Source organism: Pseudomonas sp. DWP2-2 (assembly GCF_049897065.1).
In the GTDB taxonomy this organism is placed as follows: Bacteria; Pseudomonadota; Gammaproteobacteria; order Pseudomonadales; family Pseudomonadaceae; genus Aquipseudomonas; species Aquipseudomonas paracarnis.
The window spans coordinates 876041-919193 of the sequence record NZ_JAFCVN010000001.1 but is presented as its reverse complement, the minus strand read 5'-3'; the positions used below and the strand labels follow the sequence as shown (position 1 = coordinate 919193).

Below are 43153 nucleotides of genomic sequence, written 5' to 3'. Positions count from 1 at the left end.
GGCATTCCCACGCTCCCGCGTGGGGAGCGCATCGCGTGACGCTCTGCGTCACCCTTGCAGAGTGCTCAAGTCGTGCGCCTGGCTCGGGACGCGGAGCGTCCCAGGCGGCATTCCCACGCTCCCGCGTGGGGAGCGCATCGCGTGACGCTCTGCGTCACCCTTGCAGAGTGCTCAAGTCGTGCGCCTGGCTCGGGACGCGGAGCGTCCCAGGCGGCATTCCCACGCAGAGCGTGGGAATGATCGAGGGAACCGCGTTATTGTTCTAGCCTCAGGTATCAAGCCTCTTGATCGTTCCCACGATCCCGCGTGAGGAACGCATCGCGTGACGCTCTGCGTCACCCTTGCAGAGTGCTCAAGTCGTGCGCCTGACACACCGCATCGCAGGCAAGCCAGCTCCCACACTTGAATCGGTTACCACTCGAAAATCGGCCCCGAAAGCAAAGTTGGAAGGCTTCTTGCAACCCCGCCTCCAAGTCGCCCTCCAGCGTCAAAACTTTGCTTCAAGGACCCGAGGAATACCGGTGGTAGATCGCTCTCAAATGCTCAACACGGCCCGTGGCACCCTGACTGACCTGTCGCGGGGCAATCTGGGTGTGCCGTTGTTGTTGCTGGTGATGCTGGCAATGATGATGTTGCCGATGCCGCCGTTCCTGCTCGACGTGTTCTTTACCTTCAACATTGCCCTGTCCGTCGTTGTGTTGCTGGTGTGCGTGTACGCTTTGCGACCACTGGATTTCGCGGTGTTCCCGACGATTCTGCTGGTGGCGACCCTGCTGCGTCTGGCATTGAACGTCGCTTCCACGCGGGTGGTGATGCTCCACGGCCAGGACGGCCACGCCGCCGCCGGCAAGGTAATCCAGGCCTTCGGTGAGGTGGTCATCGGCGGTAACTACGTGGTCGGTATCGTGGTGTTCGCGATCCTGATGATCATCAACTTCGTCGTGGTGACCAAGGGCGCCGGGCGGATTTCCGAGGTGAGCGCGCGGTTTACCCTCGACGCCATGCCCGGCAAGCAGATGGCCATCGACGCCGACCTCAACGCCGGCCTGATCGACCAGGGCCAAGCCAAGGCCCGTCGGGCGGAAGTCGCCCAGGAAGCCGAGTTCTACGGCTCCATGGACGGTGCCAGCAAGTTTGTGCGCGGCGACGCCATCGCCGGCCTGTTGATTCTGTTCATCAACCTGATCGGCGGTGTGGCCGTCGGTATGTTTCAGCACGGCATGACATTCGGCGATGCCGGCAAGGTGTATGCCTTGCTGACCATCGGTGACGGTTTAGTGGCGCAATTGCCATCACTGTTGTTATCCACAGCGGCGGCCATCATGGTTACCCGTGCTTCGGGCTCCGAAGATATGGGCAAGCAGATCAGTCGGCAGATGTTCGCTTCGCCCAAGGCCCTGGCCGTGGCGGCGGGCATCATGGCGATCATGGGCATTGTGCCGGGCATGCCGCACTTCTCGTTCCTGAGCATGGCGGCCTTGGCGGGTGGTGCGGCGTACCTGTTCTGGAAAAAGCAGAACCAGGTCAAGGTCCAGGCCCAACAGGAAATCGCCCGTCAGCAGGAGCTGCTGCCATCCCCGGCCCGCGCCCAGGAAACCAAGGAATTGGGCTGGGACGACGTCACGCCCATCGACATGATCGGCCTGGAAGTCGGTTACCGCCTGATCCCGCTGGTCGACCGCAACCAGGGTGGGCAACTGCTGGCGCGGATCAAGGGTGTGCGCAAGAAGCTGTCCCAGGACCTGGGTTTCTTGATGCCCACGGTGCATATCCGTGACAACCTCGACCTGGCCCCCAGCGCTTATCGCCTGACCCTGATGGGGGTAATCCTGGCCGAAGCCGAGATCTACCCGGACCGCGAACTGGCGATCAACCCCGGCCAAGTGTTCGGTACCCTCAACGGCATTACCGCCAAAGATCCGGCTTTCGGCCTGGAAGCGGTGTGGATCGAAGTCAGCCAGCGCAGCCAGGCGCAGTCCCTCGGTTACACCGTGGTGGATGCCAGCACCGTGGTCGCCACGCACCTCAACCAGATTCTCTACAAGCACTCCCACGAGTTGATCGGCCACGAGGAAGTCCAGCAATTGATGGGCTTGCTGGCCAAATCGTCGCCAAAACTGGCCGAAGAGCTGGTGCCTGGCGTGCTGTCACTGTCGCAGTTGCTCAAGGTGTTGCAAGCGCTGTTGGCCGAACAGGTGCCCGTGCGCGACATTCGCAGCATTGCCGAGGCCATCGCCAACAATGCCGCCAAGAGTCAAGATACTGCCGCTCTGGTGGCGGCGGTGCGTGTCGGCGTGTCCCGCGCAATCGTGCAAAGCATTGTAGGGACTGAGTCGGAGCTGCCTGTGATCACCCTGGAGCCCAGGTTGGAACAAATATTGCTCAATAGTATTCAGAAGGCAGGGCAAGGCCAGGAAGAGGGCGTTTTACTGGAGCCAAGCATGGCTGAAAAGCTGCAGCGTTCGTTGATCGACGCCGCACAGCGCCAGGAAATGCAGGGCAACCCGGTGATCCTGCTGGTGGCCGGCCCGGTTCGCGCGATGTTGTCGCGGTTCGGACGCCTGGCCGTACCGAATTTGCACGTGTTGGCTTACCAGGAAATTCCTGACAATAAGCAAGTGACTATTGTCGCGACAGTTGGGCCCAATGGCTGAGGTAGTGGGTTATGCAAGTTAAGCGTTTTTTCGCCGCCGATATGCGTCAGGCCATGAAACTGGTCCGTGATGAGCTGGGCGCCGATGCCGCGATTATCGGTAACCGTCGGATTGCCGGCGGTGTCGAGCTGACGGCTGCCCTGGATTACACGCCCCAGGCGCTGGCCCCGCGCGTGCCAAACATGGAGCTCGAAGACGAGCTGCGCAAGACCGCCTCGCGCATTGTGTCGGCCCAGGCTGAACTGAGCATGCGTGGCGACAGCGATGCCAGCACCAATCGCCAGCTGTTTGCCGGCCTGCCGCTGACCGCCGCCGAGCCGCTGGTTGAACCCACCTTTGTCGAACCGCCGCGTCCTGCAGCGCCTGCCCCGGCTGCCGCAGTTGACCAGCGCGTGATTGACTCGATGCGTTTTGAACTCAACGGCCTGCGTGAATTGCTCGAAGTGCAGCTCGGCTCGCTGGCCTGGACCCAACTGCAAGGCAGCAAGCCGCAGCAAGCCAACCTCTGGCGTCGCCTGCAACGCATCGGCCTGTCCGGCCCGTTGTCCCGCGACCTGCTGGCCTTGACCGCTGAAGTCGAGGAGCCGCGCCAGGCCTGGCGCATGCTGCTGGCGCACTTGGCGCGCATGATTGCCACGCCGGAAATCGAACCCCTGGAAGAGGGCGGTGTAATCGCCATGGTCGGCCCCGCCGGCATGGGCAAGACCACCACCCTGGCAAAGCTTGCGGCCCGTTACGTGCTTAAATATGGCGCGCAGAATATCGCCCTGGTGAGCATGGACAGTTACCGTATCGGCGCTCAGGAGCAGCTCAAGACCCTGGGCCGCATCCTCAACGTGCCGGTAACCCATGTCGACCCGGGCCAGTCCCTGGCCAATGCCCTCGACCCGTTGCTGCGCAAGCGCGTGGTGCTGATCGATACCGCCGGCCTGCAAGCCAGTGATCCGGCGCTGCGCATGCAGCTCGAAAGCCTGGCCGGGCGAGGCATCAAGTCAAAAAATTACCTGGTGCTTGCAACCACCAGCCAGAAACAGGTTCTTACCGCTGCTTATCACAGTTACAAGCGTTGCGGCCTGGCCGGTTGCATCCTCACCAAGCTCGATGAAACCGCGAGCCTGGGCGAGGTGTTGAGCCTGGCCATCAGCCATGAATTACCGGTTGCCTACCTCACCGACGGGCCGCGGATCCCGGATGATCTGCATCTGCCGCGCCGTCATCAGTTGGTCAGCCGTGCCGTGAGTGTGCAAATGCAAGACGAGCCTAGCGAGGAAGCGATGGCCGATATGTTCGCCGACCTTTACCACCACCCGGCTAAACGGGTGGGTTGAGGCAGGATGAACACCGTGAAATGTACCTACATCGATGGTCTGCAAGCGATTCACGCGGCCAAGCCATGTAGCCTGCGTCTAAGCAAGACAAGGTAAAGAAATAAAATGGGCAGCATGCATCCCGTACAGGTGATCGCGGTGACCGGCGGCAAAGGTGGCGTCGGGAAAACTAACGTGTCAGTGAATTTGTCCCTGGCCCTGGCAGAGCTTGGCCGTCGCGTCATGCTGCTGGATGCTGACCTGGGCTTGGCGAACGTGGACGTTCTGCTGGGGCTGACACCCAAACATACCCTGGCCGATGTGATCGAAGGCCGTTGTGAGCTGCGCGACGTGCTGCTCCAGGGCCCCGGAGGCATTCGCATCGTGCCGGCGGCCTCGGGCACCCAGAGCATGGTGCACCTGAGCCCCGCGCAGCATGCCGGGCTGATCCAGGCGTTCAGCGACATCGGCGACAACCTCGACGTGCTGGTGATCGACACCGCCGCCGGGATCGGCGAGTCGGTGGTCAGCTTTGTACGCGCAGCGCAGGAAGTGCTGTTGGTGGTGTGCGACGAGCCCACCTCGATCACCGATGCCTACGCGCTGATCAAACTGCTTAACCGTGACTACGGCATGAACCGCTTTCGCGTGTTGGCCAACATGGCCCAGAGCCCGCAGGAAGGGCGCAACCTGTTCGCCAAGTTGACCAAGGTCACGGATCGCTTCCTCGATGTGGCCTTACAATACGTCGGCGCAGTTCCCTATGACGAGTGTGTGCGCAAGGCCGTGCAAAAGCAGCGTGCGGTCTACGAAGCGTTCCCTCGTTCGAAATGCGCACTGGCGTTCAAGGCCATTGCCCAGAAGGTCGATACCTGGCCGTTGCCCGCCAACCCGCGGGGGCATCTGGAGTTTTTCGTCGAGCGTTTGGTGCATCAGACGAGCGCAGGACCGGTGCTATGACATCCAGCGGCTACAACCTTTACAAAAAGTCGGCACGTGACAGCCAGGGCGAATTGATCGAGCGCTATGCGCCGTTGGTCAAGCGCATTGCCTATCACCTGTTGGCGCGCCTGCCTGCGAGTGTGCAGGTCGAAGACTTGATCCAGGCCGGCATGATCGGCCTGCTTGAAGTCTCGACCAAATACGACGCCAGCAAGGGTGCCAGTTTCGAAACGTATGCGGGTATCCGTATCCGTGGCGCGATGCTCGATGAAGTGCGTAAAGGCGATTGGGCGCCGCGTTCGGTACACCGCAATACGCGCATGGTCAGCGATGCAATTCGTGCAATTGAAGCAAAAACCGGTCGTGACGCTAAAGATCATGAAGTTGCGGCCGAACTCCAATTGAGTCTCGACGATTACTACGGGATTTTGAACGATACCTTGGGCAGCCGCCTGTTCAGTTTCGACGACCTTTTACAGGACGGCGAACACGAAGGGCTGCACGAGGACGGCGCGAGCGCGCATACGGAGCCGTCGCGCGACCTGGAAGATGAACGCTTCCAGGGCGCGTTGGCCGATGCAATCGCCAATTTGCCAGAGCGTGAGCGGCTGGTGCTGGCGCTGTACTACGACGAAGAGCTTAACCTCAAGGAAATCGGTGAGGTCCTGGGGGTCAGCGAATCGCGTGTCAGCCAGTTGCATAGCCAGTGCGCAGCCCGCTTGCGGGGCCGATTGGCCGAGTGGCGCGCGCGCTGACAGGCAGTGTGGGGGCACTGCAGACGCTGCCGTGAGATCGCAAGGTTTCGCGGCTATGTGCCGTGGTGCCCTGGGCAGTCCTTTTTGTGTAACGCCTGTTGATTGAAATGGCGCGTCCAGGTGCTGGGCGCGTTTAAGACTGCTTGGAGGTCGAATTGGACAAGAACATGAAAATCCTCATCGTTGATGACTTCTCAACGATGCGGCGGATCATAAAAAACCTGTTGCGTGACCTTGGGTTCACCAACACGGTCGAGGCGGATGACGGCCTGACGGCCATTCCGATCCTCAACAGCGGGAGCATCGACTTTCTGGTGACCGACTGGAACATGCCGGGCATGACCGGTATCGACCTGCTGCGCCATGTGCGCGCCGATGAAAAACTGCGCAGCCTGCCTGTGCTGATGGTGACCGCCGAAGCCAAGCGCGAACAGATCATCGAAGCCGCCCAAGCCGGGGTCAACGGTTACGTGGTCAAGCCATTCACGGCACTGGCCTTGAAAGAGAAGATCGAGAAAATCTTCGAACGCATCCACGGCTAATGCCATCGCGGGGGAGCTATGGAGCATAACGAAACGTCACAGGGCGACTTTGAGTCGACCCTGAAAAAACATGCTCACCAGTTGGTCGACAGCCTGGAAAAAGGCCAGTTCGCCGATGCGGTGCAGTTGATCCATGAGCTTAACCAGACCCGTGACCGCGGCCTGTACCAGGAAGTGGGCAAGCTCACACGCGAGCTGCACAGCGCAATCGTCAATTTCCAGATTGACCCGCGCATGCCCCAGGCCGAAGAAATTTCCCAGATCACTGATGCCACTGAACGTCTGTCCTATGTGGTCAGGCTGACTGAGGCAGCGGCCAACCGCACCATGGACCTGGTGGAAAACGCCACGCCCCTGGTCAACGGCATGGCCACCGAAGCCCAGGCCTTGAGCCAGGACTGGGGCCGCTTCATGCGCCGCGAAGTGGGCGCTGAAGAGTTTCGTGAATTGGCGCGTCGCGTCGACGGGTTCCTGTCGCGCAGCGAACAGGAAAACCGCACGGTGGCCAGCAACCTCAACGACATCCTGCTGGCCCAGGATTACCAGGACCTCACCGGTCAGGTGATCAAGCGCGTGACCCAGTTGGTCACCGAAGTGGAAAGCAACTTGCTCAAATTGGTGCTGATGGCCGGCCAGGTCGATCGTTTTGCCGGCATCGAACATGACCGCGAAGCGATCCTCTCGGAAAAAGATCCACAAAAACATCTCGCCAAGGGTGAAGGTCCGCAGATTCATGCCGATAAACGTGAAGACGTTGTGTCAGGTCAGGATGACGTAGATGACCTGTTATCCAGTTTAGGCTTCTAAGGAGCACCCACATGAGCTTCGGCGCCGATGAAGAAATCCTTCAGGATTTCCTTGTAGAGGCCGGCGAAATTCTAGAGCAACTGTCCGAACAACTGGTCGAGCTGGAAAGCCGACCGGATGATGCGAACCTGCTCAATGCAATTTTTCGCGGTTTTCACACTGTAAAAGGGGGCGCCGGCTTCCTCCAGCTCCATGAGCTGGTGGAGTGCTGCCACATCGCCGAGAACGTCTTCGACATCCTGCGCAAGGGTGAGCGTCACGTCGACTCGGAATTGATGGACGTGATTCTCGAAGCACTGGATGCGGTCAACGGCATGTTCAGCCAGGTGCGTGAACGTGCGCCGATCACTGCCGCCACGCCGGAACTGCTGGCCGCCCTGGCGCGCCTGGCCGAACCTGCCGACACCGCGGCTGCGCCGGTGGTCGAGGCCGCACCGGAGCCGGTGGCGCAAGCCGAGCCGGACGTGACCGACAGCGAGTTCGAACAACTGCTCAACTCCCTCAGCGCGGTCAAGGCCGAGGCTGAAGCGCCGGTGCAGCCTGCCGCGACGCCGAGCAGTGAAGACATTACCGACGCCGAATTCGAGTCGTTGCTCGACCAGTTGCACGGCAAAGGCCAGTTCGCAGCAGATGCCGTGGCCCCGCCTGCCGCTGCGCCAGAAGCACCCGCTGCCAACGCCAGCACCGACATCACCGACGACGAGTTCGAGGCACTTCTCGACCAACTGCATGGCAAAGGCACCTTTGTGGCTGAAGCCCTGCCTGAGGTGGCGGCCACTGCCGCCGCTGCGCCAGCGGCCAGCGCAGCACCTGCCGATGATGGGCTGATCTCCGATCACGAATTCGAAGCCCTGCTCGACGAGTTGCACGGCAAAGGCAAGTTCAGCGAAGTGGCCCCGGCCGCGGCCGCGCAGGTTGCAGCACCAGCCACTGCGGCACCGGTTGCTGCCAAACCTGCGCCGGCTGCCAAGCCAGCACCTGCCGCCGCCCCGGCCCCTGCGCGTGCAGCGGCCCCAGCGGCAGCGGAAAAACCTGCCAGCGAAGCCGAAACCACCGTGCGCGTGGATACCGCGCGCCTGGACGACATCATGAACATGGTGGGCGAACTGGTGCTGGTGCGTAACCGCCTGGTGCGCCTGGGCCTGAACAGTGGCGACGAAGCCATGCAGAAGGCCGTGTCGAACCTCGACGTGGTCACCGCCGACCTGCAAACCGCGGTGATGAAAACGCGGATGCAGCCGATCAAGAAAGTCTTCGGCCGTTTCCCGCGCCTGGTTCGCGACCTGGCGCGCCAGCTCAAGAAAGAAATCAACCTGGAGCTGGTGGGCGAAGAAACCGACCTCGACAAAAACCTCGTCGAGGCCCTGGCCGACCCGCTGGTCCACTTGGTGCGCAACGCGGTCGACCACGGCGTAGAAACTCCGGAAGAACGCGAAGCTGCGGGCAAGTCCCGCAACGGCAAAGTGATTTTGGCGGCGGAGCAAGAGGGCGACCACATCCTGCTGTCGATCACCGATGACGGCAAAGGCATGGACCCGACCATCTTGCGCAATATCGCGGTCAAGCGCGGCGTGATGGACAAGGACGCCGCCGACCGCCTCACCGATACCGAGTGCTACAACCTGATCTTTGCCCCGGGGTTTTCGACCAAGACCGAGATCTCCGACGTGTCCGGGCGTGGCGTGGGCATGGACGTGGTGAAGACCAAGATCAGCCAGCTCAACGGCTCGATCAATATCTACTCGACCAAGGGCCAGGGCTCCAAGATCGTCATCAAGGTGCCGTTGACCCTGGCGATCATGCCGACCCTGATGGTGATGCTGGGCAACCAGGCGTTCGCCTTCCCGCTGGTCAACGTCAACGAGATCTTCCACCTCGACCTGTCGCGCACCAACGTGGTGGACGGCCAGGAAGTGGTGATCGTGCGCGACAAAGCGTTGCCGCTGTTCTACCTCAAGCGCTGGCTGGTGGCCTCGGCCGCCCATGAAGAACAGCGCGAAGGCCATGTGGTGATTCTGTCCGTGGGCACCCAGCGCATCGGCTTTGTGGTCGACCAACTGGTGGGCCAGGAAGAAGTGGTGATCAAGCCTTTGGGCAAGATGCTGCAGGGAACCCCAGGCATGTCGGGCGCAACCATTACCGGTGACGGTCGCATCGCACTGATTCTCGATGTTCCGAGCATGCTCAAGCGTTACGCCGCACGGCGTATTTGATTTTGGTGGGGCAGGGCGGTCATGCCCGCCCCGCCTAACGGAGTGTTTATGGCAGTCAAGGTCCTGGTGGTGGACGATTCGGGTTTCTTCCGCCGCCGCGTCTCGGAAATTCTTTCCGCTGATCCAACGATCCAGGTGGTCGGCACGGCCACCAACGGCAAAGAGGCGATCGATCAAGCCATTGCCTTGAAGCCGGACGTGATCACCATGGACTACGAGATGCCGATGATGGATGGCATCACGGCCGTGCGCCACATCATGCAACGCTGCCCTACACCGGTATTGATGTTTTCCTCGCTGACTCACGAAGGCGCGCGGGTGACCCTCGACGCTTTGGATGCCGGCGCGGTGGACTTTTTGCCGAAGAATTTCGAAGACATCTCGCGCAACCCTGACAAGGTCAAGCAGATGCTGTGCGAGAAGGTGCACAGCATTTCCCGCAGTAACCGTCGCAGCTTGTTCAGCACGCCCGCGCCAGCTGCCACGCCTGCGCCCGCAGCAGCGGCGCCGACCTCGTCGTTTGCGCGCCCGGCGCCTGCGCCCGTGGCCCGGCCTGCGGTAGCGCCGGTACGTGCCGCCGCAGCGCCGAGTGCGCATTCGCCCGCGCCCAAGCGCAAGGCTTACAAACTGGTCGCCATCGGCACCTCCACTGGCGGCCCGGTGGCCTTGCAGCGGGTATTGACTCAACTGCCGGCCAACTTCCCGGCGCCGATTGTGCTGGTGCAACACATGCCGGCGGCGTTCACCAAAGCCTTCGCCGAGCGCCTGGACAAGCTGTGCCGTATCACCGTCAAGGAAGCCGAGGATGGCGACGTTCTGCGTCCTGGCCTGGCACTGCTGGCGCCGGGCGGCAAGCAGATGATGGTGGACGGGCGTGGCGCGATCAAAATCCTGCCGGGCGATGAGCGCCTGAACTACAAGCCGTGTGTGGACATCACCTTCGGTTCGGCGGCCAAGTCCTATGGCGACAAAGTTCTGGCGGTGGTGCTCACCGGTATGGGCGCCGATGGCCGTGAAGGTGCGCGCCTGCTCAAACAGGGCGGTAGCGCCATCTGGGCCCAGGATGAAGCCAGTTGCGTGATCTATGGCATGCCCATGGCCATCGTCAAGGCTGACCTGGCCGATGCGGTCTACAGCCTGGACGACATCGGCAAGCACCTGGTGGAGGCCTGCCTCTGATGGATGTGTTGAGCCTGATCGGCATCACCATGGCGTTTGTCGCCATCATTGGTGGCAACTACCTGGAAGGCGGCCACCTCGGCGCCTTGGCCAACGGCCCGGCAGCGCTGATCGTGATCGGTGGCACCGTGGGCGCGGCGTTGTTGCAGTCGCCCCTGAGCTCATTCAAGCGTGCCATGCAGATTCTGGTGTGGATCATTTTTCCGCCACGGGTCGACCTGGCAGGCGGTATCGACCGTGTGGTCAATTGGAGCCTCACCGCCCGCAAGGAAGGCCTGCTGGGCCTGGAAGGCGTGGCCGATGCCGAGCCTGACAGCTACGCGCGCAAAGGCCTGCAACTGTTGGTCGATGGCGCCGAACCGGAAGCGATCCGCAGCATCCTCGAAGTGGATTTCTACACCCAGGAAAGCCGTGACATCAATGCGGCCAAAGTCTTTGAAAGCATGGGCGGCTATGCGCCGACCATTGGCATCATCGGCGCGGTGATGGGCCTGATCCACGTGATGGGCAACCTGGCTGACCCTTCGCAACTGGGCAGCGGCATTGCCGTGGCATTTGTCGCGACCATCTACGGCGTGGCCAGTGCCAACCTGGTGTTGCTGCCGGTGGCCAGCAAGCTCAAGTCGATTGCCATGCGCCAGTCGCGTTATCGCGAAATGTTGCTCGAAGGCATCCTGTCGATTGCCGAGGGCGAAAACCCGCGCTCCATCGAATTGAAGCTTCAGGGCTTCATGGATTGATGGGTATGCACATTGACCTGTGGCCAGTGAGCTTTATGTGGCGAGCGAGCTTGCTCGCGCTGGGCTGCGAAGCAGCCCCAAAACCAGGTACCGCAATCTGTCTGAACAAACGCGTTGCCTGGATGGGGGCCGCTTCGCGCCCCAGCGCGAGCAAGCTCGCTCGCCACAGTAAAGCGGCCAATAGCGGTCAGGGAGGTATTTGCCTGTGAGCCGTCGCCGTCGCGAGCCTGAAGAGCACGTCAACCACGAACGCTGGCTGGTGTCCTACGCGGACTTCATCACCTTGCTGTTCGCGTTTTTCGTGGTGATGTACTCGATCTCGTCGATCAACGAAGGCAAGTACAAGATCATTTCCCAGGCGCTGGTCGGCGTGTTCAACGATGCCGAGCGGGCGCTCAAGCCGATCCCCATCGGCGAAGAGCGGCCCAAGACGGTGACCCCGGCCAAGCCCCTGGTCAATGACAGTGATGAAACCGCCGCCGGCATCCAAGGCACCAGCGACCCGCTCAAAAGTATCGCCGACGATATCAGTGCCGCCTTTGGCGACCTGATCAGCTCCAACCAGATGACCGTGCGCGGCAATGAGTTGTGGGTGGAGATCGAGCTGAACTCCAGTCTGTTGTTCGCCAGTGCCGATGCGTTGCCCAGTGACCAGGCGTTCACGATCATCGACAAGGTGGCGGCGATCCTCAAACCGTTTGAAAACCCGATCCACGTGGAAGGCTTCACCGACAATTTCCCCATCAGCACTGCGCAGTACCCGACCAACTGGGAACTGTCCTCGGCCCGCGCATCGAGCATCGTGCGCATGTTGGCCATGCAGGGCGTGAACCCCCAGCGCCTGGCGTCGGTGGGCTATGGTGAATTCCAGCCGGTGGCCAATAACGCCACGGTGGAAGGCCGTGCCCGTAACCGCCGGGTGGTGCTGGTGGTCTCGCGCAACCTGGATGTGCGTCGCAGCCTGACCGGTACCGGTACCGCCAATGCCACCCCGGATGCGGCGTTGAAGCGTGCTGGCACACAAACTGCACCGCCCGTTGTCAAACCGCCGGTCCGACCGAGTAACGTCAATTCTCCGTCGCTGGCTCAATAACCGTATGCAATGTCTCGGTCGCGCCTGTGCCCGCCGGGAGGAACCAACCGAATGAGAGTCTGGGCAGTTGCCAATCAAAAGGGTGGAGTCGGCAAGACCACCACTTCCATCGCCTTGGCCGGTTTGCTGGCCGAAGCGGGCAAGCGTGTGGTCGTGGTCGACCTGGACCCCCACGGTTCCATGACCAGCTATTTCGGCTACGACCCGGATGCGCTGGAACATAGCTGCTATGACCTGTTTTTGCACAAGGGCAGCGTGCCGGCGGATCTGCCTGGGCAACTGCTGTTGCCCACCAGCAACGAAAGTATTTCCCTGCTGCCGTCGAGCACCGCCCTGGCCACGCTGGAGCGCCAGTCGCCAGGCCAGAGCGGCCTGGGTCTGGTGATCGCCAAGACCCTGGCGCAGCTGTGGCAGGACTTCGATTACGCGATCATTGACAGCCCGCCGTTGCTCGGCGTGCTGATGGTCAACGCGTTGGCGGCCAGCCAGCAATTGGTGATCCCGGTGCAGACCGAGCACCTGGCGGTCAAGGGCCTGGAGCGTATGGTCAGCACCCTGGCGATGATCAACCGTTCGCGCAAGCAGGCGCTGCCGTTCAGCATCGTGCCGACCTTGTTCGACCGTCGCACCCAGGCGTCCCTCGGCACCTTGCGCGTATTGCGCGATGCCTACCCGGACACTATCTGGAACGGTTACATCCCGGTGGACACGCGCCTGCGTGACGCCAGCCGTGCCGGGCTCACACCGTCGCAGTTCGACGGCAAGAGCCGTGGCGTGCTGGCCTACCGTGCGTTGCTCAAGCACCTGCTGTCGCAACAACTTGTGGCGCAGGTGGCGTGATGAACCGTCCTGTCGAATTCAAGACCCGCCCGCAACTGGCACTGGAATCCTACCTGGATGCCTTGCTGCAGGATGCGACGGCCGAGGAACTGCCAGAACCGATTCTGGTACTTGAGCCTGCTGTCGAACCCGAAAGCCCGCTGGATGAATTCCAGCAGGCGGTGATGGAAGAGCAGGCACGGGATGCGCAGGGGGTGGAGGCGCCCGTGGTGGTGCCGAGCGCCCCGGCAGTGGTGGCGCCCCCGGTGGTTGAACCGCTGGTGGACGTGCACTTGCCGCCCAGCATCACGCCGCCACCGGTGACGGGCGACGGTCGCCCCTCGTGGGCTGCCGAGCCGTTCGAGTGCCTGCTGTTCGACGTCGCCGGGTTGACCCTGGCGGTGCCGCTGGTGTGCCTGGGCTCGATCTATTCCCTGGAAGGCCAGGAGCTGACGCCGCTGTTCGGGCAGCCGGAGTGGTTCCTCGGCATCCTGCCCAGCCAGGCCGGCAACCTCAAGGTGCTGGATACGGCGCGTTGGGTGATGCCCGACCGCTACCGCGATGATTTTCGCCAGGGCCTGCAATACGTGATCTCGGTGCAGGGCTACGAGTGGGGGCTGGCGGTGCATCAAGTCAGCCGCTCGTTGCGCCTGGACCCCAATGAAATCAAATGGCGCAGCCACCGCGGCCAGCGGCCGTGGCTGGCGGGCACGGTGATTGAACACATGTGCGCGTTGCTGGATGTCGCCGAACTGGCCGAGTTGATCGCCAGCGGTGCGGTGAAGGCAATGCCACAGAACAAACGCAGTTGATTGAACAATAAGGGCCGTGCGGTTGCGCGGCCTACGTGCACACACGCCGTCGATAGCGGCATTTGAAGGGGTCAGATGAATGAACAAGTCAGCGTCCGCACAAGGTTTGGATGATCCGATCCTGCAATGGGTGACCTTCAAGCTGGACAACGAAACCTACGGCATCAACGTGATGCGCGTGCAGGAAGTGTTGCGCTACACCGAGATCGCCCCGGTTCCAGGCGCGCCAAGCTACGTGCTGGGCATCATCAACCTGCGCGGCAACGTGGTGACGGTGATCGACACCCGTCAGCGGTTCGGCCTGGACACGGTTGAAGTCAGCGACAACACCCGTATCGTGATCATCGAAGCCGACAAGCAAGTGGTTGGCATCCTGGTCGACAGCGTGGCCGAGGTGGTTTACCTGCGCCAATCGGAAGTGGAAACCGCACCGAACGTGGGTAACGAAGAGTCGGCCAAGTTCATCCAGGGCGTGTGCAACAAGAACGGCGAGCTGCTGATTCTGGTTGAGCTGGACAAGATGATGAGCGAAGAAGAATGGTCGGAACTGGAGAGCATCTGATTGTTCCTTGAGGCAGCGGTGATTGTCCTGGCCCTGTTGTGGGCCGGGACCTTGGCGTTTGTGCTGCGCTATATGCGCCAGCAGCGGGAGTCGGCCTTGCAACAGGCCGAGCGCGATGCGGTGCGCGACCGGCGCATTCTGGAACTGGTCAAGCGTGTTGATCACTTCCAGCAAAGTGCGGTGCGGGTGGGGGATGAAGTGCATGAACTGCGCGCGATTCTCGCGCCGTTGCCCGACAGGTTGGTGCAGTTGGAGCAGCGTGATCCGTCGAACCTGTCGTTTGCCCAGGCGGCCAAGCTGGTCGGCATGGGGGCGACGGTGGATGAGCTGACGCAGTCGTGTGGGCTGACCCAGGCTGAGGCGCAGTTGATGAGTAAGTTGCACAAGGGCTGATTCTCGATAGCGGCCTGGCAGCCGACGCTTCTCTACCTTGCGCCCAACGATCCAACTGTGGGAGCTGGCTTGCCTGCGATGACGGCCTGCCAGCCGACATCTATCTGCCTGACAGCCCACATTTTGATCTGCATACCTCAATCAATTTTCTCCAGCCACAGACTTTTCCTGTTCCCCAAAGGTCAACATCCTTCAAGCACCTTGACCCAGGAGATTCTCCCAAATGACCGCCCCCAAAGCCCTGTTGATCCTCCACGGCAAACAAGCCCTCAACGAGGATGTGCGCGCTGCTGTGCTGTCGCGGCGTGAGCAGGGTGGGGAGTTGGCGGTGCGGGTGACCTGGGAGGGCGGCGATGCCCGGCGACTGGTCAATGAAGCCCTGGCCGAGGGGTACACCCATATCATTGCCGGCGGTGGCGACGGCACCTTGCGCGATGTGGCCGAAGCCATGGCCCATGCCAACACCGACGCCAGCCTGGTGCTGATGCCCCTGGGCACCGCCAATGATTTCGCCAAGGCCGCCGGCGTGCCGTTGGAGCCGGCAGGCGCCCTGGCCTTGCTGGACGTACAGCCCAAGGCGATTGACCTGGGCCAGGTCGGTGGGCAAATCTTCCTGAACATGGCCACCGGTGGTTTTGGCAGCCAGGTCACGGCCAACACGTCCGAAGACCTGAAGAAGGTCCTGGGCGGTGCCGCGTACCTGTTTACCGGTTTAACCCGCTTCAGTGAATTGAAAGCCGCCTACGGTGAATTGGAAGGCCCGGATTTCCATTGGAAAGGCGAGTTGCTCGCGCTGGGCATCGGTAACGGTCGCCAGGCCGGTGGCGGGCATGTGCTGTGCCCCGGTGCATTGGCTGATGACGGGCTGTTGGATGTCAGCATCCTGCCGGCGCCCCAGGAAGTGGTGGGCACGTTGCGTGAGTTGATGAACAACGGCTGGGGCCTGGACACCATGTTCGTGCGCGCACGCTTGCCGTGGGTGAAGATCAAGGTCGCACAAGGCTTGTACATCAACCTCGACGGCGAGCCGCTGGAAGGCGACGACCTGCACTTCGAGGCGCTGCCCAAGGCCCTGCGCGTGCACTTGCCGCTGGGTTCGCCGTTAGTCGTCCAGGCTGATGATCTGCTCACGCACGGCAAATAACACCAGGCCCGCCACGTCAAAAATCTGCAAGCGCTTCATGATCTGCGAGCGGTGGGCTTCGACAGTCTTGATGCTCAGGCCCAGGCCGTGGGCAATTTCCCGGGTGGATTTGCCGCGCACGATCAAGCGCAGGATTTCCAGTTGCCGCGCCGTCAGGCTGTGGCTGTGGGCGACAGGCGCACTGGGGGCCTGGCTACGGATCAGCGCCTGGTTGATCACTGTGTGGGCGATGGCGGGGCTCAGGTAGCGTTCGTTGTTACGCAGGGCCAGCAGGGCATGTTCCAGCTCGTTGGCGGTGGTGTCCTTGAGCAGGTAGCCGTGGGCACCAGACTCCAGGGCGCGCATGATCATCTCGGGATCGGTGTGCATCGACAGGATCAGCACTTTGCACTTGGGGTAGGCGCGCTTGAGTTGCTGCAAGGCATCCAGGCCCCCGGTGTGTTTCATCGACAGGTCCAGCAGCACAATGTCGGGCTGCAGGGCGCAGAATTTCTCAAGCAGTTGCGCGCCGTCACTGGCCTCGCCAACGACGGCGTAGCCGGGGATATCCAGGATCAGCGCGCGCACGCCGGCGCGGATCAAGGCATGGTCATCGACCAGGAGCAGGTTGCAGGTCACCGGAGAACCTTATGGGCACTGGCCCGTTCGAGGGCGCGGGGGGCCCAGGGGAAAAGTGCGTGGATGCGTGTGCCGTTGCCCGGCTGGCTGCTGACGGACACGGTGCCGCCCAACTGGTGGGCCCGTTCGCACATGCCGGCCATGCCCCGTTGGCCTTCCTTGCCGGGGTCGGCGGCAGGTGCGAAGCCCTGACCGTCATCGCATATCGTCAGGGACAGCCCTTCCGGCAAGCGTTGCAGGCGCACCAGCAGGTTGTGTGCCTTCGCATGGCGCAGCATGTTGGTGACCGCTTCCTGGGTGATGCGAAAGGCCGCCACGGCCATTTCTTCGGGAATGCCGGTGAGGCGTTGCTGGCACTCCAGACTCCAGCACACCTGGGTATTTTCCAGGGCCTTGAGCAGGTGCGCGCGCAGGCTGGCTTCCAGCCCCAGGCTTGCCAGTTGGCGAGGGTTGAGAATGGCGGACACGTCGCGCACCTTGGCCAGGGTTTCATTGAGCGTATTGCACAGCACCGAGCAATGAATTTGCAGGTCTTGGGGCAGTCGACGCTGCAACCATTCGCTCTGCAACTTGGCGGCGGTCAGCAGTTGGCCGATGTCATCGTGCAGCTCGCGGCTGAGGCGGTGGCGTTCGTTTTCCTGGACTTGCAGCAGGCGGTCGGCCAGCTCCTGGGGCTGGAACTTGATGGCTTTGCGCGAGCGCCACTGGTGCAGGGCGACCACTGCCAACGTGACCAGGTTGAGCAACACAATCACTAGTGGCAGCGGCGCGCCTTGCAGGTAAACCCACAGGCTGACCAGCAGTGAGCACAGGCACAGGGCAAGGATGAGGGGGCGCGCATGGCGGCGGGACACGAACCTTGCGATGAGTGACTTGAGGCTGGCGTACATAGCGGATGGAGCCAATGAGGGTTCACTGCGCGAAGACCGGTCACGGCGGTTGACTGGGCTCTGTCGAGAGTGCGGTGCCGGATCGTGGTTATCCATAATGAAGTTGCTTCATTTCGAGCGGGGCATGGTACCACCACTATTACCGTTGGTCGCCTGGCATATTCCTCCCTCGATATATTAACCACGTCAATGCCCTGACGGTCAGGCCAGCGCTCTTGAGTTGTATTAGTTAGACTGATTTGTACAATTTTAAGGTGCTGGCTAATTGATATTTCTTCAGTCTCTAGAAGTGTTTCATCTTTGGCTTAAACGGTCGCTTTTAGATAACACGGGTATTAAATACGACCTCTCCTTGGTTTAAGACCTCTGCTGTAGACGCTGCTGATGGCCGTAGTCTTTTTGCGGAATCTGCGAGGTCACCGTGGCAATCAGCGAAGTTTGCTCACTGTCATCCAGGCCCAGTTCCCCGGTACGGATGTCAATCAGCTCCAGTTGCCAAGCCAGTAACCTCAGGCAGTCGTGCAACGCCTCCAGGGCCTGGTCATGCAGTTGCACCGGGCTCACGGCATTGGCGATCAGGTATTGAATATGCCGGGAGAACTCGCTGATCGCCTGCAAGGCCAGGCCATCGGCTTTTTCTGCCAGTTTGGCCAAGCTGGTTTTCATGCAGTCGATGGCGTCGCTGTCATTGCGGATCAAATGCAGGTGGTTCAGGCATTCCTCGGACTTGGCCAGCAGCATTTCGGCTTCCAGCAAAAACTCGGGAAGCGCGGTTTGCCATTCGTTCGCGCTATTCATCATGCAAGTCTCCACAACTTAAGGTCGGGTGATGAGATGTCGCACCGGGTGAATGGCTTAAAACTAGCGCTGAAATACGACTGGGGCGTGTAGGTTGCTTCCGATAATCCAGTAGGACGTTTATTGAAAAACTCACGAATGCCGCCTTTAACCGCTGTTAGGCGGGATGACGCAACTTCAGTTGCCGATACGTGAGTGCCTGAAAGGCCCGTAGACCAAGGGCTTGGGTGGGCAAACAAAAGCCTGACTCCATTCATGCAATGAGAATGGCGTCACATTAATGGCTATTAGATATCGCGAATATCAGGTTGGGCCTGATTGCGTATAGGGGAATCCCCTATGTGGTGGAACTGCACGTCAATTCGACTGTCGCGCAAGGCGGCTTGATAGAGCATCAAGGGCCCAAGCAGTAAAGCATGATGTCAGTGTGACATCAATGGATTTACATGGCATTTTATTGGGGTCAAGGTCCGGCGCTTGCCGCCGATAACGTGCTTATACAGCTGCATACCCTTTCACGCGCCTGCGGCGTGTACACCAGGAGCTTTTAATGGCCGGCATTCTCGACACGGTAGATCAACGCACGCAATTGGTGGGTGAGAATCGCCTGGAAATTCTCATGTTCCGCCTCTTCGGACGGCAGTTGTTCGCGATCAACGTGTTCAAAGTGCAGGAAGTGCTGCAGTTGCCCAAGCTGACCCTGATGCCCCAGCGCCACCCGTTCGTGTGTGGGGTGGTCAACCTGCGTGGCCAGACCCTGCCGGTGATCGATCTGTCCCAGGCCATCGGCATGCGTCCTTTGGTGCCGGGCCCCAACAGCACCATTATCGTCACCGAATATAATCGCTCGGTGCAGGCGTTCCTGGTGGGCGGTGTCGACCGCATCGTCAACATGAACTGGGAAGCCATCCTGCCGCCGCCGACCAGCGCCGGTCGCCAGCACTACCTCACCGCCATCAGCAAGGTCGATGAGCAACTGGTGGAAATCATCGACGTGGAAAAAGTCCTCGCCGAGATCGTGCCCTACAACGCCAAGGTCTCCCGGGACAAACTTGAAGACCCGGTGCTGGAGCGTGCCCGTGGCCGCGAAGTGCTTCTGGTGGATGATTCCAACGTGGCGTTGTCGCAGTTGCGTGACACCCTGGGCCAGTTGGGCGTGAAGATGCACGTCGCCAGCGACGGTCTCAAGGCACTGAACATGCTCAAGGCTTGGGCCGACAGCGGCCAGGTGATGACCGACAAACTGCTGATGATCTTCACCGACGCCGAAATGCCCGAGATGGATGGCTACCGTCTCACTACCGAAATCCGCAACGACCCGCGCCTGCGTGGTCTGTACGTGGTGATGCACACCTCGCTGTCGGGCAGCTTCAATGACTCGATGGTCAAAAAGGTCGGCTGCGACAATTTCCTCTCCAAATTCCAGCCGGACAAGCTGGTGGACGTGGTACGCCAGCGACTGATGTTGGACGAAATGCCCGCCTGACTTTAGGATGACACTTTGTTTCCTAGGAAGGCAGGCCCATGCTGCGTCTCAGCGCGTTGTACCGTTACCCCTTGAAGTCCGGCAAGGCCGAAGCCTTGCAGCAGATTGGCCTGGATAAACTCGGGTTGGACGGGGATCGACGCTGGATGCTGGTGGATGAAGCCAGCGGGCGGTTCCTGACGCAACGGGCCGTGGCGAAGATGAGCCAGCTCTCGGCGTTGTGGAACAGCAGCGGGGGCCTGACCCTGAGTTCGCCGGGCTACGCGCCATTGGATGTGGCATTGCCGGGCAGCGCCAGCGAACTGCGTGGTGTGACCATCTGGCGCGACACCCTGCGTGTGCCGGATGCTGGCGATGAGGCCGCGGCCTGGGTCAGTGCATTCATTGGCAAGCCGACGCGCTTGGTGCAACTGCCCCTGGAACGTGCGCGCACCACCGAAGCCGGGTATGGCAAGGATGACGACAAGGTCGGCTTCGCTGACGGCTACCCGTTGCTGTTGATCGGCCAGGGCTCCCTCGACGACTTGTGTGAAAAGATCGGCCGCCCGATGCAGATGCTGCGTTTTCGTCCCAACCTGGTCATCGAGGGCGCCGAGGCTTTCGCCGAAGACGGCTGGAAGCGCTTGCGCATCGGCGACGTGGAGTTTCGGGTGGTCAAGCCGTGCTCGCGGTGCATCCTCACCACAGTCGACCCCCAGACCGGTGAGCGCAGCCCCGACCGCGAGCCTTTCGCGACGCTGCAAACCTACCGCCAGACCGAAAAGGGCGCGATGTTCGGCCAGAACCTGGTCAACGATGGCATCGGGCGCCTGGAAGTCGGCATGCCGGTAACGGTGCTGGAATAAAAAAGCCCGTCTCGTGGGAGACGGGCTTTTTGTGTGCCGGGTACCGCTTAGCCGCGGTATTCACACAGGTAGGCGGTGTCCACCGCAACCTTCAACTGGAACTTGCTGTTGGCCGGTACGTTGAACTGGCTGCCGGCAGCGAAGGTTTCCCAGTCGCTGCTGTCGGGCAGCTTCACGGTCAGGGCGCCGGAGACCACGTGCATGATTTCACGTTGGGCGGTGCCGAATTCGTATTCACCCGGAGCCATCACGCCGATGGTCGCCGGCCCTTCTGCGGTGCCGAAAGCGATCGACTTGACGGTGCCGTCGAAGTACTCGTTGACTTTGAACATGGGTGAATCCTCGGAAAAGATGGATGCTTACGCTCATCACTGCAGGCGCGGGCTTCTGTGGCGAGGGAGCTTGCTCCCGTTGACTGCGTAGCAGTCCCCGTTTTTTGGGGGAGCTTCGCACCCCAGCGCAAGCAAGCTTGCTCGCCACAGGATTTCGTTGGTGCAGGTGGGCAGCATCAAAGGAAAATGGCTGGCCAGTATGCCCAAGGCTGTGGACGCTGCCTAGACCGGCAATATCAGCGGCAGCAGGCGTGCGGTGTTGCGTGCATCCTCCAGGGCGCGATGCTGCTGGCCATTGAACTGCATTCCGGCCAATTGCAGCGCACCATTGAGCCCCAGCGGCTTGTCCAGGCGCCGGGCCTTGGCAAAGCGTTGCTTGAGGTTCACATGCGGGGTGTCGCCCAAGGCGCTAGCGAGGCCATGGCGCTGCCACTCCAGCTCAAGCTGCACGCGATCATAGTCACCCCAACTGGCCCAGCCTTCCAGGCGTGGCTGATGTTGGCCCAGCCAGCGCTCGAACAGCGGCCACACCTCGGTGATCGGCGCGGCCATGTCGATATTGGCCTGGGTGATATGGGTGAGTTTGCGGCAAAAGGGTGTCAGCAATGGCCGGCGCAAGGGCCGCACAAAGCGCTGGAAGTGGTCCAGTTCGCGGCCCTGGCGGTTGACCAGGCTGGCGCCGATCTCGATGACTTCCATCTCTGTCACGGGCCAGCCGCCGTCATCCGTTGTGGCTTCAAGGTCAATAATCAGCCAATGAGGCATGTGCAGGTTCCCGTACTCGTCCCTTCCTGATGGGGATAGAGCGTAGCCCGGCCCTGTAGTTCCGCCTAGGGGCGTTATTCGATCTCCAGCAAAACCTGACGGTTGCGCACCTGGTCGCCCGTCATGACGCGCATCTCCTTGACGGTGCCATCGATGCCGGCCTTCAACGGGTGCTCCATTTTCATCGCTTCGAGCACCAGCAACAGTTGGCCTTTGCTGACGGTCTCACCGACGCACACCCGTATATCGACGATGGCGCCGTCCATGGGCGCCTGGACCGTGCCGCTGCTGGCGTCGGCCTGGCGGCTGGCGACTTGCTGGGTGCGGTCTGTGACGGTCAGCCCTGGTAGCCATAGCCGGTTGCCGTCCAGGTGATAAGCGATGCGGCGGCGGCCCCCCTTGATGACGAGGCTGGCGTGACGGCCGTCGGTGGTGAGTTGCAGGTCGTCAACGCTGACGCTGTGGAGTTGGCCGTTGGCCTCCAGACGGTACGTTACGGGGACACTCGCCGTATTGCGCCAGCGCGCAAGTGTTTGGGTGTGCTGGTTGGCGCTGTGTTGATAAAACAGCGCGGCGGCCAGCTTGAGCTGTTCAGCGGTCGCCGTCTGCTGTGGGATGACGCTGAAGTGTTCGGCGATCAACCCCGTGCTGAAGTCGCCATTGATAAAGTCCGGGTGCTTGAGCAGGTCGATGAGCAAACGCTGGTTGGTCGCCACGCCCAGCAATACGCTGTCTTCCACGGCCCGCAGCAGTTTTCGCCGGGCTTCTTCGCGGCTGGCGCCGTGGGCGATGATCTTGCCCAGCATCGGGTCGTAGAACGGGCTGACGGTTTGGCCTTCAAGCAATCCATGGTCGATGCGTACGCCGGGGGCTGGTTCCCAACGCAACACGTCACCGGTTTGCGGCAGGAAGCCCTGGGCCGGGTCTTCGGCGTACAGGCGTACTTCCATGGCGTGGCCGGTCAGGGTCACCTGTGATTGGGTGAGTGGCAGCGGTTGGCCGGCGGCGATCTGCAACTGCCAGTCCACCAGGTCGAGGCCGGTAATCATCTCGGTGACGGGGTGTTCGACTTGCAGGCGCGTGTTCATTTCCAGGAAATAAAACTGGCCGTTGCGGTCGAGCAGAAACTCCACGGTGCCGGCACCTACATAGCTCACCGCCCGCCCGGCCTTGAGCGCGGCTTCGCCCATGGCCTGGCGCAGATCGGGCGTCATCACGGGGCAGGGCGCTTCTTCAATGACTTTCTGATGGCGGCGCTGTATCGAACAGTCGCGTTCGCCGAGGTAAATGAGGTTGCCATGGCTGTCGCCGAACAGCTGCACTTCCACGTGGCGCGGGTCGATCAGCGCCTGTTCGAGGATCAACTCGTCGCTGCCGAACGCATTCATGGCTTCCGAGCGTGCGGTGCGCAGTTGCTCCAGCAGCTGTTCGCGCTGGTGCACCAGGCGCATGCCACGCCCACCGCCACCGGCGCTGGCCTTGATCATCAGTGGGAAGCCGATGCGTTCGGCTTCCCGTTGCAGGGTGGCATCGTCCTGGGCACTGCCTTGATAACCGGCGATGCAAGGTACGCCGGCGTCGAGCATGGCGAGTTTGGACAGGCGTTTGCTGCCCATCAGTTCGATCGCCTCGGCGCTGGGGCCGATGAAGGTGAGCGTGGCCTGCTGGCAGGCGCGGGCAAAGTCGGGGTTTTCCGAGAGGAAGCCGTAGCCGGGGTGAATGGCGTCGGCGCCGGTCAGTTGGGCGGCGGCGAGGATGGCCTCTGTGTTCAGGTAGGACTGTTGTACGGGCGCCGGGCCGATGTGTACGGCTTCGTCGGCCATCTGCACGTGCAGGGCATCGGTATCCGCGTCGCTGTACACGGCCACGGTGCGGTAGCCGAGGGCCTGGGCAGTGCGCTGGATGCGGCAGGCGATTTCACCGCGGTTGGCGATCAGGATCTTGGTGAATGCGGGCATTGGGTTATCCCTTGGTGGATGTGGCGTGTGTTGGGGCTTCTTCGCAGGCAAGCCAGCTCCCACATTTGAAATGTCTCCCCCTGTGGGAGCTGGCTTGCCTGCGATGGCGTCATCGAGACCAACTCGGCTTTCGCTTCTGCACAAACGCCTGCGTCCCCTCGACCCCTTCTTCGCTCCTCACCGCCTCGGCAAACCACTGCGCCCCGCGATCCAGCACGGCCTCAAGGGGCTCATCCACACTGGCCAGCAACAGCGCTTTAGTCCGTGCGTTCGCCCCCGGCGCACACTGCAACACCTGCCCCAATACCTCATCCACCCGCTGCGCCAATGCCTGGGCGTCGTGCTCGACAAAATGCACCACTCCCAGCCGCCCAGCCTCCACCCCATCAAACCGCGCCGCCGTCAGCGCCAGGCGCCGCGTGTGAGTAAGGCCAATACGCTTGACCACAAACGGCGCAATCTGCGCCGGCAACAAGCCCAGGCGGGTCTCGGGCAAGCCAAACTGCGCCTGGCCCTCTGCAATCGCAATATCACTCACGCACGCCAGCCCGAACCCACCGCCCAGCACCGCGCCTTGCAGCACCGCGATCACCACGGGTGTCAGTGCCTGCACCTCTTGCAGCAAGGTGCCAAATGCGCGGTTCAACGCTTGCAGTTGATCCCCCGCGCTGACCAGGTCCTTCACATCGGCCCCCGCGCAAAAATGCCCGCCCGCGCCGCTGATCACCACGGCGCGCACCTGGCTGTCCAACTGCGCCAGTACCGCGCGCAGCTCATTGACCATTTCAAGGCTCATTGCATTGCGGCATTCGGGCCGGTTGAGGGTGATATGCAGCACGCCGTTGTGGGCTTCTAGCAGCAAGGTGCTCATGGCTTTTTACCGGGCAGGGTGCCCATCAGTTTGCAGATGATGCCCAGCATGATTTCGTCGGCACCGCCGCCAATCGACACCAGGCGCACGTCGCGATAGGCGCGGGCCACCGGGTTGTCCCACATGAAGCCCATGCCGCCCCAATATTGCAGGCAGCTGTCGCTGACCTCACGGCCCAGGCGCCCGGCCTTGAGTTTGGCCATGGAGGCCAGCCGCGTGACGTCCTGGCCCTTGATGTACTGCTCGGTGGCCTGGTAGACCAAGGCGCGCAGGCATTCGATTTCGGTGGCCAGTTCCGCCAGGCGGAAGTGGATCACCTGGTTGTCGATCAACGCCTTGCCGAAGGTTTGGCGCTCCTTGCAGTATTCGATGGTGCTGTCGATGCAGTACTCCAGGCCCTTGATCATATTGGCCGCGCCAAACAGGCGTTCCTCCTGGAACTGCAACATCTGCATCATGAAGCCCGCGCCTTCGTGGCCGATGCGGTTGCGTTGCGGTACGCGCACGCCGTCGAAAAACACCTGGGCGGTCTCGGAGCTGTGCATGCCGAGTTTTTCCAACGGCGGGCTGACGCTGATGCCGGGGCTGTTCATCGGCACCATGATCAGGGATTTGTTGATGTGCGGCTTGTCGTCCGAGGTGTTGGCCAGCAGGCAGATGAAGTCAGCGCTGGGCGAATTGGTGATCCACATCTTGCTGCCATTGATCACGTAGTCGTCGCCGTCCTTGCGCGCATGGGTCTTGAGCCCGGCCACGTCGGAGCCGGCGCCGGTTTCCGAGACGCCGATGCAGCCCACTTGTTCGCCGCTGATGGCCGGGCGCAGGAACTCTTCGCGCAGTTCATCGGAGCCGAAGCGCGCCAGGGCCGGAGTGCACATATCGGTCTGCACACCAATGGACATGGGGATGCCGCCGCAGCGGATGGTGCCGAACTCTTCGGCGGCGACAATGGAGTAGCTGTAGTCCAGGCCCATGCCGCCGAATTTTTCCGGTTTGGAGATGCCCAGCAGGCCGAGGTCGCCGGCCTTGCGGAAGATTTCGTGAATGGGGAAGCGCCCGGCTTTTTCCCATTCATCCACGTACGGGTTGATCTCGCGGTCGACGAAGGCGCGCACGGTGCGGCGCAGTTCCTGGTGTTCCTGGGTGAAGATCATTTTTATTGTTCGCCCTGTTGGGACGCGGAGCGTCCTGGTTTGCATTCCCACGCGGAGCGTGGGAACGATCAGCGCGCCACGCCAAAGCTGTTCGGTTGCAGTTGCCGCAGTTCGGCTTCGTGACAGATATCCAGCACAAACCCGAGCAAGGTGCGGGTATCCCGTGGATCAATCAGCCCGTCGTCCCACAGGTTGGCGCTGCCGTAGAGGGCGGTGGACTGGCTGTCGAGCTTCTGCGCGGTGACCTGTTCGAGCATGTCGAGCACTTTGGGGTCGGGCACCAGGCCGTCCTTGAGTTGCTTGGCCTCGGTGACAATGCGCAGCACCTTGCCCGCTTGTGCGCCGCCCATCACCGCGGTGCGGCTGTTGGGCCAGGCGAAGATAAAGCGCGGGTCCAGGCCGCGGCCGCACATGGCGTAGTTGCCGGCACCGTAGGAACCCCCGACCACGATGGTGAGTTTAGGCACGCGGGCATTGGCCACCGCCTGGATCATCTTCGCGCCGTGCTTGATCACCCCTTGCTGTTCCGACTCGGTGCCCACCATGAAGCCGGTGGTGTTATGCAAGAACAGCAGCGGCGTACGGCTCTGGTCGCACAGCTGGATAAACTGCGCGGCCTTGCTCGCGCCCTTTGGGGTGATGGGACCGTTATTGCCGATCACTCCCACGGCGCGCCCCTGGATATGCAGATGGGCGCAGACGGTGTGGGGGTCGAACTCGCCCTTGAATTCCAGCAGGTTGGAACCGTCGGCCAGGCGCGCCAGGATTTCGCGCACGTCATAGGGCTTTTTCGGGTCATCGGGGATCAGCCCCAACAGCTCTTCAATCGGGTACAGCGGTTCGCGATAGGCGCGGGGTGGCGCGTGCGGCAAGCGGTCATTCCAGGGCAGCAGGCCCACAATTTCACGCACGATGCGCACGCCGTCGGCATCGTCTTGGGCCAGGTACTCAGCGGTGCCTGCGGTTTGCGCGTGCATCTGCGCACCCCCCAGTTCTTCATCGGTGGCGACTTCGCCGGTGGCGGCCTTGAGCAACGGTGGCCCGGCGAGGAACAGCTTGGCCTTGCCGCGCACCACCACCACGTAATCCGAGAGGCCCGGCTGATACGCACCGCCGGCCGTGGCCGAGCCGTGCACCACGGTGATCTGCGGCAAGCCCATGGCGGACATGCGTGCCTGGTTGGCAAAGCTGCGCGCGCCTTCGACGAAAATCTCGGCTGCGTAGTTGAGGTTGGCGCCGCCGCTTTCGGCGAGGGTCACCACTGGCAGTTTGTTCTCCATGGCGATCTGTTGCAGGCGCAGGGATTTTTTCAGCCCGGAGGGGGAAATGGTGCCGCCTTTGATCGCGCTGTTGTTGGCCACCACCAGCATGCGCACGCCGCTGACATAGCCGATACCAGCGATCAGCCCGCCACCGGCGGCGCTACCGTCCTTGTCGTCGTGGAGTTTGTAGCCGGCCAGACTGGCCAGCTCCAGGAAAGGCGCGCCGGGGTCCAGCAGCAGGTTGAGGCGCTCACGGGGCAGCAATTGGCCGCGCTTGTCGAACTTGGGCTTGGCTTCCTGGGCCTTGGCCAGCAGGGTGTGTTCCAGTTGGCGTAGCTGGGCAATGGACGCCAGCATGGCTTCGCGGTTTTGCGCGAACGCTGGGCTGTTAGGGTCGATCGTGGTTTCAATGACTGGCATGGCGTTATTGCTCCGCCTTGAGCACATCCGGCAGGTAGGCGCGGTGGAACCCGTTGAATGGCTCGCTCTGCGCCTGCGCCTTGTGCAGCGGCCATGCGCGGCTGCCCAGGCTGGCGGCGCCGTCGATGCGCAGGGTGCTACCGCTGATAAAGGCCGCAGCCGGGCTGAGCAGGAAGACGATGGCCGCGCTGACTTCCGACTCGGTGCCGATGCGCTTGAGCGGTACATGCTCACGCAGGGTGGGAATCACCGCCTTGAACGCGCCTTCGTAGGTGTCCATGCCGCTGGAGGCAATCCAGCCAGGCGCCACGGCGTTGACGCGCACCCCGGCATAGCCCCACTCAAACGCGGCGGTCTTGGTGAAGTTGTCCATCCCGGAGCGCGCCGCGCCGGAGTGGCCCATGCCGGGCATGCCGCCCCACATGTCGGCGAGCATGTTGACGATCGCGCCACCGTGCTTGCTCATCGACTGGTTGAACACTTCCCGCGCCATCAGGAAACCGCCCACCAGATTGGTGCGCAGTACGGTTTCAAAGCCCTTCTGATTGATCGCCGCCAGTGGCGACGGGTATTGGCCGCCCGCGTTATTCACCAGGCCATGGATGGGGCCGTGGTCGTGCAGGATCTGCGTGACCAGCGCTTTCACCGCCTCTTCCTCACGAATGTCACAGGCATGCCAATGGGCGACGCCGCCATCTTCAGCAATTTCCGCCGCGACCTTCTGCAGTTTTTCTGGCTTGCGCCCCACCAGGATCACGCAGGCACCAAGGGCCGCCAGCTCATGGGCGGTGCAGCGGCCAATGCCACTGCCGCCTCCGGTGACAATCACGGTTTGCCCCTTGAACAGGTCGGCTTTGAAGATCGAGTCGAAGGCCACGGCAACGGTCCTTTAGGTGAGTTGATCGGCAATGTGTTGCGGTACGGCGATGGGGATTTCCAGCAGTTGCTGGGCGAAGGCCTTGCCCTGGGGATCGATGCGCAGGCTGGCGATACCGCCGCCGCCCAGGGCGTTTTCCAGCAGGAAGTTGAGGCTGTGGCTGCCGGGCAAGTACCAGCGTTCGACGCGGCCATGGATCGGGTCGAGCACGTGGTCCATCCAGTCGACGATCACCTCCGGGGTCAGGGCTTCGGCGATCCACGGCAGGTAGTCGGGGTGGCGGGCGATCACGCCAATATTGCTGTGGTTGCCCTTGTCACCAGAGCGCGCCACGGCGAGTTTCACCAGCGGCACACTGGCATCGGCACGGCCCTCCGGCTTGGCCGGCTCGATGGGCACAGCCGGCGTGAGCAGAGGCGCGGAGGCGGGCAGCTCGACGGCATGACGTTGGCCTTGGTACTCGATGGCGACGCTACACCGTGATTTGTCGACCAGGAACGAAAACAGCCGAATCAGCGGATACACCGTCGGCCGCCCGCCAACAATGCCGGTCAGCCCCGGTGCCATGCCGGTGGCCGCCTGGGCGATCTCGCGAGCGAACAGCACCAGCGCCTGCTTGTTCGGATGCCGCACCGCCAGCTTCATCACCACTTCACGGCAATCCGCACGCCGGGCGTGGGCGCCGTAGGTGGCTTCGCTGCCAAGCAGTTCGATGTTGACGTCGGTGTAGGGCGCCCAGCCGCGCTGGCTGAACAGCTCCGAAGTCTTGTTGATGAGCGCCTGGCTGACCCGCTCGGCCTTGGCCACCGCGTCGATGCCGGCGAGCAGGCAACTGGCGGTGCAGCGAAAGCCATCGGGGTAAGTGGCGCTGACCTTGTACTGGTCGGTGGGTGGCAGGCCCTTGGCGCCGTGCAGGCGCACCGCGTGTTTGCCTTGTTGCTGCAGTTTGACCTGGCTGAAATCGCAGATCACGTCCGGCAGCACATAGGCGCGCGGGTCACCGATTTCATACAGCAGTTGTTCGGCCACGCTGAGTTCGCTGATCAGCCCGCCGCTGCCTTCGACCTTGTTGACGGTGAACTGGCCGTCGGCGCTGACTTCGACGATAGGGAAGCCGATGTGTTCGTAGTCGGGCACGTCACGCCAGTCGGTGAAGTTACCGCCGGTGCATTGGGCGCCGCATTCGATGATATGCCCGGCCAGGGCGGCCTGGGCCAGGTGATCGTAGTCCTGCCATGACCAATTGAATTCATGCACCAGTGCCGCGCTGACCACTGCGCTGTCGACCACCCGGCCGGTGATGACAATATCGGCGCCGAGCCCCAATGCCTGGGCAATGCCCGGTGCGCCGAGGTAGGCGTTGGCGGACACGCACAGGGGCGGCAGCGGGGCGCCGTTGTACAGGTCGGTGACAGGCGGCAGCTGTTTGAGTTGAGGATGCAGGTCATCGCCGAGCAACACGGCGATTTTCAGGGGGATGTGGGCGTTATCGCAGGCTGCTTGCAGGGCGGCGGCGCAGGCCTGGGGGTTGATACCGCCGGCATTGCTGATCACCCGGATGCCCTGGCGCTGGATATCCGCCAGCAGGGGCGTAAGCACCTCGACAAAATCCGTGGCGTAACCGGCCTTGGGGTCTTTCAGGCGGGCACCGGCGAGGATCGACATGGTGACTTCCGCCAGGTAATCGAACACCAGGTAATCCAAGGCACCGCCCTGCACCAATTGGGCGGCGGCGGTGCAGGTGTCGCCCCAGAAGGCGCTGGCGCAGCCGATACGTACCGTCTTGCTCATGAGAAATCCTTCCTCCAAGGGCTGGTGACGAGACTACCAAGCAAGCGCTTGGTTTGTAAACTCCAGTCACAAGTTTTACCCAAGCGCTTGCTTGGGTGGCAGTCACGGCCTAAATTGCCGGCCAAGACGACAGTAGACGTGAAGGAGAGCAGCATGGATGAGCACAAAGCCCTGGGGGTGATGCGCACCATGGTCGATGGTGGCCAATTGACCGACCCCGAGAGCGCCCGCGGCAAGTTGCTGCAAACCGCAGCTCATCTGTTTCGCAACAAGGGGTTCGAGCGCACCACTGTGCGAGATCTGGCCAGCGCCGTGGGCATCCAGTCCGGCAGCATCTTTCATCACTTCAAGAGCAAGGATGAGATATTGCGTGCGGTGATGGAGGAAACCATCCATTACAACACCGCGATGATGCGCGCTTCACTGGAGGAGGCGAGCACGGTGCGCGAACGCGTGCTGGCGCTGATCCGCTGCGAGTTGCAGTCGATCATGGGTGGCAGTGGCGAGGCCATGGCGGTGCTGGTCTACGAATGGCGCTCGCTGTCGGCCGAAGGCCAGGCGCACGTGCTGGCCCTGCGTGACGTGTATGAGCAGATCTGGTTGCAGGTACTGGGCGAGGCCAAGGCCGCTGGCTACATCCGGGGCGATGTGTTTATTACCCGGCGCTTCCTCACCGGGGCCTTATCCTGGACCACCACCTGGTTTCGTGCCCAAGGCAGCCTGACCCTTGAGGAGTTGGCCGAAGAGGCCTTGTTGATGGTGCTGAAGTCGGACTGAGGCGCAAGTTATTAATTTGCTGGCGAAAGTTGTCTCCCCCAGTAAAAACGCCTAGCTTATCGGCATTGAACTCTTCAACGGTGTGTGCCTCGATGTTTTCGCCATGGCGGCTGGCTGCAGGACTTACTTTATGGGCACTGGGCACCGCCGCGTGGACGCAGGCCGGTGCCGCGCAGTTGGTGAGAATCGGCGCGGCGCATTTTCCGCCCTACACCGTACGCCCTGAACAAGGCGCCGACACCGGGTTGCTGCCGCAATTGGTCGAGGCGTTGAACGCTGCGCAAACCGATTACCAGTTCGTGGTGGTGCCTACCTCGATCCCCCGGCGTTTTCGTGACTTCGAGCAAGGCCGGGTCGACATGGCCATCTTCGAAAACCCGTCCTGGGGTTGGCAGAATATTGCCCATACCAGTGTTGATATGGGGCTGGAAGATGCGGAAATATTCGTTGCCCAGCGTCAACCCGGGCGCGACCAGAGCTACTTCGCCGACCTCACCGGTAAGCGCCTGGCGGTATTCAGCGGGTATCACTATGCCTTTGCCGACTTCAATCCCGATCCCAAGAACATGGCCGAGCGTTTCAACGCGACGTTGACCTATTCCCATGACAGTAATTTGCTGATGGTTGCTCGTGGGCGTGCGGATATTGCACTGGTTACCCGTTCGTACCTGAGTGATTTCATGGTGCGCAACGCAGACATGGCGGGGCAGTTTTTGGTGTCGGAGCGTATTGACCAGGTGTATCACCACTATGCGTTGTTGCGGCCCAAGGCACCGATCACTGGTCCGGCGTTTGCCGAACTGCTCAAGCGTCTGCGCGACAGTGGCCAGATGCTGAAGATTTTTGAGCCGTATCGTATTGATGTGACGCCGGTGCCCTGAGGTCTTAGTAAGTAAAATCCTTCGGGCTCGGGGGGGCAACTGTGGGAGCTGGCTTGACTGCGATGACGGCCTGAAAGCCGACACCTATCTACCTGACACCCCACAGTCAAAATGTGGAACCAGGCTTGCCTGCGGTGGCGGCCTGACAGTCAACACAGTTGGACCGTGTACATATCCATTCCTGCGGTAACGGCTACTTAGGGTTCCGCTTTTACAGCGGCTCACTTTTGAAAAGCGCAAAAGTAAGCAAAACGCTCTTGCCCCACCACTCGGCACCTCGCCTAGGCTCGGTGTGCCCGTAATCCGCCAGTGATTTGGGGGGCCGCCGCCACGCGCCATCCATGGCGCGGGGCGGCTAAACCGGCATCCCTGCCGGTTTACCCCCCAAATCCCTGTCGAATTCCGGCCAGCGTGGTTTAACGGGGCGCCTAAGATCAAAAGCCAGATCAAGATCACAAGCAGATCAAGATCACAAGCAGATCAAGATCAAGAGCGGCTCGCTTCGCATCGTAGTTTCCGTGGAGCCCTTACCCACATATGTCGGCGCTGCATTAAACCCGCCGCGCAAACGTATCGCTATGACTGCCCGACACCTTGCGGCAATGCACCAGCGCGTCGCGAATCATGAAGTTCACCAGCGTCGGCGACACCCCAAGCTCCTTGGCGATGTCTTTTTGCGGCACGCCATGCAAGCGGTACATCTCGAACGCGTAGCGGGTGCGCTGGGGCAGTTGCGTCAGGGCGTCGGCGATGTTTTCCAGGGTGTTGAAATTGATGTGCGAGGTTTCCGGTGAAGCGCCGTGAATAACCACATTCAAGCCTTCCTCTTCGGTCCCGGAGTATTTGAGCTCCAGGGCCTGCTTGCGGTAATGATCGATCGCCAGGTTGCGCACGATCTGAAACAGATAACTCAGTTGGGCCTTGAACGATGAGGTGATGGTCGGCGCCGACTGCAGCCGGAAGTAGGCGTCCTGCACCACGTCTTCGGCGCGGGAGCGGCACCCGGTGATACGGGCCGCGATCTTCACCAAAATCAGTCGATTGTCGACGAACGCCTGGAGAAGGGGTGAATCGCACCTGCCTGTGGATACTTGTTCCGTCATGGAAATCACCTTGCTGCGAATAGGTTAGGGGAGGGCATCCCTGCTGAGGCCTCCTACATATCGGGCAACAAATTATGCTTAATGATAATGATTGTCAAATGAGAAGACGAACTAATCTTATGCCTTGGGCAAAGGTGTGAACCACGTCTCGCTCGCCCCCGGCGACTAATTATTTGAAGGCTCCGTCCGTTCTCATGGGTGACAGGTTCGTTAGTACAACGGCCAAGGATCAGCACCCGCAGGAGGACCAGATGGGTTTTTATCGTGCATTCAGCGTGTTTCAGTTCGGAGTCCTCGCGGGATGAGTACGTCCCTGCGGCTGCGCCTGTTTTGCCTGCCCCACTCAGGCGCCAGCGCCTCGGTCTACGCTCGCTGGCGCCGGGTCCTGCCGGACTGGCTGCAAGTGTGCCCGCTGGAATTGCCGGGACGCGGCATGCGCATGGACGAGCCATTGCAGCGCGATATCAAGGCCTTGGCCGCGCAGCTTGCTGAAGAAATCAGCCGTGATCTGGATGGCCCCTATGCCTTGTTCGGCCACAGCCTTGGCGGGTTGTTGGCGTTTGAATTGGCTCACGCTCTGAACGCGCGCAATCTGCCCGCGCCCCTGGCGTTGTTCGCGTCCGGCACGGCGGGCCCGGCGCGTCGTGATGTGAGCGAGTACGCCGTCGAAAAGACCGATGCCCAACTGATTGCCCGACTGCGCGAATTGCAGGGCACCGCCGAAGAAGCCCTGGCCAACCCCGAGCTGATGCAACTGATGTTGCCGATCCTGCGCGCCGATTTTCTGCTGTGCGGCAGTTTCACCTATGGCGAGCGCCAGCCCCTGGCGCTGCCGATCCATGTGTTCGGTGGCAAGCAAGACAGCGTGCGTGCCGACCAGTTGCTCGACTGGCAACTCGACGCCGCCAGTGGGTTTTCCCTGGACATGTTTGACGGCCATCACTTCTTCCTCGTGCAGCACGAAAGCGCCGTGCTGCGCTGCGTGCGTCGCTATGCCGACGAGCACCTGGGGCGCTGGCGCATTGGCGCGGCGCGCCAGCTCGTCGCCGGCTGAACCCCACCGACTTCCCGAATTTCCCGTAAGCCGATTTCAGGCAGGAACCCCATGATGGACGCCTTCGAACTCCCCCGCACCCTGGTCCAGTCCCTTCAACAGCGTGCTGCGCAGACGCCGGACCAGGTGGCGTTGCGCTTCCTCGCCGAGAGCGCCGAGCACAGTGTGGTGCTCAGTTATCGCGACCTCGACCAACGCGCCCGCACCATCGCCGCTGCCTTGCAAGCCAACGCTGGCCTGGGCGAGCGTGCGGTGTTGCTGTTCCCGAGTGGCCCGGACTATGTGGCGGCGTTCTTTGGTTGCCTGTACGCCGGGGTGATCGCGGTGCCGGCGTATCCACCGGAATCCACGCGCCGTCATCACCAGGAGCGCCTGCTGTCGATCATCAGCGATGCCGAGCCGCGGCTGCTGTTGACCATTGCCAGCCTCAGCGAGGGCCTGGCGCAGATTGAAAACGCGCCCAAGGTGTTGAGCGTCGACACCCTGGAGGCGCAGCAGGCCGACCAGTGGGTCGAGCCCGACCTCAAGGCGGACGACATCGCGTTCCTGCAATACACCTCCGGCTCCACCGCATTGCCCAAGGGCGTGCAAGTCAGCCACGGCAACCTGGTGGCCAACGAAGTGCTGATCCGCCGTGGTTTTGGCATCGACCTCAACCCCGATGACGTGATCGTCAGCTGGTTGCCGCTGTACCACGACATGGGCCTGATCGGCGGCCTGCTGCAACCGATCTTCAGCGGCGTGCCCTGCGTGTTGATGTCGCCGGCCTACTTCCTTGGCCGACCTTTGCGCTGGCTGGAGGCGATCAGCGAATACGGCGGTACCATCAGCGGTGGCCCGGACTTCGCCTACCGCCTGTGCAGCGAACGGGTCAGTGAGTCGGCCCTGGAGCGCCTGGATTTGAGCCGCTGGCGCGTGGCCTATTCGGGTTCCGAACCGATCCGCCTCGACACCTTGGAACGCTTTGCGGAAAAATTCGCGGCCTGTGGTTTCACCCCGAATAATTTCTTCGCCTCCTACGGCCTGGCTGAAGCCACCCTGTTTGTCGCCGGCGGTACCCGTGGCCGTGGCATTCCCGCCCTGCGCCTGGACGAACAGGCGCTGGCCGCCAACCGTGCCGAACCGGGGCAGGGCCCTGCGATCATGAGTTGCGGCACCAGCCAGCCGGACCACGCCGTGCTGATCGCCGACCCGCACACCCTCACCGAGCTGCCCGACCAGTGCGTCGGCGAACTCTGGGCCACGGGCCCGAGCATCGCCCACGGCTACTGGCGCAACCCGCAAGCCAGCGCCAAGACCTTCGTCCAGCATGCTGGCCGCACCTGGTTGCGCACCGGTGACCTGGGTTTTATCCGCGACGGTGAGGTGTACATCACCGGGCGCCTGAAAGACCTGCTGATCGTGCGCGGCCATAACCTCTACCCCCAAGACATCGAACAGACCATCGAGCGCGAAGTGGAAGTGGTGCGCAAGGGCCGGGTCGCCGCGTTTGCGGTCAATGACCAGGGCCTGGAAGGCATCGGCATCGCCGCGGAAATCAGCCGCAGCGTGCAGAAAATCCTGCCGCCCGAAGCGCTGATCAAGGCGATCCGCCAAGCCGTGGCCGAGGCCTGCCAGCAAGCCCCGAGCGTGGTGGTGCTGCTCAACCCAGGCGCTTTGCCGAAGACCTCCAGCGGCAAAGTGCAGCGTGCCGCCTGTGCGATTCGGCATGCCGATGGCAGCCTCGACAGCTACGCGCAGTTCCCCGGGCAGCCGGGGCAGGCGAGCGAAGTGGCGCTGGAATCGGACCTGCAACAGCAGATCGCGGCGATCTGGTGCGAACAACTGCAACTGGCTCATGTGGCGGGCGACGATCACTTTTTCCTGCTGGGGGGCAACTCCATCACCGCGACCCAAGTGGTCGCCCGCCTGCGCGAAAGCCTGGGGCTGGAGCTGAACCTGCGCCTGTTGTTCGAAGCGCCGACCCTCGCCGCCTTCGCCACGGCCGTCGCGCAGCTGCAACAGGATGGCGGTGTTGCCCAAGGCGCAATCCACGTGCTGTCACGTCAAGAAGACTTGCCCCAATCCCTGGCACAGAACCGCCTGTGGATCACCTGGCAATTGGACCCTCACAGCAGCGCCTACACCATTCCAGGCGCCTTGCACCTGCGCGGCGAGCTGGATGAAGACGCACTGCGCCAGAGCTTCCAGCAACTGATCCAGCGTCACGAAGCCCTGCGCACGCGCTTCTACGAGCGCGACGGCCAGGCGTTTCAGCGTGTCGAGGCTACGGCGGATTTCGAACTGTCGATCATCGACCTCAGCGACCTGCCCAACACCGAGCGCGAAGCCCGTGCGCAAGAGGTTCGCGAAGACCAGGCGCGCAGCCCGTTCGACCTGGAAACAGGCCCGTTGCTGCGGGTCACCCTGGTGCGCCTGGACGACGAAGAGCACCAATTGCTGGTGACCTTGCACCACATCATTGCCGACGGTTGGTCGCTGAATATCCTGATCGACGAGTTCTCGCGCCTGTACGCCGCTGCCGCCCAAGGCCAGTCCCTGGAGTTGCCGCCGCTGGCCTTGCAATACGCCGACTACGGCAGCTGGCAGCGCCAATGGCTGGCCGAAGGCGAGGGCCAGCGACAGCTGACGTACTGGAAAGCGCAGTTGGGTGACGAGCATCCGGCCCTGAACCTGGCCACCGATCACCCGCGTGCCGCCCAGCATCGGCACAGCGCCTCGCGCCATAGCCAGCGCCTGGATGCGCGCCTCAGTGCGGCGATCCGCCAGACCGCCCAGGCTCATGACTCAACACCGTTCATGCTGCTGCTGGCGACGTTCCAGACCTTGCTCTATCGCTACAGCGGCCAGCGCGACATCCGTATCGGCGTGCCCAATGCCAACCGCCCACGCCATGAAACCCAGGGCCTGATCGGCTTCTTTATCAACACCCTGGTGCTGCGCGCCGAGCTGGACGGGCGCCTGCCGTTCAACCAGCTGTTGGCCGCCACCCGCGAGACCACATTGGCCGCCCAGGCCCATCAGGACCTGCCCTTCGAACAACTGCTGGAAGCCTTCCCCCAGGCCCGCGAGCAGGGCCTGTTCCAGGTCATGTTCAACCACCAGCAGCGCGACCTCAGTGCCTTGCGCCGCCTGCCGGGCCTGCTGGCCGATGAGTTGCCCTGGCACAGCCGCGAAGCCAAGTTCGACCTGCAACTGCACAGCGAAGAAGACCGCAATGGGCGCTTGAGCCTGTCGTTCGACTACGCCGACGAGCTGTTCGATTGCGCGACCATCCAGCGTCTGGCCGAGCACTTCATCCATCTACTTCACGCTGTGTGCGCGCAACCACAACACGCCATCGGCGATCTGCCGTTGATGCAGGCTGACGAACAGCAACCCTGGAGCGAGGCCCCCTGCGCGCCGGCCCGGCACTGGCTGCCCGAGCTGCTCAACCAACAGACGTCGGACGCCACCGCATTGGTCTGGCAGGACGGCAGCCTGACATTCGCCCAATTGCACACCCAGGCCAACCGCCTGGCCCATTACCTGCGCGACAAAGGCGTCGGCCCGGACGTGTGCGTGGCCATCGCCGCCGAGCGTTCGCCGCAACTGCTGATCGGCCTGCTCGCCATCATCAAGGCCGGTGGCGCCTACGTGCCGCTGGACCCGGATTACCCCGCCGAACGCCTGGCCTACATGCTCAAGGACAGCGGCGTGCAACTGCTGCTCACCCAGACCGCGTTGCTGCCCCAACTGCCCAGCGCCGAAGGCGTGTGCGTGATTGCCATGGACAGCCTGCACCTCGACAGCTGGCCGACCCAGGCGCCAGGCTTGCACCTGCATGGCGCTAACCTCGCCTACGTGATCTACACCTCCGGTTCCACCGGCCAACCCAAAGGCGTGGGCAACACCCACGGCGCCCTGGCCGAGCGTTTGCAGTGGATGCAGGCCACCTATCAACTGAACGAAACCGATGTGCTGATGCAAAAGGCGCCGATCAGTTTCGACGTGTCGGTGTGGGAATGCTTCTGGCCATTGATTGCCGGCTGCCGCCTGGTATTGGCCGGGCCGGGCGAACATCGCGACCCGCACCGCATCGCGCAGCTTGTGCAGGAGCATGGGGTGACCACGCTGCACTTCGTGCCGCCGCTGTTGCAGCTGTTTATCGACGAGCCGCTGGTGGCCGAATGCACCAGCCTGCGTCGCCTGTTCTCCGGCGGCGAAGCCTTGCCCGCCGAGCTGCGTAACCGCGTACTGGCGCGCTTGCCAGCGGTGCAATTGCACAACCGCTATGGCCCGACCGAAACCGCGATCAACGTCACCCACTGGCAGTGCGCAGCCTCGGATGGCGAGCGCTCGCCGATTGGCCGGCCGTTGGGCAATGTGATCTGCCGCGTACTGGACGAGCAGCTCAACCCGTTGCCGGCCGGTGTGCCGGGCGAACTGTGCATCGGCGGTATCGGCCTGGCGCGGGGTTACCTGGGCCGTGCCGGGCTGACGGCCGAACGTTTTGTCGCCGACCCGCTGGGCGCGGCGGGCACCCGCTTGTATCGCACCGGTGACCGTGCGCGCTGGAACGCCGATGGCGTGCTCGAATACCTCGGGCGCCTCGATCAGCAGGTCAAACTGCGGGGGTTCCGGGTGGAGCCGGAAGAAATCGAAGCGCGCCTGCTGGCCCAGGTAGGCATTGCCCAGGCCGTGGTGCTGGTGCGTGATGCACAGTTGATCGGCTACTACACCGCCGACACCGAACTGGATGAGCAAAGGGTCAAAACTGCCCTGGCCGCCGAGTTGCCGGAGTACATGGTGCCCGCGCTGCTGATGCGCCTGGACGCCATGCCCCTGAGCCCCAGCGGCAAGCTCGACCGGCGTGCCTTGCCAGAGCCGGTATGGCAAACCCGCGAACACGTCGAACCGCACACACCTTTGCAACTGCAAATCGCCGCGATCTGGCGCGAGGTGCTTGGCCTGCCACGCATCGGCCTGCGCGATGACTTTTTCGCACTCGGCGGGCACTCGTTGCTGGCCACGCAAATCATCTCCCGCACCCGCCAGGCCTGTGACGTCGAACTGCCCCTGCGCACCCTGTTCGAAGCCAGCGAGCTGGGCGATTTTGCCCAGCAGGTCGGGCTGATCCAGGCGGCGGGCCAGCGCAACCAACAGACTGCCATCGCCAAAGTCGACCGCAGCCAGCCGGTCCCCTTGTCCTATTCCCAGCAGCGCATGTGGTTCCTCTGGCAGATGGAACCGGACAGCCCGGCCTACAACGTCGGCGGCATGGCGCGCCTGCGCGGGGTACTGGATGTAGGGCGTTTCGAGGCCGCCTTGCAGGCCTTGATCATGCGTCACGAAACCCTGCGCACCACTTTCCCAAGTGTCGATGGTGTGGCCTGTCAAAAGGTCTCGGCGCAAACCAATGTGCGCATGGACTGGCAGGATTTCTCCGCGCTGAATGAGCCGCAGCGCCAGCAGCGTTTGCAGCAACTGGCCGATGTCGAGGCGCACACGCCGTTCAACCTGGAAACCGGGCCGCTTTTGCGCGCCTGCCTGGTCAAGGCCGGCGAGCAGGAACATTACCTGGTGCTGACCCTGCACCATATCGTCACCGAAGGCTGGGCCATGGACATCTTTGCCCGTGAACTCAGCGCCTTGTATGAAGCCTTTATCGACGAGCGCGACTCACCGCTGCCAGCGTTGCCGGTGCAGTACCTCGACTACAGCGTATGGCAACGCCAGTGGATGGAAGCCGGTGAGCGCCAGCGTCAGCTGGACTACTGGACCGCCCAACTGGGCAACGAACACCCGTTGCTGGAATTGCCCGGCGACCGTCCGCGGCCACCGGTGCAAAGCCATCGGGGCGAGCTGTACCGGTTTGATTTGAGCGATGAGCTGGCCGCCCGCGTGCGAGCCTTCAACGCCCAGCACGGCCTCACGCTGTTCATGACCATGACCGCGACCCTGGCGGTGTTGCTCTACCGCTACAGCGGCCAGACCGACCTGCGCATCGGCGCGCCAGTGGCCAACCGTATCCGCCCGGAAAGCGAAGGCTTGATTGGCGCGTTCCTCAATACCCAGGTGCTGCGTTGCCAGCTCACTGGGCAGATGCGGGTCAGCGAGCTGTTCGAGCAGGTGCGCCATACCGTGATCGAGGGCCAGTCCCATCAGGACCTGCCGTTCGACCATCTGGTGGAAGCCCTGCAACCGCCGCGCAGCGCGGCGTACAACCCGTTGTTCCAGGTGATGTGCAACGTGCAGCGCTGGGAGTTCCAGCAAAGCCGCCAACTGGCTGGCATGACCGTGGAGTACCTGGCCAACGATGCGCGGGCGACCAAGTTCGACCTCAACCTGGAAGTCACCGACCTCGACCATCGCCTGGGTTGCTGCCTGACCTACAGCACCGACCTGTTCGACGAGCCGCGTATTGCGCGTATGGCCGAGCATTGGCGCAACCTGCTTGAAGCGTTGGTCGCCGATCCTGGCCAGCGCCTGAGCGAATTGCCGTTGCTGAGCGCAGATGAACAACGCGCCTTGCAAGACAGCCTGGGGGTGGAGAAGGGCGAGCATCGCCTCGACCAGTGCATCCATCAACTGTTCAGCCAGCAGGCCAGCCAGCGGCCGGAGGCCCCGGCGCTGACCTTTGCCGGTGTGACCCTCTCGTATGCGCAACTGGATGAGCGCGCCAACCGCCTGGCCTGGATGCTGCGCGAGCGTGGCGTGGGCCCGCAGATGCGCGTGGGCCTGGCGCTGCCGCGTTCGCTGGAAATGGTCGTCGGTTTGCTGGCGATCCTCAAGGCCGGCGGTGCCTATGTGCCGTTGGACCCGGAATACCCGCTGGACCGCCTGCATTACATGATCGAAGACAGTGACATCGGCCTGCTGCTCAGTGATGCGGCGCTGTTCGAAGCTCTTGGTGAGTTGCCGGCGACGGTGGCGTGCTGGTGCCTGGAGGATGACTCGCCGGTGCTGGCGAATTACCCCGCCGAAGCGCTGCCGTTCGTGAGTCTGGCGCAACACCAGGCGTACCTCATCTATACCTCGGGTTCCACGGGCAAGCCCAAAGGCGTGGTGGTGTCCCACGGTGAGATCGCCATGCATTGCCAGGCGGTGATCGAGCGCTTTGATATGCGCCCGGATGACTGCGAGCTGCACTTTTACTCGATCAACTTCGATGCTGCCACCGAGCGTTTGCTGGTGCCGCTGCTGTGCGGGGCGCGGGTGGTATTGCGCGCCCAGGGCCAGTGGGATGCGGAGGAAATCTGCGCGCTGATCCGTACCCATCGCATCAATGTGCTCGGTTTCACCCCGAGCTACGGCAGCCAGTTGGCGCAGTGGCTGGCGACTCAGCAACAGACGCTGCCGGTGCGCATGTGTATCACCGGTGGCGAAGCCTTGACCGGCGAACACCTGCAACGCATCCGTGCGGCGTTTACGCCCCAGCTGTTCTTCAACGCCTACGGCCCCACCGAAACCGTGGTGATGCCCCTGGCCAGCCTGGCGCCCGAGCAGTTGGAGGAGGGCGCTGGCAGCGTGCCGATCGGCAGCATCGTCGGCGAGCGCGTGGCTTACATTCTCGACGCCGACCTGGCGCTGGTGCCCCAGGGCGCCAGCGGCGAGCTGTACATCGGCGGCGCCGGCCTGGCCCAGGGTTATCATCAGCGGCCGGGGATGACGGCGGAGCGCTTTGTCGCAGACCCGTTTGCTGGCAAGGGCGGGCGCCTGTACCGCACCGGCGACCTGGTACGCCAACGCGCCGATGGCCTGGTGGAGTACCTGGGGCGCATCGACCATCAGGTGAAGATCCGCGGTTTTCGCATCGAGCTGGGCGAAATCGAAACGCGCTTGCTCGAACATGACGCTGTGCGCGAAGCGGTGGTGCTGGCACTGGATGCGCCGAGCGGCAAGCAATTGGTGGCGTACCTGGTCAGCGATGCCGAGCACGCCGCCTTGCGCGACGCGTTGAAGGCGCACCTCAAGGCGCAACTACCGGACTACATGGTGCCCGCGCATCTGATCGTGCTGCAGAGCATGCCGCTGACCGCCAACGGCAAGCTCGACCGCCGCGCCTTGCCTGAGCCGGACCCAGAGGCCAATCGCCAAGCCTACGTGGCGCCGCGCAGCGAGCTGGAACACAGCCTGGCCGCCATCTGGTGCGCGGTGCTGAACGTGGAGCAAGTGGGCCTCGACGATAACTTCTTTGAACTGGGCGGCGACTCGATCCTGTCGATCCAGGTGGTGAGCCGGGCGCGCCAGGCCGGCATTCATTTCAGCCCCCGTGACCTGTTCCAGCACCAGACCGTACAGAGCCTGGCTGCCGTGGCGACTCGCTCGGAGCTCATCATCGCCGAGCAAGGGCTGCTGACCGGCCCCTCGGGCCTCACGCCGATTCAGCACTGGTTCTTCGACACCGATATCCCGGCGCGCCAGCACTGGAACCAGGCATTGGTGCTCAAGCCACTGCAACTGCTCGATGCCCATCGCCTGGAGCAAGCGCTGCTGGCGGTGCTGGAACACCACGACGCGCTGCGCTTGAGCTTTACCCCGCGCGATGCGCAATGGCATGCCGAACACCTGGGCGTGCCGGAAGGCGGCGTGCTGCTGCAGGCGCAGGTGCGTGACATGCAGGCGTGCACGGCGTTGTTCACCGACACTCAGCGCAGCCTCGACCTGGCACAGGGGCCGCTGCTGCGCGCCTTGCTGGTGGACGGGCCGCAAGGCCAGCAGCGCTTGCTGATCGCCATCCATCACCTGGTGGTGGACGGCGTGTCGTGGCGCGTCCTGCTGGAAGACCTGCAAAATGTTTATCGCCAACTCAGTGAAGGCCAGTCCGTCAGCCTGCCGGCCAAAACCAGCGCGCTGCGTGATTGGGCTGCACGTTTGCAAGCCTATGCCCACAGTGAGTCACTGCGCGAAGAGCTGAGCCTGTGGCAAGCGCAACTAGCTGGCCCCACCGTGGCCTTGCCAGTACAGCGTCCCCAAGGCGCACGGCGCAATAGCGATGCCGAAACGGTTAGCGTGCGCCTGGATGCCGAGCGCACCTGGCAGTTGCTGCAACAGGCGCCGAGTGCCTATCGCACCCAGGTCAACGACCTGTTGCTGACCGCCCTGGCCCGCGTACTGTGCCGCTGGAGCGGGCAGGCCTCGGCACTGATCCAACTGGAAGGCCATGGCCGCGAAACCTTGTTCGATGATATCGACCTGACCCGCAGCGTGGGCTGGTTCACCAGTGCCTATCCGTTGCGTCTGACGCCGCAGGCCGAGCAGGGCGACTCGATCAAGGCAATCAAGGAGCAACTGCGTGGCGTGCCCCATAAAGGTTTGGGGTATGGC

Annotated in this window: 33 protein-coding genes (1 of these 33 only partly in view); 21 read left to right on the top strand and 12 right to left on the bottom strand. The window is 62.5% G+C overall.

What is annotated here, in order from left to right; genetic code table 11:
- Positions 1–539 precede the first annotated feature (539 nt).
- From flhA to yegS, 15 genes are all read left to right on the top strand, one after another.
- Positions 540–2654: a flagellar biosynthesis protein FlhA gene (flhA, locus tag ACP7CZ_RS04000; protein WP_034126796.1), complete on the top strand. Its 2115-nt coding sequence runs from the start codon at positions 540–542 to the stop codon at positions 2652–2654.
- Between the two features lie 11 nt (positions 2655–2665).
- On the top strand, positions 2666–3982 hold the full coding sequence (gene flhF / locus ACP7CZ_RS03995) for a flagellar biosynthesis protein FlhF (RefSeq protein WP_003192914.1): 1317 nt from the start codon (positions 2666–2668) through the stop codon (positions 3980–3982).
- 105 nt (positions 3983–4087) lie between these two features.
- Complete coding sequence (fleN, locus tag ACP7CZ_RS03990; RefSeq protein ID WP_003192912.1) at positions 4088–4921, top strand: flagellar synthesis regulator FleN; 834 nt, start codon at positions 4088–4090, stop codon at positions 4919–4921.
- The gene (gene fliA / locus ACP7CZ_RS03985) at positions 4918–5658 is read left to right on the top strand and encodes an RNA polymerase sigma factor FliA (RefSeq protein WP_003192909.1); all 741 of its coding nucleotides are present in this window, start codon (positions 4918–4920) and stop codon (positions 5656–5658) included. The genes fleN and fliA overlap by 4 nt, the downstream gene beginning before the upstream one ends.
- 167 nt (positions 5659–5825) lie before the next feature.
- Complete coding sequence (locus tag ACP7CZ_RS03980) at positions 5826–6200, top strand: chemotaxis response regulator CheY (protein ID WP_003192908.1); 375 nt, start codon at positions 5826–5828, stop codon at positions 6198–6200.
- Between the two features lie 18 nt (positions 6201–6218).
- Entirely contained in the window at positions 6219–7007 is a 789-nt protein-coding gene (locus tag ACP7CZ_RS03975) for a protein phosphatase CheZ (protein WP_003192906.1), read from the top strand.
- An 11-nt stretch (positions 7008–7018) separates the two neighbouring features.
- Positions 7019–9220: a chemotaxis protein CheA gene (locus ACP7CZ_RS03970; protein WP_072448066.1), complete on the top strand. Its 2202-nt coding sequence runs from the start codon at positions 7019–7021 to the stop codon at positions 9218–9220.
- A 48-nt stretch (positions 9221–9268) separates the two neighbouring features.
- Positions 9269–10399, top strand: coding sequence for a protein-glutamate methylesterase/protein-glutamine glutaminase (locus ACP7CZ_RS03965; protein WP_054920397.1), 1131 nt, complete (start codon positions 9269–9271; stop codon positions 10397–10399).
- A complete protein-coding gene (locus tag ACP7CZ_RS03960; protein ID WP_003192902.1) occupies positions 10399–11139 on the top strand; it encodes a flagellar motor protein in 741 nt (246 codons plus the stop codon). The genes ACP7CZ_RS03965 and ACP7CZ_RS03960 overlap by 1 nt, the downstream gene beginning before the upstream one ends.
- 205 nt (positions 11140–11344) lie before the next feature.
- On the top strand, positions 11345–12232 hold the full coding sequence (gene motD / locus ACP7CZ_RS03955) for a flagellar motor protein MotD (RefSeq protein ID WP_060764480.1): 888 nt from the start codon (positions 11345–11347) through the stop codon (positions 12230–12232).
- Between the two features lie 51 nt (positions 12233–12283).
- Positions 12284–13072, top strand: a complete 789-nt coding sequence (locus ACP7CZ_RS03950) for a ParA family protein (protein ID WP_014719332.1) — start codon at positions 12284–12286, stop codon at positions 13070–13072.
- Positions 13072–13863, top strand: coding sequence for a CheW domain-containing protein (locus ACP7CZ_RS03945; protein WP_032902451.1), 792 nt, complete (start codon positions 13072–13074; stop codon positions 13861–13863). Before ACP7CZ_RS03950 ends, ACP7CZ_RS03945 begins: the two co-directional genes overlap by 1 nt.
- Positions 13864–13942: 79 nt before the next feature.
- Positions 13943–14425: a chemotaxis protein CheW gene (locus tag ACP7CZ_RS03940; RefSeq protein ID WP_003192896.1), complete on the top strand. Its 483-nt coding sequence runs from the start codon at positions 13943–13945 to the stop codon at positions 14423–14425.
- Complete coding sequence (locus tag ACP7CZ_RS03935) at positions 14426–14818, top strand: DUF2802 domain-containing protein (protein ID WP_054896355.1); 393 nt, start codon at positions 14426–14428, stop codon at positions 14816–14818.
- Between the two features lie 223 nt (positions 14819–15041).
- Entirely contained in the window at positions 15042–15962 is a 921-nt protein-coding gene (gene yegS / locus ACP7CZ_RS03930; RefSeq protein WP_072448056.1) for a lipid kinase YegS, read from the top strand.
- Here the strand turns inward: yegS and ACP7CZ_RS03925 are convergent.
- The 3 genes from ACP7CZ_RS03925 to ACP7CZ_RS03915 all read right to left on the bottom strand — a co-directional run bounded on the left by ACP7CZ_RS03925 (position 15921) and on the right by ACP7CZ_RS03915 (position 18271).
- Positions 15921–16580, bottom strand: a complete 660-nt coding sequence (locus tag ACP7CZ_RS03925) for a response regulator transcription factor (RefSeq protein ID WP_054920408.1) — start codon at positions 16578–16580, stop codon at positions 15921–15923. The two genes, yegS and ACP7CZ_RS03925, sit on opposite strands and share 42 nt — an antisense overlap.
- Positions 16577–17470, bottom strand: a complete 894-nt coding sequence (locus ACP7CZ_RS03920) for a sensor histidine kinase (protein ID WP_034126804.1) — start codon at positions 17468–17470, stop codon at positions 16577–16579. The genes ACP7CZ_RS03925 and ACP7CZ_RS03920 overlap by 4 nt, the downstream gene beginning before the upstream one ends.
- A 357-nt stretch (positions 17471–17827) precedes the next feature.
- A complete protein-coding gene (locus tag ACP7CZ_RS03915) occupies positions 17828–18271 on the bottom strand; it encodes a hypothetical protein (protein ID WP_169918712.1) in 444 nt (147 codons plus the stop codon).
- Between the two features lie 547 nt (positions 18272–18818).
- On the opposite strand from ACP7CZ_RS03915, the gene ACP7CZ_RS03910 reads away from it, so the two are divergent.
- Together ACP7CZ_RS03910 and ACP7CZ_RS03905 are read left to right on the top strand one after the other, a co-directional pair.
- Complete coding sequence (locus ACP7CZ_RS03910; protein WP_034126805.1) at positions 18819–19754, top strand: chemotaxis protein CheV; 936 nt, start codon at positions 18819–18821, stop codon at positions 19752–19754.
- A 38-nt stretch (positions 19755–19792) separates the two neighbouring features.
- On the top strand, positions 19793–20599 hold the full coding sequence (locus tag ACP7CZ_RS03905; protein WP_054920414.1) for an MOSC domain-containing protein: 807 nt from the start codon (positions 19793–19795) through the stop codon (positions 20597–20599).
- A gap of 47 nt (positions 20600–20646) precedes the next feature.
- On the opposite strand, the gene ACP7CZ_RS03900 is transcribed toward ACP7CZ_RS03905, so the two are convergent.
- From ACP7CZ_RS03900 to ACP7CZ_RS03865, 8 genes are all read right to left on the bottom strand, one after another.
- Complete coding sequence (locus ACP7CZ_RS03900) at positions 20647–20931, bottom strand: pyrimidine/purine nucleoside phosphorylase (RefSeq protein ID WP_003226701.1); 285 nt, start codon at positions 20929–20931, stop codon at positions 20647–20649.
- 222 nt (positions 20932–21153) lie between these two features.
- Positions 21154–21696: an exonuclease domain-containing protein gene (locus ACP7CZ_RS03895; RefSeq protein ID WP_019818536.1), complete on the bottom strand. Its 543-nt coding sequence runs from the start codon at positions 21694–21696 to the stop codon at positions 21154–21156.
- A gap of 74 nt (positions 21697–21770) precedes the next feature.
- A complete protein-coding gene (locus tag ACP7CZ_RS03890) occupies positions 21771–23654 on the bottom strand; it encodes an acetyl/propionyl/methylcrotonyl-CoA carboxylase subunit alpha (RefSeq protein ID WP_294167105.1) in 1884 nt (627 codons plus the stop codon).
- A gap of 109 nt (positions 23655–23763) precedes the next feature.
- Positions 23764–24525, bottom strand: a complete 762-nt coding sequence (locus ACP7CZ_RS03885) for an enoyl-CoA hydratase/isomerase family protein (protein WP_072448050.1) — start codon at positions 24523–24525, stop codon at positions 23764–23766.
- Positions 24522–25679, bottom strand: coding sequence for a citronellyl-CoA dehydrogenase (gene atuD, locus ACP7CZ_RS03880; RefSeq protein ID WP_054896351.1), 1158 nt, complete (start codon positions 25677–25679; stop codon positions 24522–24524). Before atuD ends, ACP7CZ_RS03885 begins: the two co-directional genes overlap by 4 nt.
- Before the next feature lie 68 nt (positions 25680–25747).
- The gene (atuC, locus tag ACP7CZ_RS03875; protein WP_259038199.1) at positions 25748–27361 is read right to left on the bottom strand and encodes a geranyl-CoA carboxylase subunit beta; all 1614 of its coding nucleotides are present in this window, start codon (positions 27359–27361) and stop codon (positions 25748–25750) included.
- A 4-nt stretch (positions 27362–27365) separates the two neighbouring features.
- Positions 27366–28238 carry an SDR family oxidoreductase gene (locus tag ACP7CZ_RS03870; protein WP_294167107.1) on the bottom strand — a complete coding sequence of 291 codons (873 nt, stop codon included), beginning with the start codon at positions 28236–28238 and terminating at the stop codon, positions 27366–27368.
- 12 nt (positions 28239–28250) lie between these two features.
- Positions 28251–30029: an acyclic terpene utilization AtuA family protein gene (locus ACP7CZ_RS03865; protein ID WP_294167108.1), complete on the bottom strand. Its 1779-nt coding sequence runs from the start codon at positions 30027–30029 to the stop codon at positions 28251–28253.
- Between the two features lie 153 nt (positions 30030–30182).
- Between ACP7CZ_RS03865 and ACP7CZ_RS03860 the strand changes: the two genes are divergently transcribed.
- Both ACP7CZ_RS03860 and ACP7CZ_RS03855 read left to right on the top strand, forming a co-directional pair.
- Positions 30183–30806, top strand: a complete 624-nt coding sequence (locus ACP7CZ_RS03860) for a TetR/AcrR family transcriptional regulator (RefSeq protein WP_034126813.1) — start codon at positions 30183–30185, stop codon at positions 30804–30806.
- A 92-nt stretch (positions 30807–30898) separates the two neighbouring features.
- Positions 30899–31687: a substrate-binding periplasmic protein gene (locus ACP7CZ_RS03855; protein WP_054920425.1), complete on the top strand. Its 789-nt coding sequence runs from the start codon at positions 30899–30901 to the stop codon at positions 31685–31687.
- 551 nt (positions 31688–32238) lie between these two features.
- On the opposite strand, the gene ACP7CZ_RS03850 is transcribed toward ACP7CZ_RS03855, so the two are convergent.
- Complete coding sequence (locus tag ACP7CZ_RS03850; protein ID WP_032904207.1) at positions 32239–32790, bottom strand: RNA polymerase factor sigma-70; 552 nt, start codon at positions 32788–32790, stop codon at positions 32239–32241.
- Positions 32791–33091: 301 nt separating this feature from the next.
- Here ACP7CZ_RS03850 and ACP7CZ_RS03845 point away from each other — a divergent pair, with 301 nt between their 5' ends.
- Both ACP7CZ_RS03845 and ACP7CZ_RS03840 read left to right on the top strand, forming a co-directional pair.
- Positions 33092–33844, top strand: coding sequence for a thioesterase II family protein (locus tag ACP7CZ_RS03845; RefSeq protein ID WP_294167109.1), 753 nt, complete (start codon positions 33092–33094; stop codon positions 33842–33844).
- Positions 33845–33895: 51 nt separating this feature from the next.
- A protein-coding gene (locus ACP7CZ_RS03840; RefSeq protein ID WP_426173730.1) for a non-ribosomal peptide synthetase crosses the window boundary here: on the top strand, positions 33896–43153 show its 5' portion. It continues 3639 nt past the right edge of the window; 9258 of the gene's 12897 nt are visible here — the first part of the coding sequence; its start codon is at positions 33896–33898; the stop codon falls past the right edge of the window.

Excerpts from the sequence above, each read along its gene's own strand:
- ACP7CZ_RS03895 (WP_019818536.1), bottom strand. The coding sequence starts at position 21,696 with ATGCCTCATTGGCTGATTATTGACCTTGAAGCCACAACGGATGACGGC.
- ACP7CZ_RS03920 (WP_034126804.1), bottom strand. The coding sequence starts at position 17,470 with ATGTACGCCAGCCTCAAGTCACTCATCGCAAGGTTCGTGTCCCGCCGC.
- ACP7CZ_RS03890 (WP_294167105.1), bottom strand. The coding sequence starts at position 23,654 with ATGCCCGCATTCACCAAGATCCTGATCGCCAACCGCGGTGAAATCGCC.
- ACP7CZ_RS03915 (WP_169918712.1), bottom strand. The coding sequence starts at position 18,271 with ATGATGAATAGCGCGAACGAATGGCAAACCGCGCTTCCCGAGTTTTTG.
- ACP7CZ_RS03845 (WP_294167109.1), top strand. The coding sequence starts at position 33,092 with ATGAGTACGTCCCTGCGGCTGCGCCTGTTTTGCCTGCCCCACTCAGGC.
- ACP7CZ_RS03910 (WP_034126805.1), top strand. The coding sequence starts at position 18,819 with ATGGCCGGCATTCTCGACACGGTAGATCAACGCACGCAATTGGTGGGT.
- ACP7CZ_RS03860 (WP_034126813.1), top strand. The coding sequence starts at position 30,183 with ATGGATGAGCACAAAGCCCTGGGGGTGATGCGCACCATGGTCGATGGT.
- fliA (WP_003192909.1), top strand. The coding sequence starts at position 4,918 with ATGACATCCAGCGGCTACAACCTTTACAAAAAGTCGGCACGTGACAGC.
- ACP7CZ_RS03940 (WP_003192896.1), top strand. The coding sequence starts at position 13,943 with ATGAACAAGTCAGCGTCCGCACAAGGTTTGGATGATCCGATCCTGCAA.
- ACP7CZ_RS03905 (WP_054920414.1), top strand. The coding sequence starts at position 19,793 with ATGCTGCGTCTCAGCGCGTTGTACCGTTACCCCTTGAAGTCCGGCAAG.
- ACP7CZ_RS03885 (WP_072448050.1), bottom strand. The coding sequence starts at position 24,525 with ATGAGCACCTTGCTGCTAGAAGCCCACAACGGCGTGCTGCATATCACC.
- yegS (WP_072448056.1), top strand. The coding sequence starts at position 15,042 with ATGACCGCCCCCAAAGCCCTGTTGATCCTCCACGGCAAACAAGCCCTC.
- ACP7CZ_RS03950 (WP_014719332.1), top strand. The coding sequence starts at position 12,284 with ATGAGAGTCTGGGCAGTTGCCAATCAAAAGGGTGGAGTCGGCAAGACC.
- ACP7CZ_RS03965 (WP_054920397.1), top strand. The coding sequence starts at position 9,269 with ATGGCAGTCAAGGTCCTGGTGGTGGACGATTCGGGTTTCTTCCGCCGC.
- ACP7CZ_RS03960 (WP_003192902.1), top strand. The coding sequence starts at position 10,399 with ATGGATGTGTTGAGCCTGATCGGCATCACCATGGCGTTTGTCGCCATC.
- ACP7CZ_RS03945 (WP_032902451.1), top strand. The coding sequence starts at position 13,072 with ATGAACCGTCCTGTCGAATTCAAGACCCGCCCGCAACTGGCACTGGAA.
- flhF (WP_003192914.1), top strand. The coding sequence starts at position 2,666 with ATGCAAGTTAAGCGTTTTTTCGCCGCCGATATGCGTCAGGCCATGAAA.
- flhA (WP_034126796.1), top strand. The coding sequence starts at position 540 with ATGCTCAACACGGCCCGTGGCACCCTGACTGACCTGTCGCGGGGCAAT.
- atuD (WP_054896351.1), bottom strand. The coding sequence starts at position 25,679 with ATGATCTTCACCCAGGAACACCAGGAACTGCGCCGCACCGTGCGCGCC.
- ACP7CZ_RS03980 (WP_003192908.1), top strand. The coding sequence starts at position 5,826 with ATGAAAATCCTCATCGTTGATGACTTCTCAACGATGCGGCGGATCATA.
- fleN (WP_003192912.1), top strand. The coding sequence starts at position 4,088 with ATGGGCAGCATGCATCCCGTACAGGTGATCGCGGTGACCGGCGGCAAA.
- ACP7CZ_RS03850 (WP_032904207.1), bottom strand. The coding sequence starts at position 32,790 with ATGACGGAACAAGTATCCACAGGCAGGTGCGATTCACCCCTTCTCCAG.
- atuC (WP_259038199.1), bottom strand. The coding sequence starts at position 27,361 with ATGCCAGTCATTGAAACCACGATCGACCCTAACAGCCCAGCGTTCGCG.
- ACP7CZ_RS03900 (WP_003226701.1), bottom strand. The coding sequence starts at position 20,931 with ATGTTCAAAGTCAACGAGTACTTCGACGGCACCGTCAAGTCGATCGCT.
- ACP7CZ_RS03975 (WP_003192906.1), top strand. The coding sequence starts at position 6,219 with ATGGAGCATAACGAAACGTCACAGGGCGACTTTGAGTCGACCCTGAAA.
- ACP7CZ_RS03865 (WP_294167108.1), bottom strand. The coding sequence starts at position 30,029 with ATGAGCAAGACGGTACGTATCGGCTGCGCCAGCGCCTTCTGGGGCGAC.
- ACP7CZ_RS03855 (WP_054920425.1), top strand. The coding sequence starts at position 30,899 with ATGTTTTCGCCATGGCGGCTGGCTGCAGGACTTACTTTATGGGCACTG.
- ACP7CZ_RS03970 (WP_072448066.1), top strand. The coding sequence starts at position 7,019 with ATGAGCTTCGGCGCCGATGAAGAAATCCTTCAGGATTTCCTTGTAGAG.